Source organism: Pseudonocardia spirodelae (assembly GCF_037727765.1).
GTDB classification, from domain to species: Bacteria; Actinomycetota; Actinomycetes; order Mycobacteriales; family Pseudonocardiaceae; genus Pseudonocardia; species Pseudonocardia spirodelae.
On the sequence record NZ_JBBJUP010000012.1, the window covers coordinates 111863 to 167213 of the forward strand.

At 72.7% G+C, this 55351-nt stretch carries 59 protein-coding genes (2 of these 59 cut by a window edge); 23 read left to right on the plus strand and 36 right to left on the minus strand.

Going from position 1 to position 55351, the window contains the following annotated elements:
• Both WJX68_RS16015 and glpX read right to left on the minus strand, forming a co-directional pair.
• Positions 1-335, minus strand: partial view of a class II fumarate hydratase gene (locus WJX68_RS16015; protein ID WP_340291589.1) — the 5' end (the start) only. 1066 nt of this gene lie to the left of the window's left edge; 335 of the gene's 1401 nt are visible here — the first part of the coding sequence; its start codon is at positions 333-335; its stop codon lies off the left edge, out of view.
• A gap of 60 nt (positions 336-395) precedes the next feature.
• Positions 396-1382 carry a class II fructose-bisphosphatase gene (gene glpX / locus WJX68_RS16020; protein WP_340291744.1) on the minus strand — a complete coding sequence of 329 codons (987 nt, stop codon included), beginning with the start codon at positions 1380-1382 and terminating at the stop codon, positions 396-398.
• A gap of 195 nt (positions 1383-1577) precedes the next feature.
• On the opposite strand from glpX, the gene WJX68_RS16025 reads away from it, so the two are divergent.
• A complete protein-coding gene (locus WJX68_RS16025) occupies positions 1578-2369 on the plus strand; it encodes a DUF4245 domain-containing protein (RefSeq protein ID WP_340291591.1) in 792 nt (263 codons plus the stop codon).
• A gap of 7 nt (positions 2370-2376) precedes the next feature.
• Here the strand turns inward: WJX68_RS16025 and WJX68_RS16030 are convergent, their stop codons facing one another.
• From WJX68_RS16030 to WJX68_RS16040, 3 genes are read right to left on the minus strand one after another with little or no spacing between them, the layout of a single operon-like run.
• Complete coding sequence (locus WJX68_RS16030) at positions 2377-2613, minus strand: exodeoxyribonuclease VII small subunit (protein WP_340291592.1); 237 nt, start codon at positions 2611-2613, stop codon at positions 2377-2379.
• Complete coding sequence (gene xseA / locus WJX68_RS16035; protein ID WP_340291594.1) at positions 2610-3911, minus strand: exodeoxyribonuclease VII large subunit; 1302 nt, start codon at positions 3909-3911, stop codon at positions 2610-2612. The genes WJX68_RS16030 and xseA overlap by 4 nt, the downstream gene beginning before the upstream one ends.
• A complete protein-coding gene (locus WJX68_RS16040; protein ID WP_340291596.1) occupies positions 3908-4516 on the minus strand; it encodes a lipid droplet-associated protein in 609 nt (202 codons plus the stop codon). The genes xseA and WJX68_RS16040 overlap by 4 nt, the downstream gene beginning before the upstream one ends.
• Before the next feature lie 108 nt (positions 4517-4624).
• On the opposite strand from WJX68_RS16040, the gene WJX68_RS16045 reads away from it, so the two are divergent.
• A complete protein-coding gene (locus WJX68_RS16045) occupies positions 4625-5605 on the plus strand; it encodes a 4-hydroxy-3-methylbut-2-enyl diphosphate reductase (protein ID WP_340291598.1) in 981 nt (326 codons plus the stop codon).
• A gap of 73 nt (positions 5606-5678) precedes the next feature.
• On the opposite strand, the gene WJX68_RS16050 is transcribed toward WJX68_RS16045, so the two are convergent.
• From WJX68_RS16050 to WJX68_RS16075, 6 genes are all read right to left on the minus strand, one after another.
• Positions 5679-6227, minus strand: a complete 549-nt coding sequence (locus WJX68_RS16050) for a L,D-transpeptidase (protein WP_340291600.1) — start codon at positions 6225-6227, stop codon at positions 5679-5681.
• A gap of 180 nt (positions 6228-6407) precedes the next feature.
• Complete coding sequence (locus tag WJX68_RS16055; protein ID WP_340291603.1) at positions 6408-7313, minus strand: DUF6542 domain-containing protein; 906 nt, start codon at positions 7311-7313, stop codon at positions 6408-6410.
• A 4-nt stretch (positions 7314-7317) separates the two neighbouring features.
• On the minus strand, positions 7318-8922 hold the full coding sequence (locus WJX68_RS16060) for a DNA recombination protein RmuC (RefSeq protein ID WP_340291605.1): 1605 nt from the start codon (positions 8920-8922) through the stop codon (positions 7318-7320).
• 90 nt (positions 8923-9012) lie between these two features.
• Positions 9013-9510, minus strand: a complete 498-nt coding sequence (locus WJX68_RS16065) for a methylated-DNA--[protein]-cysteine S-methyltransferase (protein WP_340291607.1) — start codon at positions 9508-9510, stop codon at positions 9013-9015.
• Positions 9507-10997, minus strand: coding sequence for an AlkA N-terminal domain-containing protein (locus WJX68_RS16070; RefSeq protein WP_340291609.1), 1491 nt, complete (start codon positions 10995-10997; stop codon positions 9507-9509). The genes WJX68_RS16065 and WJX68_RS16070 overlap by 4 nt, the downstream gene beginning before the upstream one ends.
• A 68-nt stretch (positions 10998-11065) precedes the next feature.
• The gene (locus WJX68_RS16075) at positions 11066-11542 is read right to left on the minus strand and encodes a hypothetical protein (RefSeq protein WP_340291611.1); all 477 of its coding nucleotides are present in this window, start codon (positions 11540-11542) and stop codon (positions 11066-11068) included.
• Between the two features lie 211 nt (positions 11543-11753).
• On the opposite strand from WJX68_RS16075, the gene WJX68_RS16080 reads away from it, so the two are divergent.
• From WJX68_RS16080 to ychF, 3 genes are read left to right on the plus strand one after another with little or no spacing between them, the layout of a single operon-like run.
• Positions 11754-13235, plus strand: a complete 1482-nt coding sequence (locus WJX68_RS16080) for a sensor histidine kinase (RefSeq protein WP_340291613.1) — start codon at positions 11754-11756, stop codon at positions 13233-13235.
• Positions 13232-13900, plus strand: a complete 669-nt coding sequence (locus WJX68_RS16085; RefSeq protein WP_340291616.1) for a response regulator transcription factor — start codon at positions 13232-13234, stop codon at positions 13898-13900. The genes WJX68_RS16080 and WJX68_RS16085 overlap by 4 nt, the downstream gene beginning before the upstream one ends.
• A 25-nt stretch (positions 13901-13925) precedes the next feature.
• Entirely contained in the window at positions 13926-14999 is a 1074-nt protein-coding gene (ychF, locus tag WJX68_RS16090) for a redox-regulated ATPase YchF (RefSeq protein ID WP_340291618.1), read from the plus strand.
• A 28-nt stretch (positions 15000-15027) separates the two neighbouring features.
• Here the strand turns inward: ychF and WJX68_RS16095 are convergent, their stop codons facing one another.
• The 10 genes from WJX68_RS16095 to WJX68_RS16140 form a co-directional block, all read right to left on the minus strand.
• On the minus strand, positions 15028-16164 hold the full coding sequence (locus WJX68_RS16095; RefSeq protein ID WP_340291621.1) for a tyrosine-type recombinase/integrase: 1137 nt from the start codon (positions 16162-16164) through the stop codon (positions 15028-15030).
• Entirely contained in the window at positions 16164-16352 is a 189-nt protein-coding gene (locus WJX68_RS16100; protein WP_340291623.1) for a helix-turn-helix transcriptional regulator, read from the minus strand. The genes WJX68_RS16095 and WJX68_RS16100 overlap by 1 nt, the downstream gene beginning before the upstream one ends.
• Positions 16349-17710: a replication initiator gene (locus WJX68_RS16105; protein ID WP_340291625.1), complete on the minus strand. Its 1362-nt coding sequence runs from the start codon at positions 17708-17710 to the stop codon at positions 16349-16351. The genes WJX68_RS16100 and WJX68_RS16105 overlap by 4 nt, the downstream gene beginning before the upstream one ends.
• 93 nt (positions 17711-17803) lie before the next feature.
• Positions 17804-18469, minus strand: a complete 666-nt coding sequence (locus WJX68_RS16110; RefSeq protein WP_340291627.1) for a hypothetical protein — start codon at positions 18467-18469, stop codon at positions 17804-17806.
• Entirely contained in the window at positions 18466-18681 is a 216-nt protein-coding gene (locus tag WJX68_RS16115) for a hypothetical protein (RefSeq protein ID WP_340291629.1), read from the minus strand. Before WJX68_RS16115 ends, WJX68_RS16110 begins: the two co-directional genes overlap by 4 nt.
• A complete protein-coding gene (locus tag WJX68_RS16120; protein WP_340291631.1) occupies positions 18681-19958 on the minus strand; it encodes an FtsK/SpoIIIE domain-containing protein in 1278 nt (425 codons plus the stop codon). Before WJX68_RS16120 ends, WJX68_RS16115 begins: the two co-directional genes overlap by 1 nt.
• Before the next feature lie 253 nt (positions 19959-20211).
• Positions 20212-20400 (minus strand): hypothetical protein, encoded by a 189-nt coding sequence (locus tag WJX68_RS16125; RefSeq protein WP_161152823.1) that lies wholly within the window; start codon positions 20398-20400, stop codon positions 20212-20214.
• A gap of 3 nt (positions 20401-20403) precedes the next feature.
• A complete protein-coding gene (locus WJX68_RS16130) occupies positions 20404-20742 on the minus strand; it encodes a hypothetical protein (RefSeq protein WP_340291638.1) in 339 nt (112 codons plus the stop codon).
• Between the two features lie 3 nt (positions 20743-20745).
• The gene (locus tag WJX68_RS16135) at positions 20746-20934 is read right to left on the minus strand and encodes a hypothetical protein (RefSeq protein ID WP_340291640.1); all 189 of its coding nucleotides are present in this window, start codon (positions 20932-20934) and stop codon (positions 20746-20748) included.
• 323 nt (positions 20935-21257) lie between these two features.
• A complete protein-coding gene (locus tag WJX68_RS16140; protein ID WP_208823221.1) occupies positions 21258-21659 on the minus strand; it encodes a hypothetical protein in 402 nt (133 codons plus the stop codon).
• A 128-nt stretch (positions 21660-21787) separates the two neighbouring features.
• On the opposite strand from WJX68_RS16140, the gene WJX68_RS16145 reads away from it, so the two are divergent.
• From WJX68_RS16145 to WJX68_RS16160, 4 genes are all read left to right on the plus strand, one after another.
• A complete protein-coding gene (locus WJX68_RS16145) occupies positions 21788-22657 on the plus strand; it encodes a winged helix-turn-helix domain-containing protein (RefSeq protein WP_340291645.1) in 870 nt (289 codons plus the stop codon).
• Positions 22654-23346, plus strand: coding sequence for an HAD family hydrolase (locus WJX68_RS16150; RefSeq protein WP_340291647.1), 693 nt, complete (start codon positions 22654-22656; stop codon positions 23344-23346). Before WJX68_RS16145 ends, WJX68_RS16150 begins: the two co-directional genes overlap by 4 nt.
• Before the next feature lie 317 nt (positions 23347-23663).
• Positions 23664-24164 (plus strand): phosphotransferase, encoded by a 501-nt coding sequence (locus WJX68_RS16155; RefSeq protein WP_340291649.1) that lies wholly within the window; start codon positions 23664-23666, stop codon positions 24162-24164.
• A gap of 333 nt (positions 24165-24497) precedes the next feature.
• On the plus strand, positions 24498-29231 hold the full coding sequence (locus WJX68_RS16160) for a DEAD/DEAH box helicase (protein ID WP_340291651.1): 4734 nt from the start codon (positions 24498-24500) through the stop codon (positions 29229-29231).
• A gap of 448 nt (positions 29232-29679) precedes the next feature.
• Here WJX68_RS16160 and WJX68_RS16165 read toward each other — a convergent pair whose 3' ends face one another.
• The 3 genes from WJX68_RS16165 to WJX68_RS25245 all read right to left on the minus strand — a co-directional run bounded on the left by WJX68_RS16165 (position 29680) and on the right by WJX68_RS25245 (position 32755).
• On the minus strand, positions 29680-30582 hold the full coding sequence (locus tag WJX68_RS16165) for a winged helix-turn-helix domain-containing protein (RefSeq protein WP_340291653.1): 903 nt from the start codon (positions 30580-30582) through the stop codon (positions 29680-29682).
• Positions 30583-30774: 192 nt separating this feature from the next.
• Complete coding sequence (locus WJX68_RS16170) at positions 30775-31437, minus strand: class I SAM-dependent DNA methyltransferase (protein WP_340291655.1); 663 nt, start codon at positions 31435-31437, stop codon at positions 30775-30777.
• 772 nt (positions 31438-32209) lie between these two features.
• Positions 32210-32755 (minus strand): GIY-YIG nuclease family protein, encoded by a 546-nt coding sequence (locus tag WJX68_RS25245; protein ID WP_422785714.1) that lies wholly within the window; start codon positions 32753-32755, stop codon positions 32210-32212.
• A 328-nt stretch (positions 32756-33083) separates the two neighbouring features.
• Here WJX68_RS25245 and WJX68_RS16180 point away from each other — a divergent pair, with 328 nt between their 5' ends.
• The gene (locus tag WJX68_RS16180; RefSeq protein WP_340291659.1) at positions 33084-33521 is read left to right on the plus strand and encodes a BLUF domain-containing protein; all 438 of its coding nucleotides are present in this window, start codon (positions 33084-33086) and stop codon (positions 33519-33521) included.
• A gap of 18 nt (positions 33522-33539) precedes the next feature.
• Here WJX68_RS16180 and WJX68_RS16185 read toward each other — a convergent pair whose 3' ends face one another.
• The 3 genes from WJX68_RS16185 to WJX68_RS16195 all read right to left on the minus strand — a co-directional run bounded on the left by WJX68_RS16185 (position 33540) and on the right by WJX68_RS16195 (position 35727).
• Positions 33540-34373, minus strand: a complete 834-nt coding sequence (locus tag WJX68_RS16185; RefSeq protein ID WP_340291661.1) for an SCO6745 family protein — start codon at positions 34371-34373, stop codon at positions 33540-33542.
• A gap of 30 nt (positions 34374-34403) precedes the next feature.
• The gene (locus WJX68_RS16190; protein ID WP_340291663.1) at positions 34404-34949 is read right to left on the minus strand and encodes an RCC1 domain-containing protein; all 546 of its coding nucleotides are present in this window, start codon (positions 34947-34949) and stop codon (positions 34404-34406) included.
• A 319-nt stretch (positions 34950-35268) separates the two neighbouring features.
• Positions 35269-35727, minus strand: coding sequence for a GNAT family N-acetyltransferase (locus WJX68_RS16195; RefSeq protein WP_340291665.1), 459 nt, complete (start codon positions 35725-35727; stop codon positions 35269-35271).
• Between the two features lie 646 nt (positions 35728-36373).
• On the opposite strand from WJX68_RS16195, the gene WJX68_RS16200 reads away from it, so the two are divergent.
• On the plus strand, positions 36374-36838 hold the full coding sequence (locus WJX68_RS16200; RefSeq protein ID WP_340291667.1) for a hypothetical protein: 465 nt from the start codon (positions 36374-36376) through the stop codon (positions 36836-36838).
• 84 nt (positions 36839-36922) lie between these two features.
• On the opposite strand, the gene WJX68_RS16205 is transcribed toward WJX68_RS16200, so the two are convergent.
• The 3 genes from WJX68_RS16205 to WJX68_RS16215 are packed head-to-tail and all read right to left on the minus strand — an operon-like array spanning position 36923 to position 38357.
• Positions 36923-37480 carry a TetR/AcrR family transcriptional regulator gene (locus tag WJX68_RS16205; protein WP_340291670.1) on the minus strand — a complete coding sequence of 186 codons (558 nt, stop codon included), beginning with the start codon at positions 37478-37480 and terminating at the stop codon, positions 36923-36925.
• Between the two features lie 58 nt (positions 37481-37538).
• Entirely contained in the window at positions 37539-38138 is a 600-nt protein-coding gene (locus tag WJX68_RS16210) for a thermonuclease family protein (RefSeq protein WP_340291673.1), read from the minus strand.
• Positions 38139-38186: 48 nt separating this feature from the next.
• Positions 38187-38357, minus strand: a complete 171-nt coding sequence (locus WJX68_RS16215; protein WP_340291675.1) for a hypothetical protein — start codon at positions 38355-38357, stop codon at positions 38187-38189.
• 132 nt (positions 38358-38489) lie between these two features.
• Here WJX68_RS16215 and WJX68_RS16220 point away from each other — a divergent pair, with 132 nt between their 5' ends.
• The 4 genes from WJX68_RS16220 to WJX68_RS16235 are packed head-to-tail and all read left to right on the plus strand — an operon-like array spanning position 38490 to position 40241.
• The gene (locus WJX68_RS16220) at positions 38490-38771 is read left to right on the plus strand and encodes a hypothetical protein (protein WP_340291678.1); all 282 of its coding nucleotides are present in this window, start codon (positions 38490-38492) and stop codon (positions 38769-38771) included.
• 36 nt (positions 38772-38807) lie between these two features.
• The gene (locus WJX68_RS16225; protein ID WP_340291680.1) at positions 38808-39299 is read left to right on the plus strand and encodes a GNAT family N-acetyltransferase; all 492 of its coding nucleotides are present in this window, start codon (positions 38808-38810) and stop codon (positions 39297-39299) included.
• Positions 39293-39811: a GNAT family N-acetyltransferase gene (locus tag WJX68_RS16230; protein WP_340291683.1), complete on the plus strand. Its 519-nt coding sequence runs from the start codon at positions 39293-39295 to the stop codon at positions 39809-39811. Before WJX68_RS16225 ends, WJX68_RS16230 begins: the two co-directional genes overlap by 7 nt.
• Before the next feature lie 10 nt (positions 39812-39821).
• Complete coding sequence (locus WJX68_RS16235) at positions 39822-40241, plus strand: YunG family protein (protein ID WP_340291685.1); 420 nt, start codon at positions 39822-39824, stop codon at positions 40239-40241.
• Positions 40242-40260: 19 nt separating this feature from the next.
• Here WJX68_RS16235 and mscL read toward each other — a convergent pair whose 3' ends face one another.
• Together mscL and WJX68_RS16245 are read right to left on the minus strand one after the other, a co-directional pair.
• Entirely contained in the window at positions 40261-40692 is a 432-nt protein-coding gene (mscL, locus tag WJX68_RS16240; protein WP_340291687.1) for a large conductance mechanosensitive channel protein MscL, read from the minus strand.
• A gap of 137 nt (positions 40693-40829) precedes the next feature.
• Positions 40830-41900, minus strand: coding sequence for a 3-deoxy-7-phosphoheptulonate synthase (locus tag WJX68_RS16245; protein ID WP_340291690.1), 1071 nt, complete (start codon positions 41898-41900; stop codon positions 40830-40832).
• A gap of 200 nt (positions 41901-42100) precedes the next feature.
• Between WJX68_RS16245 and WJX68_RS16250 the strand changes: the two genes are divergently transcribed.
• Complete coding sequence (locus tag WJX68_RS16250; protein WP_340291693.1) at positions 42101-42910, plus strand: carbon-nitrogen hydrolase family protein; 810 nt, start codon at positions 42101-42103, stop codon at positions 42908-42910.
• Between the two features lie 7 nt (positions 42911-42917).
• On the opposite strand, the gene WJX68_RS16255 is transcribed toward WJX68_RS16250, so the two are convergent.
• From WJX68_RS16255 to WJX68_RS16265, 3 genes are all read right to left on the minus strand, one after another.
• A complete protein-coding gene (locus WJX68_RS16255) occupies positions 42918-43217 on the minus strand; it encodes a 4a-hydroxytetrahydrobiopterin dehydratase (RefSeq protein ID WP_340291695.1) in 300 nt (99 codons plus the stop codon).
• A gap of 71 nt (positions 43218-43288) precedes the next feature.
• Positions 43289-44224, minus strand: a complete 936-nt coding sequence (locus WJX68_RS16260) for an ABC transporter permease (protein ID WP_340291697.1) — start codon at positions 44222-44224, stop codon at positions 43289-43291.
• The gene (locus tag WJX68_RS16265; RefSeq protein ID WP_340291699.1) at positions 44221-45204 is read right to left on the minus strand and encodes an ABC transporter ATP-binding protein; all 984 of its coding nucleotides are present in this window, start codon (positions 45202-45204) and stop codon (positions 44221-44223) included. Before WJX68_RS16265 ends, WJX68_RS16260 begins: the two co-directional genes overlap by 4 nt.
• Before the next feature lie 100 nt (positions 45205-45304).
• Here WJX68_RS16265 and WJX68_RS16270 point away from each other — a divergent pair, with 100 nt between their 5' ends.
• Both WJX68_RS16270 and WJX68_RS16275 read left to right on the plus strand, forming a co-directional pair.
• Positions 45305-46141, plus strand: coding sequence for an NUDIX domain-containing protein (locus tag WJX68_RS16270; protein WP_340291702.1), 837 nt, complete (start codon positions 45305-45307; stop codon positions 46139-46141).
• 84 nt (positions 46142-46225) lie between these two features.
• Complete coding sequence (locus WJX68_RS16275; RefSeq protein WP_340291704.1) at positions 46226-47197, plus strand: hypothetical protein; 972 nt, start codon at positions 46226-46228, stop codon at positions 47195-47197.
• Between the two features lie 245 nt (positions 47198-47442).
• On the opposite strand, the gene WJX68_RS16280 is transcribed toward WJX68_RS16275, so the two are convergent.
• Positions 47443-47592: a hypothetical protein gene (locus WJX68_RS16280; protein ID WP_340291706.1), complete on the minus strand. Its 150-nt coding sequence runs from the start codon at positions 47590-47592 to the stop codon at positions 47443-47445.
• 109 nt (positions 47593-47701) lie between these two features.
• Between WJX68_RS16280 and typA the strand changes: the two genes are divergently transcribed.
• From typA to WJX68_RS16305, 5 genes are all read left to right on the plus strand, one after another.
• Entirely contained in the window at positions 47702-49588 is a 1887-nt protein-coding gene (gene typA / locus WJX68_RS16285) for a translational GTPase TypA (protein ID WP_340291746.1), read from the plus strand.
• A 152-nt stretch (positions 49589-49740) separates the two neighbouring features.
• Positions 49741-51603: an ABC transporter family substrate-binding protein gene (locus WJX68_RS16290; protein WP_340291708.1), complete on the plus strand. Its 1863-nt coding sequence runs from the start codon at positions 49741-49743 to the stop codon at positions 51601-51603.
• Positions 51604-51942: 339 nt separating this feature from the next.
• Entirely contained in the window at positions 51943-53649 is a 1707-nt protein-coding gene (locus WJX68_RS16295; protein ID WP_340291710.1) for a peptide ABC transporter substrate-binding protein, read from the plus strand.
• Between the two features lie 84 nt (positions 53650-53733).
• A complete protein-coding gene (locus tag WJX68_RS16300; RefSeq protein ID WP_340291712.1) occupies positions 53734-54666 on the plus strand; it encodes an ABC transporter permease in 933 nt (310 codons plus the stop codon).
• A 52-nt stretch (positions 54667-54718) separates the two neighbouring features.
• Positions 54719-55351, plus strand: the 5' portion of a protein-coding gene (locus tag WJX68_RS16305) for an ABC transporter permease (RefSeq protein ID WP_340291714.1). Its footprint extends 360 nt past the window's final position; only the first 633 of its 993 coding nucleotides appear in the window; the start codon lies at positions 54719-54721; the stop codon falls past the right edge of the window.

A 55351-nucleotide genomic window follows, 5' to 3' on the forward strand; every position in this document is an offset into this window, starting at 1 on the left:
GCGATCACCTCGTTGGCGTTCATGTTCGACGACGTGCCCGAGCCGGTCTGGAAGACGTCCACCGGGAAGTGGTCGTCGTGGCGGCCCTCGGCGACCTCGTCGGCGGCGGCGGCGACGGCCCGCGCCGTGTCGGCATCGAGGACGCCCAGCTCGCCGTTGACCCGGGCGGCGGCGGCCTTGACCAGCCCCAGCGCGCGGATCTGGGCGCGCTCCAGGCCGCGCCCGGAGATCGGGAAGTTCTCCACCGCGCGCTGGGTCTGGGCCCGCCACAGCGCGTCGGCGGGGACCCGGACCTCGCCCATGGTGTCGTGCTCGATGCGGAAGTCCTCGCTCATGCCCGCCGATCCTGCTCCTCCGGACGGCGCGGTGCCGCCCGGAGTGAGCAGGGGATCAGCTCACGGCAGCGGCGGGGCCTCGCCCTCGACGCCGTCGAAGTCGACGGAGGAGAACTCGCGCAGCTTGGTGAGGCGGTGGTAGCCGTCGATCAGCCGCACGGTGCCGGACTTCGAGCGCATCACGATCGACTGGGTCGTCGCGCCGCCGCCGCGGTAGTGCACGCCGCGCAGCAGCGAGCCGTCGGTGATGCCGGTGGCGCAGAAGAAGACGTTCTCGCCCGTGACCAGCTCGGCGGTGGTGAGGACCTGGTCGAGGTCGTGCCCGGCGGCGACGGCCTTGGCGCGCTCCTCGTCGTCCTTGGGCCAGAGCCGGCCCTGGATCTCCCCGCCCATGCACTTCAGCGCGGCCGCGGTGATGATCCCCTCCGGGGTGCCGCCGACGCCGTAGAGCATGTCGACGCCCGAGGTGGGCCGGGCCGCGGCGATCGCGCCGGCGACGTCGCCGTCGGAGATGAAGGCGATCCGGGCGCCGGCCTCGCGGATCTCGGCGACGATCTGCTCGTGGCGCGGGCGGTCCAGCACGCAGACGGTGACGTCGGCGACGTCGATCTCCTTGGCGCGCGCGACCCGGCGGATGTTCTCCGCGACCGGGGCGGTGATGTCGATGACGTCCGCGGCCTCCGGGCCGACGGCGATCTTCTCCATGTAGAACACGGCCGACGGGTCGAACATCGCGTCGCGCTCGGCGACGGCGAGCACGGCCAGCGCGTTCGGCATGCCCTTGGCCATCAGGGTGGTGCCGTCGATCGGGTCCACGGCGACGTCGCAGAACGGGCCCTCGCCGTTGCCGACCTCCTCGCCGTTGAACAGCATCGGCGCCTCGTCCTTCTCGCCCTCGCCGATGACGACGACACCGCGCATCGACACCGAGGAGATGAGCTGGCGCATGGCGTCGACGGCGGCGCCGTCACCGCCGTTCTTGTCGCCCTTGCCGACCCAGCGGCCCGCGGCCATCGCCGCGGCCTCGGTGACCCGGACCAGCTCCATCGCCAGGTTGCGGTCGGGGGCCTCGCGCCGGCGGGCGGGGGCAGGACTGGCGGGCTGGCTCACGGATACGTCTCCATTCACGGGCGTCTCGTCGGCGACGTCCCCCGACGGGGGCGGGCGCGCTCCGATACTCGCACGTGGGAGGCCGGGGGAGCAGTGATGAGCGACCGACGCCATGCCTGGGACGATGGTGGCGTGAGCGCACGACCTGACCCCGCAACGCCGTCGCAGGAGCCCGAGGGGCCCGCCGGCGGGGCCGCTCCCGAGCCGGCCGGACCGGCCGCGGAGGGCACGGCGGCCGCCGCCGGCACGGGGGAGCAGCCCGCCCGCCGGCCGGTGCCGCCGCCGGTGACCCGGCGGATCCCCGAGGCGGGGCCGCGGGCGATGCAGAAGCCGGGCCGCGGCGACACCTCGGTGCGCGACCTGATCTGGGCCTGCCTGATCCTGGTCCCGATCGCGCTGCTGATCTTCTCCGTCGGCGGGTCGTGCTCGTTCTCCCCCGGCGCCCCCGCCGAGGACGCCGCGTCCGGGCCCACGGTCGACGCGCCGGCCCGGATCGCCGAGTACGCGCGCGGCTCGTCGTTCCCGCTGCGGCTGCCCGACGTGGCGTTCCGGGTGAACTCCACCGACCGCGGCCCGGTCGAGGGCGGCGGCACCGCGGTGCGGATCGGCTACGTCACCCCGGACGCGGACTTCCTCAGCCTGGTCCAGACCGACGGCACCGCCGAGGGCGTGCTCGCCACCGAGTCCGGTGCGGCCGGGCGCGGCGACGGCCCGCCCACGATGCGCGGCACCGAGCAGGCGGGCGGCCTGACCTGGGAGGTCTACGGCGCCGAGGGCGGGGAGCCGTTCCGGATCGCGACGCTGCCCGGGGCGCAGCCGGTACGGGTGCTGGTCACCGGCTCCGGGTCCGACGAGCAGTTCCGCGCGCTCGCCGACGCCCTCGCCGCCGCCCGCCCGATCCCGCCCGGGACGCCCGGCGGCTGAGCGCGGCTCAGGAGCGGCCGTCGGCGTCGCCGTCGGGGTCGGCCGCGGCCAGCCGGTCCTCGATGCGGGTGCGGGCCCCGGCGAGCTGGTCCTCGCAGCGCTGCGCCAGTGCCTCGCCCCGCTCCCACAGCGCGACCGACTCGTCGAGGCCCAGGCCGCCGACCTCCAGGGCGCGCACGACCTCGACGAGCTCGTCGCGGGCCTGCTCGTAGCCGAGGGTCTCCACGGCGGGACGCTCGCTCATCGGGCCTTCTCCTCGGTGTCGTCGGTGCCGTCGCTGTCGTCGGTGCCGTGCGCGCCGCCGGTGGCCCCGGCCGGCGGGGGAGCCGCGGTGACCGTCGCGGCGACGGCGCCGTCGGCCACCCGGATGCGCAGCGCGGTGCCCGCGGGTGCGTCGGCGACCGAGCGCAGCAGCGCGGGGACCTCGCCGTCGGTGCCGGGCAGCTGCACGATCGCGTACCCGCGGGCCAGCGTCGCGGCCGGCCCGAGCGCGGACAGCCGCGCGGTCAGGTGCTCCAGCTCCGACGACGACCGGTCCAGCCTGCGCAGCACGGCGCGCCGCGCGGCGGCCCGCGTGTCGGCGAGCTCGCCCTCGCGGAAGGTCACCGTCCGCAGCGGGTCGGCGAGCACGGGGCGGCGGCGCAGGTCGTCGAGCCGGTGCTGCTCGCGGTCGACCCAGCCGCGCAGCGCCCGGCGCGCACGCCCGCGTAGCCCGGCGATGCGGTCGGTCTCCTCGGCCAGGTCGGGCACCAGGCTGCGCCCGGCCTCGGTGGGGGTGGAGCAGCGGACGTCGGCGACGTGGTCGACCAGCGGGGAGTCCGGCTCGTGCCCGATCGCCGAGACGACCGGCGTCCGGCAGGCGGCGACGGCGCGGCAGAGCGTCTCGTCGGAGAACGGCAGCAGGTCCTCGACGCTGCCGCCGCCGCGGGCGAGGACGATGACCTCGACGTGCGGGTCGCGGTCGAGCGCCCGCAGCGCGCCGACGACCTGCTCCACGGCGAGCCCGCCCTGCACCGCGACGTTCTCGATCCGGAACCGGACGGCGGGCCAGCGCGCCGTCGCGTTGCGCACGACGTCGTGCTCGGCGGCCGAGTCGCGCCCGGTGACCAGGCCGATGGTGTGCGGGAGCAGCGGCGGGCGCCGCTTGAGCGCGGGGTCGAACAGCCCCTCGGCGGCGAGCAGCCGGCGCAGCCGCTCGATCCGCGCCAGGAGCTCGCCGAGCCCGACCGCGCGGATCCGGTCGACGCGCAGCGACAGCGTGCCGCGGCCCAGGTAGAACGACGGCCTGCCGTGCACGATCACCCGGCTGCCCTCGGTGACGGCCGCTCCCGCGTCACGCACCAGCGACGACGGCGCCGTCAGCTGCAGCGACACGTCCGCGGCCGGGTCGCGCAGCGTCAGGAACGCCGTCCCGGTGCGGGCGTTGACCTGCGCGAGCTGGCCCTCGACCCACACCGCGCCGAGCCGGTCGACCCACTCGGCGATCTTGCGGGCGACCGTGCGGACCGGCCACGGCTCCTCCTCGGAGGTCGCGCCGCTCACCGCTTCTCGGACACCGTCGCGATCCGGTTCGTCAGCATCGTGACGTAGGCCGGGCGGTTCTCGTGCGCGGTCTCCCAGGCGAGCAGGTCGGCGAGGTCGTCGAGGCTCAGCGTGCGGAGCTTGCCGCGCAGCTGGGGCACCGTCATCGTCGGGTACTCCGGTACGGCGGTGGGCGCGGCCGCGGCGGCCTCCGCCCGGTTCGACGCCGACGCCGGCCGCTCCGGCCGCTCGATCGGGATGCCGGTGCGGGCCGGGCGCAGCGCGGACACGGTGCCGCTGCCGTTGCGCCCGCCACCGGGGGCGGGCGGCAGCGGCGGGGCGATCGGCTCCGGGTCGGGCAGCGACAGGTCGGCGCCGTCGGCCAGGTCGTCGTCGAAGGTCGCCCAGCTCGGGACGTCGTCGGCGGGCCGCAGCGTGCCCAGCGCCCGGTCCCCCTTGATCGCCAGCTCGGTGATCCGCTGCTGCAGGCGCATCGACACCTGCAGGGCCTGGCTGACCGCGGTCACCGGCAGCTCGACGGCGTGCCGGGGGAGCTCGCGGGCCTGCTCGACGGCCGTCACGACCAGGCCGGCGGCGATCCGCACGGGGAACGGCAGGGTGGACATGGCGTCATTCTCCCCGGCCGGCGCACTCGTGTCGCGCCGGGCACGCCGTCGCGGTCGGGCCGGTCACGTACCGCTGCCCGCCGACGAGCCGGTCCGTACCCTGGAGGCATGTCCGGTTCTGCCAAGCAGGTCCTGCTCGCCAAGCCCCGCGGCTACTGCGCGGGCGTCGACCGCGCCGTCGAGGCGGTGGAGCAGGCACTCGACCAGTACGGCGCCCCGGTGTACGTCCGCAAGGAGATCGTGCACAACAAGCACGTCGTGGAGACGCTGCGCGAACGCGGCGCGATCTTCGTCGAGGAGGCCTCGGAGGTGCCGGAGGGCGCGCACGTCGTGTTCTCCGCGCACGGCGTCTCGCCCGCGGTGCGCGAGGAGGCGAAGGGCCGGCAGCTGCAGACGATCGACGCGACCTGCCCGCTGGTGACCAAGGTCCACCAGGAGGCGAAGCGCTTCGCCCGCGAGGAGTACGACATCCTGCTCGTCGGCCACGCCGGGCACGAGGAGGTCGAGGGCACCTCCGGCGAGGCGCCCGAGCACATCCAGCTCGTCGAGTCCGCCGCCGACGTCGACTCGGTCACCGTCCGCGACCCGGACAAGGTCGTGTGGCTGTCGCAGACCACGCTGAGCGTCGACGAGACGATGGACACCGTCCGCGCGCTGAGGGAGCGGTTCCCGAACCTGCAGAACCCTCCGTCGGACGACATCTGCTACGCCACCCAGAACCGTCAGGTCGCGGTCAAGACGATGGCCCCGCGCTGCGACCTCGTGCTCGTCGTCGGCTCGCGGAACTCCTCGAACTCGGTGCGGCTGGTCGAGGTGGCCCTCGGCGCGGGCGCCGGCGCGTCGTACCTGATCGACTACGCCAAGGAGATCGACGAGGCCTGGCTCGACGGCGTGACGACCGTCGGCGTCACCAGCGGCGCGTCGGTGCCGGAGGTGCTGGTGCAGGGCGTCGTCGCGCACCTCGCCGAGCGCGGCTTCGGCTCCGTCGAGGAGGTCGACACCGCCGAGGAGACGCTGACGTTCTCGCTGCCCCGCGAGCTGCGCCCGCCGCGCGGCCGCACCGCGCTGGACCTCACGCCGCTGAGCTGAGCCCCCCGCGCGACGGCCCCGTACGAAGAACGGCCCCGGACCAGCAGGTCCGGGGCCGTCGTCGTGGATCGGGTCAGGCGCCGCCGCGGTCGGCGTGGACCTGCTGCGCCGAGACGACCTGCACCTGGTCGCCGATCTCCAGCGCGTTGAACCAGGTGATCGCGTTCTCGCGGGTCAGCCGGACGCAGCCGGCCGACGGGGTGTCGGTGCGGCCCTCGTGGAAGGCGATGCCGCCGTCCTGGAAGAACACCGACCACGGCATCGGGGCGGGCTCGCCATTGGTCATCGTGTACTCGCCGCTCTGGTGGAGCTGCTCCTTGCGGTAGACGCGCAGGGAGTGCCCGACCGGGGTCTCCTTGCCCGGCCCGCCGGTCGCGACGGGCACCGGCCCGTGGCTGACCGCGCCGTTCTCGAACAGCCAGGACCGCTTCGTGTCGAGGTCGACGCAGGCGCTCGCGGTGATCGTGCACGGGGTGCCCGGCACGAGCGGCTGGTCACGGAAGGCCTGCGCCGCGGGCGTCGTGGCCAGCGCGGTGCCGACGCCGATCAGGGCGACGGCCACGGTCACCAGCGCGACGACGATCGCGGGGCGCGACCTGCGGGAGCTGCGGGTGGTCGACATGGGTGTCCAGTTCCTCCGGCGTGGGTCGGGGAGCGGCGGGGTCACGCCTGGCCCCGATCAGATGACGCCCGGAGCGGGCGGCAGGTTGCTCCCATTGTCCGATCCGTCGCACGGAGTTCCGTCTGCGGGGTACGCGCCGTGCGTCCACCTGCGCGGACGCCACCCGGGACGGGGCGGGGGTCAGCGGGGGTCGCGGCGTGTCCGCCCGGTGCCGCCCCCGCGTGTCGTCCCGCGCGAGGACGGCGGGTCCGTGCGCGACCCGCCGGACCGACCCGAGCCGGTGCCGCCCGAGCGCCCCGTGGAACCGGTCCGTGCGGAGCCGCGGGAGGTGTCGCCGTCGCGGCGGGCCGTGCCGGTCGAGGCCGACCGGGCCGAGCCGGTGCGGGTGGAACCGGTGCGGGCGGTTCCGGTCGTCCGGGAACCGGTCGCCGTGCCGGAGCGCGCCGAGCCGGGACGGGCCGTGCCGGTCGTGGTGGCGGCGGTGGCGGTGCCCGTCGTGCGGGAGCGGGACGCCGTGGCGGCCCCGCGGCCGGGTGCGCCCCGCGGGCCGTCCGGGTCGTGCCCGCCCGGGTCGAGGCCCAGCCGGGCGCGCAGCCGGCCGACCGCGTCGTCGGGGCCGAGGCGCTGGCGCAGCAGGCGGAACCCCGCGACGAGCAGCACGACCACGGTGGTCACGGCCATCGCCGGGAACGCGTTGATCAGCGGGGCACCGGCCATCAGCACGCTCTGCGCGGTCCCGCCGCCCGACGGTGCGCCGATCAGGACCGCGACCAGCGGCACGAGCACGGCCAGCAGCAGCGGCGGCTGCACGGCGGGCAGGAAGATCCCGCGCCGGCGCACCCAGGACACGGCGAGCACGCAGCCCAGCAGGTAGGCGATCTCGAAGACCCGGCCGACCGTCCCGATCCGGACGAGGTCGGCGAACACGCCGATCGCGGTGGTGCCCACGGCGAGCCCGGTCGCGGCGAGCGGCGGGACCCCGAGGACCGGCGGGATCAGGGAGCGCTCGCGCACCGGCCAGCCGCCGCGGGCGGGGCGGCCGGACCGGCCGGGCCGGCGTGCCGAGCTCGAGCGGTCCGTCGTCACCCGGTCAGCCTAACCGCTCCCGCCACGGCGCCCCGTCCGCGTCCGCGGGACGCGCCTCGCCGTCGCCGAACGTGCCGGACGGTGCGCCGTCGGGTCGTCCACCGCCGGATCGGGTGCCGTCGGTGCGGCGGCGGTCCTCCTCGGCGGCGCGGCCGAGGTCCTCCAGCGACACGAGCGCCTCCCCGGCCGACGCGACGAGCTCGGGGGCGGAGACCCCCCGCGGGGTGCGGTCGACGGTGGCGGGGGCGGTGAGCTCGGCGCCGGACACCTGCAGCTCGGTGAACTTCCGCGCGCTGACCAGGACCCGGGCCTCCAGCGAGGACACCGTGCGGTTGTAGCTGTCGACGACCGCGTCGAGGCTGCGGCCGAGCTTGGCGACGTGGGTGCCCATCGTCGCGAGCCGGCCGTGCAGCTCGCGGCCGAGGCGGTGCACCTGCGCGGCGTTGTGGGCCAGCGCCTCCTGCTTCCACCCGTAGGCGACGGTGCGCAGCAGCGCGACCAGCGTCGTCGGCGTGGCGAGCACGACGTTGCGGCCGAACGCGTGCTCCAGCAGCCCGGGGTCGGCGCGCAGCGCCGCCTCCAGGAACGGGTCGCCGGGCACGAACAGCACCACGAACTCCGGCGTCGGCTCGAACGCGGCCCAGTACGACTTGGCCGCGAGCTGGTCGACGTGGGTGCGCAGCTGGCGGGCGTGCGCGGCGAGCCGCTCGGTGTGCACGTCGGGGTCGGACGCCTCGACGGCCTGCAGGTACGCGGCGAAGGGCACCTTCGCGTCGACGACGACCTGCTTGCCCCCCGACAGGCGCACCAGCATGTCCGGGCGGACCCCGCCGTCCTCCCCGGCGGCGGAGACCTGGGTGGAGAAGTCGCAGTGCTCCAGCATCCCGGCCATCTCCGCGACCCGCTGCAGCTGCATCTCGCCCCACCGGCCGCGCACCTGCGGGGCCCGCAGCGCGTTGACCAGCGCCCTGGTCTCGGTACCGAGGCGGTCGGAGCTCGCGGCCATCGCCCGGACCTGCTCGCGCAGCCCGGCGTAGGCCGACTCGCGCTCCTTCTCCACCGACCGCAGCTGGCCCTCGACCCGGCCCAGCGCGGCCGCGACCGGGTCGAGCAGCTGCTCGACGGCCTTCGCCCGCGCCGACCGGTCACCGTCGGCCCGCGCCGACAGCGCCGCGGTCGCCTCCTTGAGCCGGCTCTCGGCGAGCGCGACGAAGGCCTCGTTGTTGCGGGCCAGCGCGTCCTGCGACAGGGCGGCGAAGGAGTCCTTCAGCTCGGCCTCCCGCCGCACGGTCACCGCCTCGGCCTCGGCGCGCGCCGCGCGCTCGGCGCGCAGCGCGGCCGTGGCGCCGGCGGCGTCGGACTCGGCCCGGCGGGCGCGGTTCGTCGCCTCGTCCAGCGCCTCGTGCATGTCCTCGACGCGCTCCAGCAGCGCCGTGCGCTCGGCGCGCAGGCCGGCCGCGTCCGCCCGGGTGGTCGCGGCGGTGTTCGCCGCCGCGCGGGCGGCCTCGGCGGCCTCCGCGCGGAACCGGGAGCCCGCGAGGGCCCAGGTGACGGCGGCGGCGACCGCCGCACCGAGCAGCGACCCGACGAGCAGGCTGAGGACGTCCACCCCCGCAGCGTGCACCGCGCCCCCGACAGTTCCGCGTTCCCGCTGTCCACGGGCGTGTCCGCGGGCCGGGCACCGTCGCGGGCCGGGGCGTCAGACCGACTCGTGGTCGAGCAGCCACCGCTTCACGGCGAGCCCGTAGCGGAACCCGCCCAGCGAGCCGTCGCTGCGCAGCACCCGGTGGCACGGCACGAACAGCGCCGCCGCGTTGTGCGCGCAGGCACCCGCCGCGGCCCGTACGGCGGCCGGGCGGCCGGTCTTCTCCGCGTAGCCGGTGTAGGTGACCGGCGCCCCGGCCGGGACCGTGCGCAGCACGTCCCAGGCCAGCTCGCGGTAGGGGCCCGAGCGCTGGCGGACGGGCACGTCGTCGATCACGGACAGCTCGCCGTCGTGGTAGCGGTCGATCGCCTCGCCGACCGGGCCGAGGTCGCCCTCGCGGACATCGGCCGGGGCCAGCGAGCGGTGGACCAGGCCCAGCAGCTCGTCGACCGAGGCGGTCCAGCCGGAGGCGAGGACGTGGCCGTCGTCGGCGACGACGGCGGTGAACGGCCCGGCCGGGGTGTCCCGGGTGGCCCAGACTGCGGTGCTCATGCGCTCCTCCCGGAGGCGGTGGGGGCGGACACGGCGGCCCGCCACAGGTGGGTGGCGGCGTAGGACCGCCAGGGGGCCCAGGCACGGCCGCGCGCGGTGAGCGCGGCCTCGTCGCCGGGCAGGCCGAGCGCCTCGGCCCCGCGGCGCACCGCGAGGTCGGACGTCAGCAGCTCGTCGGGGTCGCCGAGGACCCGCACGGCCAGGTAGCCGGCGCTCCACGGCCCGATCCCGGGCAGCGCGCGCAGCTCCGCACGCAGCCCGGCCGGGTCCCGTCCGGGGTCCAGCGTCAGCTCCCCGGACGCCAGCGCGGCGCACAGCCCGCGCAGCGCCGACGCGCGCCGCCGCGGCCCGGCGACCGTCACCTCCGCCAGCACGGCCGGCTCGGGGAACAGCAGGGCCGGCCCGTCGTCCTCGCGCAGCTCGGCGGGCAGCGGCGTGCCGTGCCCGGCGGCCAGCCGGGCCGCCGCGGTGCGGGCCGCCGCGACCGAGACCTGCTGGCCCAGCACCGTGCGCACCGCGGTCTCGGCGGGGTCGGCGCTGCCGGCCAGCCGCACCCCGGGGGTGGCGGCGACCAGCGGCGCCAGCGCCGGGTCGGCGCCCAGCACGGCGTCGACGGCGAGCGGGTCGGCGTCGAGGTCGAGCAGCCGGCGCAGCCGGGCCACCGCGGGCCCGACGTCCCGCGGGTCCGACGCGCGCAGCGTCGCGACGACCGCGCCGGGCCGGGCCGTCAGGTCCAGGGCCACCGACGCGGGCCCGTGCGGCAGCCGCAGCGTGCGCCGGTAGGTGCCGCCCTCGACGCTCTCGACCCCCGGCACGGCCCGGGCCGCGAGGTGGTCGAGCAGGCCGTGCGGGTCGAACGGCGCCCGGTGGGGCAGGCGCAGCACGAGGGCGCCGGGCGGGCCCGCGGGGCGCCCGCGGTCGCGGCGGGCGGCCTCGGAGCGCAGCTGCGACGGCGGCACCCCGTAGACGGCGCGGACGGTGTCGTTGAACTGGCGGACGCTGCCGAACCCGGCGGCGAACGCGACGTCGGCCAGCCCGAGCGGGGTGGTCTCGACGAGGATCCGGGCGGTGTGGGCGCGCTGCGCGCGGGCCAGCGCGAGCGGCCCGGCACCGAGCTCGGCGGTGAGGATGCGCCCGAGCTGGCGCGTGGAGTAGCCGAGCCGCGACGCGAGCCCCGGCACCCCCTCGCGCTCGACGACGCCGTCGGCGATCAGGCGCATGGCCCGCCCGGCGGCGTCGGCGCGCAGGTTCCACTCCGGCGAACCGGGGACGGCGTCGGGCAGGCACCGGCGGCAGGCCCGGTAGCCGGCGGTCTGGGCGGCGGCCGCGGTGCGCAGGAACTCGACGTTGCGCGAGCGCGGCGGCGGCACCGGGCAGGACGGCCTGCAGTAGATGCCGGTGGTGCGCACGGCCGTGACGAACTGGCCGTCGAACCGCGCGTCCTTGGCGGCGACGGCGCGGTAGCAGGTGTCGTGGTCGAGCAGCACGACACCGACGATGCCAGCCCGGACCGCGCGTCACTGGCGGGAATCGGTCACCGGTGTCGGGGTCGCGGTCAGGGGCAGAGCGAGCCCGACATCCATCCCTGGGCGCAGGCGTAGCGGATCTTCTCCTCGCGCGGCGCGTCCTCGTCCGGGACGCCCGGCGGGCGCTCGTGCGTCTCCTCCGGTTCCCTGGCGGGCTGCTCGGCCCGCGGCGGGTCGGCCGGCTCCGGCGCGGTCGTGCCGGCCGAGCCGGACCCGCCGCCCGTCCCCGGGCCGGCGGAGGTGTCGTCGCCGCTGTCGCCGCCGCTGTCGCCGCCGGTGTCCGCGGACCCCGAGCCGGTGTGCGCGGACACCGGGGCCCGGGCGGGCGGCGGCGCGAGCGGTGCGGGCGGCGGCGGCGTCGCGGGCGCGGGCGCCGCCGGGGGTGCCGGCGGCAGGGCGGGCCCGGCGGGCGCGGCCGCCGTCAGCGACACCGCGGACACGGTGCCCGCGGTGGTCAGGACCGCGACCCCCGCGGTCAGCAGGGCGTGCATTCCGGGCAGGCGCACGACGTCCCCCTCGGTCTCGTGACCGCCGGAGCTCGGCCCGGACGGGTGCGGTGCACGGCTGTCCGGGTGAGCCGAGCCGATCGACGATCGCTCTACGTCACCTGTGCGGCGTACGGCGGAGTATGCCTTACGCCTCCCGGGGCAGTGCCGGCGACCGAGCGTGATCAACGGCGGGGGTGCCGCGGCGGTCGCGCGCGGCGGGTGCGGGACCATGGTCGTCGGCACGGAGGAGGGGACGACCATCGCGACCGACGCCGTGGAACCCGTACCCGGGGCCCGCCGCGCGGGGCGGGCGACCGCGGCCCGCACCCGGATCGTGGGCTGGGTGCTGCTGCTGGTCCTGCTGTCGCTGGGCGTCGTCACGCTCGTCACCTGGGTACTGCTGATCAACGAGACCGACCGGCGGATCGACGAGTCGCTCGACGCCGAGATCGCCGAGTTCGCCCGCGTCACCGAGACCGGCGTCAACCCGACGACGGGCCAGCCCTACGGCTCGGTCGACGAGATCCTCCGCTCGGTGATCGCGGCGAACGTCTCCCGGCCGAACGAGAAGTTCCTCGGCTACCTCGACGGCCGCTTCCGCTGGGAGTCGCGGCGCACCAGCCCGCGGGTGCTGCTGCGTGCGGACCCCGGGTTCACCGCGCTGGTCGCCGACGTGCGCCGGCCGGCCCGCGGCTCCCACCCGACCGAGGCGGGCGAGGTGCGCTGGGCGGCGCTGCCGGTCGGGCTCGCGGGCGACCCCTCGCGCGGCGTCATCGTGATCGGCTACTTCACCGAGCAGGAGCACGAGTTCGCCGACGAGGCGGCGCGCCTGATGGGCATCGTCGGCGTCGGGACGGCGCTGCTGTCCGCGGTCGGCGCCTGGCTGGTCGCCGGCCGGATCCTGCGCCCGCTGCGCGACGTCGCCGCCACCGCCCGCACGATCACCGGCTCGGACCTGTCGAGCCGCGTGCCGCAGCGCGACCGGGCCCGCGACGAGATCGCCGAGCTCGCCACGACGCTGAACGCGATGCTGGACCGCGTGCAGAGCGGCGTGGTGTCGCAGCGGCGCTTCGTCGACGACGCCGGGCACGAGCTGCGGACCCCGATCACCATCGTCCGCGGCCACCTGGGGGTGCTCGACGCGACCGACCCGGCCGACGTCCGCGAGACCGTCGCGCTGGTCGACGACGAGCTGGAACGGATGAACCGGCTCGTCTCGGAGATGCTCGCGCTGACCCGCGCCGAGCAGCCGTCGCTGCTGCGCCTGGAGACGGTGGACACCGCCGCGCTGACCCGCGAGCTGTTCGACAAGCTCACCGGGCTGGCCGACCGGGACTGGCGGCTGGAGTCGGTCGCCGCGGTGCGGGTGCGGATGGACCCGCAGCGCATCACCCAGGCCGTCGTCGCGCTGGCCGACAACGCGACCCGCTTCACCGGCGCCGGTGACCGGATCGCGCTCGGCTCGGAGGTCGCCGGGGACCGGCTGCGGATCTGGGTCGCCGACTCCGGTCCCGGGGTCGCGCCGGAGGACCGGCGCCGGGTGTTCCGCCGCTTCGCGCGCGGCGAGGACGCCCCGCGCTCCGACGGCGCGGGCCTGGGACTGTCCATCGTGGACGCCATCGCGACGACGCACGGCGGCCGCGTCCTGCTGGAGAGCACCCCCGGGCACGGGGCCACGTTCACCCTGGACCTGCCGAGGAGCGAGACGTGACGAGCCGGATCCTGGTGGCCGAGGACGAGCCGCGCATCGCGTCGTTCGTGAAGAAGGGCCTGGTCGCGGCGGGTTTCGCGGTGACCGTGGTGCCCGACGGGCCGGGCGTGCACGACCACGCCGTCACCGGCGGCTACGACCTGCTCGTGCTCGACATCGGGCTGCCCGGCATGGACGGCTTCGAGGTCCTGCGCCGGCTGCGGGCCGCGGGCAGCGCCGTCCCGGTGATCATCCTGACCGCGCGCGACAGCGTGCACGACACCGTCGCCGGGCTCACCGGGGGCGCCGACGACTACATGGCCAAGCCGTTCCAGTTCGAGGAGCTTCTCGCGCGGGTGCGGCTGCGGCTGGAGCGGGCCCGGCCCGCCCCGGACCCCGAGGTGCTCGCGTTCCACGGCCTGGAGCTGGACCCGCGCACCCGCCACGTCACCGTGCACGGCACGACCGCGGAGCTCTCGGCCCGCGAGTGCGCGCTCGCCGAGGCGTTCCTGCGCCACCCGGGCCAGGTGCTGTCCCGCGAGCAGCTCCTGCGACTGGCGTGGGGCCCGGGGTCCGACGCCGCGTCCAACGTCGTCGACGTCTACGTCCGCTACCTGCGCCGCAAGCTGGGCGCCGAGTGGATCGCGACGGTCCGCGGCGCGGGCTACCGGCTCGAACCGGGCTGAACCGCGGCGACTACCCTGGTCGTCCGTGTCCCTCACCCTCGGCATCGTCGGCCTGCCCAACGTCGGCAAGTCGACCCTGTTCAACGCGCTGACCCGCAACGACGTGCTCGCCGCGAACTACCCGTTCGCGACGATCGAGCCGAACGTGGGGGTCGTCCCGCTGCCCGACGCGCGCCTGGAGAAGCTGGCCGAGATCTTCTCCTCGGAGAAGATCCTCCCGGCGACGGTGTCCTTCGTCGACATCGCCGGCATCGTCAAGGGCGCGTCCGAGGGCGCGGGCCTGGGCAACAAGTTCCTCGCCAACATCCGCGAGTCCGACGCGATCTGCCAGGTCGTGCGCGTGTTCGACGACCCCGACGTGGTGCACGTCGACGGCCGCATCGACGCCGCGAGCGACATCGAGACGATCGCGACCGAGCTGGTCCTGGCCGACCTGCAGACGCTGGAGAAGGCGATCCCGCGGCTGGAGAAGGAGGCGCGCACGCACAAGGACCGCCGCCCGGTCCTGGACGCCGCGCAGGCCGCCGTCGCGATCCTGAACTCCGGTCGCACCCTGTTCCAGGCCGACGCCGACGCCTCGCTGCTGCGCGAGCTGACGCTGCTCACCACCAAGCCGTTCCTCTACGTCTTCAACGCCGACGAGGCCGTCCTCACCGACGACGCCCGCCGCAAGGAGCTCACCGAGCTCGTCGCCCCCGCCCAGGCGGTGTTCCTCGACGCGAAGGTCGAGGCCGAGCTGCTGGAGCTCGACGACGCCTCCGCCGCCGAGCTGCTCGAGTCCATCGGCCAGGACGAGCCCGGGCTGGCCCAGCTGGCCCGCGCCGGCTTCTCCACCCTGGGCCTGCAGACCTACCTGACCGCCGGGCCCAAGGAGTCGCGGGCCTGGACGATCCCGCAGGGCGCCACCGCGCCGCAGGCCGCCGGGGTGATCCACACCGACTTCGAGCGGGGCTTCATCAAGGCCGAGATCGTGTCCTACGACGACCTGGTCGCCGCGGGGACGATGAACGCCGCGAAGGCCGCGGGGAAGGTGCGGATGGAGGGCAAGGACTACGTCATGCACGACGGCGACGTGGTCGAGTTCCGCTTCAACGTCTGACCCGGCCCCGTTTCCGCTGGGCAGAGCCTTACGGCTCCGGTGTGTTCGTCACCGGTTCGTCAGTAGCGCCGAGGACGGCCGTCAGCATCGAGTCCGCAGCGGCTCGTGTCCGGTCCTCCGCGGTCGGCCACAGGTGCGCGTAGGTGCTCAGGGTGACGGTCGCGCTGGAGTGTCCGAGCGCCCGTTGCACGGTCACCACGTCGCAGCCCGCCGCGATCAGACCGGAGGCGAAGTAGTGCCGCAGATCGTGCAGGCGGACTGTCGGGTGCCCGGCGTCGCGCCGGGTCTTGCGCCACCAGTAGCCGACTGTGTTCTGGTGCGGCGGGTTGCCGTTCTCTCCCCGGAACAGCCATCGTTCCGACCCGCGGCCGGCCAACCCGTCAAGGTGCGTGCGGACGATGGCGACCAGACCGTCGGCGAGGAAGACCGTGCGCTCGCTGCCGTACTTGGGCGCCCGGATCTCGACGGCTTGGTCGTTCGCCCGCTGCACCTGTCGTCGGACCACGAGCCGCCGTTCCGGTAGGTCGAAGTCGCCGACCCGGACCGCTGCCGCCTCCCCGAGCCGTAGGCCGGCGAAAGCGCACAGGGCGATGAAGCACGCGAACCGCGGGTCGGCTGCATCCAGGAAGTCGCGCACCTCGTCAGGAGTCGGCACCTCCATCGCGACGTCAGCCCGACGAGCGCGAGGGAGCTTGACGCCCTCACTCGGATCGGCTGCCAGGATCCGGTCCTTGACCGCCCCGCGCAGCACCGCTCGGACGTTGTTCACCCGGGTTCGGATGGTCCCCGGTGCGAGCCCGGGATCGCGATCAGGGCCACGGTCGGCGGTCTGCATCTCCTTGATCCACAGCTCGACGTGCGACCTCAGCAGCCGCTGTAGTGGGACATCCCAGAACGGCACGGAGCGGGCCGCCAGGCTCATCGCACGTGCGGTGCTCGGCACCCAGATCTGGCGGGCGGACCAGCGCTCGAAGTACGCCCCGAATGTGACCCGGCCAGCGGTCGGGTCGACGTAGTTGCCGCTCACGAGTGAGGTGGTCTGCTCGTCCAGCCACCGTTGGGCGTCGGACTTCTTCCGGGTGGTCCGGGTGATCTGCTTGCCGCCCGGGTACGGCCGGTACTGGGCCTGCCACCGACCGTCCGACAGCTTCCGCACACTGGCCATCAGGCGCTCGCCTTGACCTGGTCGGCGACCCAGCTCCGGACGTCGTCCGAGCGGTAGCGGACGTGGCGGCCGATCCGGACCCCCTTCGGTCCGTAGCCGCGGCTGCGCCACTGGTAGAGGGTCTGGACCGGCACCCCGAGGTACTGCGCGACATCCCGGATCGTCCACAGCCGGTCAGCGCTGATCATGGCGCGCTCCTCTCCGTTCGGGTGCGGCGTTGTTCGTGTCGGCGTTCGGCGATGCTGAGGGCGATCTCTCGTTCGGCGTCGTTGCGGTGGCCGATGTGGACGACGGCCCAGTCGTTGACCACCAGCACCGCCCCGAGTTCGGCGGGGGTGTCGAAGGCGGCCAGCGTCTCCCCGAGGCGGTAGGTCCGGCGGTCGCCGCGGATCGCTCCGAAGGTCGTGGAGTAGTTGCGGGATTTGGTGAGGAAGTGGCCGCGGAACCCGAGCATGTGCGCCCAGCGGCGCAGGTTCAGCCCCTCGTATTCCTCGCGGCCGCCGAGCTCCCACGCGGTCTCGATGAGCCGTCGGTGGTGGGGGGTGATGTCGAGGTGGTCGAGGTGGGCGATGTCGCGGATGGGCCGGTCGGTGGCTTCGGACTTTCCGGTGCCCTTGGTGGCGTACTTGGCGACGTAGGCGGCCAGGGCTGAGTCGGTGATCTCGCCGTCGTCGTTCTCCAGCGCGGCCGCGGTGGTGGAGGTGATGGGGCGGATGTCGACCTGCGTGCCCCAGGCGAGCACTTGCGGTGTGCCGTCGGGCCGGTCGACGGTGAGCGAGACGTCGTGGGCGGCGTCCCGGATGGCGGCGTGGAGCGCGTCGGTGGTGATCCCGGCGGGTGGGGCGGTCCAGGGCCCCTCGGGGCCGTCGAGGCGGACGACGGCGTGGAAGTGGACGAGTCCGCGGCGTTGGTACTCGGCGACCTTGGCGTAGGACAGGCGGGCGTGGTCGCGGAAGTCGCGGACCCGGACGCCGAGTGTCTGGGCGAGCAGGCGGCGGAGGCGGATGGCGAACCGGTTCCACAGGACGCCGGAATGGGCCTGCCAGAGCACCGCGCCTACGTAGTCGTGGGTGTCGGGGTCCAGCGCGCAGCCGACGCGGGGATCGTCGCGGTGGTGCTTGTCCCCGCAGCGGCAGGGGATGACGAGGCCGCGGGCGGTGACCCGGCGGGTGTGGACCGGCCCGAACGACGGCGCGGTCAGGGTGACGAACAGCCGCGGGTGAGCAGCAGCGGTCTCGGGGACGCCCTTGCCGCCGGCCATTCCGGAGCGCAGGAGGTGGTAGGCGTCGGAGGCGTAGCGGTCCGAGCACGCGGGGCAGACCGACGCTCGTCGGTTGCCGCACGGGGCCAGGATCTCTCCGTCTCGCTCGGCCAGGACGGTGCCGGTGGCGCGGTCGTAGATCCGCGAGGAGCCGGTGAGGTGGATCGGTGCGGCGCAGCCGCCGATGGCGGTGACCTCGCGTCGCCAGGTCTGGAAGCCGTCGGAGCGCAGCAGGTGGGACAGGTCGTGGTCGTGCTGGTCGGACGTGGTCGTGGCAGCCGTCATCACGGCATCCCTCCGAGGGACGGGGCGAGTGGGGTGTGGGGTGGCGCCGGCCCCGCCGGGAGCTGGTCTCGTCTGCGGCGGGGCCGGGCCGGATCACCGGCGGTAGAGGCGGTGTTCGTGCTCGATCTCGACCGGGCCGGGTGTGTAGCCGTGGTAGCGGGCCAGGAGTCGGGCAGCGGCCCGGTAGCTCGAGGCGTGGCCGACGGTGGCGCCGTGGTCGTTCTCGACCCGGTAGCGGCCGCCGTCGCGCAGCACGGTCCCGCCCTGCCCGGTGGTGCCGAGGCAGACCAGGGCCTTGCCGGGCTCGACCACGTCGACGCCGATCACGCCCGTGGAGCGCTGCGGTTCCTTAGCGGTCTCCGGTGCCCGTGTCGGTTCCGGGATGGGCCGGAGGTGGTCCCAGCGCGACACCATGTCCCGGGTCACCTTCGGCACGAGCACTGACCGTGCCGGGCCCTCGGCGCCGTTGTGGTGGAGGTGGTGGGTGCCGCCGAGCCGGAGGTGTCCGGTGTCAAGGAGCTGAGCCACGGTGTCCCCGTCGTGCCGGGCCAGTCCATCGGCGCAGCCGGGGCGGGCCGGGTCGGCGCGCAGGACCAGGCCGGTGCGCTCGATGACGAACAGCCCGGGGTCTTGGGCCAGGGCGACGACGCGGGCGACTTCGCGCGGGTCCTGTGTCGCGGCGGGGCCGTGGTCGGTGGTCTCGACGGTGACAGGGTCCCCGAACAGCGCACCCTGCACCGTGCCCGTCTGGGCGCTCATGCCGACCACCACCAGGTAGCGCGGGCCTCCCAGGACCACTCCCGGGCGAGCTGGCGGATCACGTACCACTCCGCCACGACCGCACCGCCCGTGACGAACCAGAACCAGCCGGACGCCGATCCGAGGTAGAGCCACGTGGCGCCGACGATCAGCGCGAACAGCAGGGTGAACTTGAGCCAGGTGCGCAGGACCCATGCGGTGGTGGTGCCCATCAGGCGGCCCCCCGCTCGGTGTCGAGGTCGATCACGTCCGCATCCGGCGGGGGCGTGCAGCGGGTCACCAGCTCGGTGATCTCGTCGTCGGAGACGAACGCCGCCCGGAACCGCACCGGCAGGCGGAAGCCCTTGTCGATCACGAACCCGATCCCGGCATGACGCGCGTCGCCGGGGATCTCATCAGCCAGCGCACCCCGCTCCCGCGCTCCCTCGCCCAAGACCATGTCGACGTGAGAGGCCGCGGTGACCCCGAGGCAGATCCGCTGGGTGAACAGCTCACGGACATCGACCACGTCCTTGGAGGGCTCCTGCAGGTAGCCGTGGACCGCGAACAGCGACGCCCGACCCTGGGTCATCACCTCCGCCAGCAGCCGCAGGGCGTCGCGGACGGAGGTGCGGTCGCCGTAGGCGGTCAGCATGGCCATCTCGTCGATCACCAGCAGCTCCACCGGCGTGCCGGTCGAGGGCGTGCAGGCGCGGATGTTCTGGTCGCGCATGTCGTCCTGCCGGTCGCGCATCGCGTCCCGGAACTCGGTCAGCAGCTCCAACGCGGCGGGCATCGAGGTGGCGTAGCGGTGGAACAGCGGCGCCCCCTGCTCGGTCTCCACACCACCCTTGAGATCCACCATCCACACCCGCACGATCCCGTCGCGGATGCACGGCCCCACCCCGCGCAGCGTCGACCAGAGCACGGAGCCCTTCCCGGAGCCGGAGGCGCCGGCCACGAGGCGGTGTCCGCCGATGACGGGCGCGGTGAACGGTTCGCCGCGCTCGTTGTCCCCGATCTCCACCGCGCCGAGGTCGACGTCCTCGGTGGTCTCGGGGATGTCGGGGGCGGGGATGGTGCGGGTGAAGGGCAACTCCCATTCGATGACGATCGCCACGACGCCGGGTCGGTGGCGGGTGATCGCGACCCGGTGCGCGATCAGGGCTTCCCACAGGACCGAGGAGCGTTCCTGCCAGTAGGCGACGTCCTGCCCACGGACCATGCGCACGTACACGGTGTCGATCGACGCCGACGACGACCGCACCCGCAGCACGCGCGGCACGAGCTGGTCCCCGGTGTGCCGGTGCTCCTTCGTCAGCCCGGTGTCGGACATGAGCTGCGCCCACCGACGGCCGCGGTAGACCGTCCAACGCCGCCAGGTGGCCCGTAGGGCGGGTGCGGCGAACCGGTCGAAGCTCGCCGGGTGAGCACGGCCCCAGACCACTACGGAGCCCACCAGCGCGCCGAGGAGGATCGCCGCCAGGATCGGCCCGAGGACGAGCGCCAACCCGAGGACGATCACGGGAACGGCGACGAACCCGGGATGCCGGGCGGTCCAGGCCAACGCCTGGAACTCCCGCCCCGGAGGCCGAGACGCACGACCCACATGAGTGCGAGCCGGGCCGTTCATACGAGTTGCAGAGCTACTACGCTTGTTCACTGCTACCAGTCCTCACGAGAGTTGTCGGGTAGCAGGGGCGCCCGCTGTGTGTTTCCGCCAAGAACCAGTGCAGCGGGCGACCCCACCACCCAGAGATGGGTTACTTCTGTTCGCGCAGAGCGCCCCGTGCCGAGTCCAGATGCACGGTCAGGTGCGCGACGTCGCGGGCAAGGTTGTCGTGGGTGTTCTTGAACCCGCCCGTCCGATACGGAATCCCATGCAGCGAACGGCGCAGCTCGCGCATCGCGGCATCCAGCTCCTCGACGGTGCGATCCACAGCCTTCGACATGGGTCACTTCCTCCATTCGCGGGAGACCAGCTCGGCCTCCCACTTCTTCGCGGCCGACGCCATGACCCGCAGGGAGGCGTGCGCGGTCTTCGCCGAGGCCCGGATCTCCTCCGGCGACGCAGTCGACCAGTGCTCACCCGGGACGCCGCTCTTGGCCGACATCCCCTTGCCGGACCGCTTGGGCTTGGAGTCGGTGGCCTTCGCGGCGACCTTGTCGGCTTCGGCGAGGGCGTCCCCGACCAGCTGTAATGCCCGCCAGAACTCCCCGTACTTGCGCAGCGCGCGCCGGTTGACCTTTGGCAGCGTCTTGACCCGGTCCCGGGCCCCGAGGTTGATCGCCACCGCTCAGACCCCCTTGCGGATCGCAAGCTGGGCCAGGCGCAGGCCCTCGGCGACCCCGGCCCGCCACGCCTGCTCCGTCGCCACGACGGGGTGCTCGGTGCGGGCCCAGCGGCGCCGCTCGATCTCCAACCGCCGCACCAGACGACCCACACCGGTCGTCACCCGAGGACGGGTACTCGTGTTGGTGTTCATGCCGTCATCTCCATTCCGACCGACGGCGCCGGGCCGTGGGTCTCGCCGTCTCCGAAGCAGCCCGGGCAGACCCCGGAACCACCACACGCCCCGCACTCGACCCCGCAGGTCGAGTCGCCGTAGCCGTCGCACACATCGCACGCACGGCTACCGCTGCATTCGCCACACACCACCGCAGATCACCCCTCGGCAGAGGACACAGGTGCCCCGTCTCGGAATTACTGGGAACTGCCGGAACACCATTCCGGCGCATGAATTGGGCCGCTACATCAGGCGGCCGGCCCGCACATCACCGCGGGCGACACCGACGGCTCAGAGGTCGGTCAGGAGTGGTTCTCGTCGTCCTTGCCCCGCCGCATCGGCGCAGGGGCCGGGTGGGCGTGCTTGAGGCCCATCGCCTTGAATGCGATCCCCGACACCGTGCGCCCGTCGGGGGACTCGATGGAGTACGGGTTGATCTTCGGGTCGATGAGCTGCACCCGGGCGTCCTCCCCGAACCCCTCACCCGGGTCGGCGGTCAGGGTCACCTTGATCTCCTCACCCTTCGGCGCCCGCTGCCCCGCCTGCACCTGGAGCTTCGCGAACAGCGACACCACGAACTGCGTCACCCCGTCCCGGTCGGTCACCGGCACCTCTGCACCGTTCGCGTCCTGACGGGTCTTGGGAGCGGGCGGCTCCACCACCGTGAGCTTGTAGCCGTCGAGCACCACCGGGAGGTCCCTCATCGCTCTCTCCTTCGTTCACCTGACCAGCTTGGCTAGCCATCTTAGAATGACCGACTTGGCTAGCCATGTCAAGTACGAATGAGGAAGATGGCTAGCCGGGCTAGTCAGCCGACCGATACGGTGGAGTCATGAGCACGCCAGCCGAGTTCCTCGCGCATCTGGACCCGGAGGATCCGCGCACTCCGTCGCAGCAGATCTCCAACCAGATCCGCGCCGCGATCAAGCTCGGCAAGCTCAAGGCAGGGGAGAAGCTGCCGTCGCAGCCTGACCTGGCCGAGCGCTACGGCGTCGCCCGCGAGACGGTCAAGGCCGCGCTACGCCCGCTCTACGCCGAGCGGCTGCTCATCAGCCGCCAGGGGAGCGGGGTGTTCGTCCGCGCCCAGACCGAGCTACCGGTGGGGCTGCGCCCGCACATCGAAGCCGCGTTCGAGCGCCCACACGTGCGCATCGACTTCGCCGGGTTCTCCGGCGAGACCCTGGCCAACACCCTGTCCGAGGTCCTGGACAAGGTCCGCGCCGGACGCCTGAGCCCGGAGTCCATCGCCGTGCGAATCATGCTGTCCGACCCCGGCGTCCCCCTCGCGCTCCCCTGCCGAGCCGACACCGCCGCCGACGACCCCGCCGTACGCAAGCGCGCCGACCGCATCACCCGCCGCGCCGTGGACAGCATCACCGACGGCGTCCAGGAGCTTGCCGACCTCGGTCTGGTCAAGACCGCGACCGCGGAGGTCCGGGCGCACAGCGCCTCGCCGCTATTCAAGCTCTACCTGATCAACGACGAGGAAGCGTTCTTCGGCTTCTACCCCGTCCTGGAACACACCGTCACCATCGACAAGGCCCCCGTGCCGATCTTCGACCCGATGGGCAAGGACGCCACCCTGTTCCACTTCTCCACCGGCGACGACGCCGACACCAGCAACGGCCCCCAGTACGTCACCCAAGCCCGCACCTGGTTCGATTCCGTGTGGACGACCATCACCCGGGAGTACCCGCAGTGACCCTCCCGACCGGAACCCGCACCCAGCTCGCCGACCTGCTCCGCGGGGCCCGGGTCCTGCTCCTGGACTTCGACGGGCCCGTCGCGCACCTGTTCGCCGGCCACCCCGCACCCGAGGTCGCCGCCGCCGTCCGCCAGTTCGCCACCGTCCACGGCATCGACCTCAGCGAGGTCCGCACCGATGACCCGCTGGTCCTGCTCCGAGCCGCCTACCGGAATTCCCCCGAGTCCGGTCGCGACGTCGAGGCCCACGTCATCGAGCACGAGACCCGCGCCGCGACCGTCGCCGAACCAACCCCCGGCGCCCACGAGCTCATCCGCACCGCCATTGCGACCGGTCACACCGTCCTGATCGTCAGCAACAACTCCGAGCGAGCCATCCGCACCTACCTGGCCCGCCACGACCTCACCGAACACGTCGCGCAGATCATCGGCCGACCCTTCGGGCACCCCGAACAGATGAAGCCCGACCCCCACCTACTCCGCACGGCCCTGGACATCACCCGAGCAGCACCGAGCGACGCTGTGTTCGTCGGAGACTCCATCACCGACGCACTCGCCGGGACAGCGGCGGAAGTGCCGTGCATCGGTTACGCCAAGCAGCCCGAGCGCGCCGAGGGCCTGGCCGACGCGGACGCCCTAGTCGTCGTCGACGACATGCACGCGCTCGCCACCGCTTTGCGCCCGTGACACCACTGCACCCCGACATCGCCCGCGCCGCACACGCGCGATGGCCCGACCGCGCACCCGCCTGGGTCGAGGCGCTCCCCGTCGAGCTGGCCGAGGCCTGCGCCGCACTCTCGGTCACACCGACCGGCGTGAGGTTCTCGGCCAGGTCAGCCCACGTGGTGGAGGCCACGACCAGCGCCGGTGCTCGATTGATCCTCCGGTCGAGCCCCGACCCTGACGCCGTTCACCAGGCCGCAGTACTGGACCAACTCGCGCGGGTGGGTCTAGCGCCTACTGTCCATCTCCTGCGGAACACCGCTACCAGCACGTGGACCGCGATGGACGCGGTCGACCCCGGCACATCGCTCGCCGAACAGGAGCCGCGACCGCGGGACCTCGCGAATGTAGCCACGATGCTGCGCACCCTCGTCGATGAAGACGGTGCGCCCCCTGCGCCGAGCATCGCGCCGTGGCTCTGGGCGCGACTTACCGATCCGCCGGCCCACGACCAGCCACCACATCGCGGCCCTGAGCCCGCCGCAGTCCGCGAGGCCGCCATCGTGATTCTCGACGAGCTTGCCGCCGACATGCCGGCCGGACTGTGCCACGCCGACCTCTCACCGCCCAACGTCCTCCACGGCCGCGGCCGGCTGTGGTTCATCGACCCCCGCGGGATGAACGGCGAAGCCGCGTACGACGTCGCTGTCCTCGCGCTCAAGCTCAGCGACGACCACCTCGACACCGCCCGAGCACTGGCCCGCAGCGTCGCCCTCTCCAGCGGCACGGACCCCGATCGAGCGGATGCATGGGTCACCGTCGTCGACGCTGCCACCGTCTAACTACAGCAGCAGGCCCGAACGTCAAGCATCAGGTGAGACCGGAACGTCAAGCATCAGCCGGGACACGACAACGGCATCAGCGCTCGCCGTGTCTAGACCTTCCATTCGGTATCAAGGCGGCGTGCCGCCGCCGCTCTCCCCGTTGAGGCTGGCCGGGAGCGTGCGGCCTCCGGCCGGTCTCCCGGCCAGCCTCAACGGCCGGGTGCGCTGGTCGTCCGAACGACCACGGCAGGGTCGCCCGAGGAAGCCCACATAGCTGAAATCAGGTGTGCTGCGGGTGGCTTTCGGCAAGCCGTCGAGCGAGTCAACATCGCAGGGCGGTAGGTTCGGTTGGTGGCGAACACGATCTATGAGGTCTTGGCGGAACTCCGCGCATCCGCCCTGTCTGAATCTGATAAGGGCGCTAAATTTGAGCGCCTAATGCAAGCATTCCTTACGGTCGACCCAGTCTTCTCCGACCAGTTCTCTAATGTCTGGATGTGGGCTGAGTGGCCCGGCAACAATGGAAAGCACGACACCGGTGTTGACCTAGTGGCCCAAGACCGCAACAGCGGTGAGCTAGTAGCGATTCAGTGCAAGTTCTTCTCGCCGGACACCGCGGTATCAAAACCAATGATTGACTCATTTTTGGCGGCATCCGGCAAGCATGGGTTCTCGCAGCGAATAATCGTATCCACAACGGACAAGTGGAACACAAACGCTGAGGACTCTATTAGGGACCAGGCGATCCCCGTCCGGCGTATCGCAATGAGTGACTTGGAAGCGTCGCGAGTTGATTGGACCTCCTTCTCTCTCGCGACTCCGGATAACCTACCTCTGCTTGACAAGAAGGTTGCACGACCTCATCAGAGAGTCGCCATTGATGAGGCTAAGGCCGGATTCAAGGCCGTCGACCGCGGCAAGCTTATTATGGCGTGTGGCACGGGAAAGACGTTCACCTCCCTACGTCTTTCTGAGGAAGTCGTTGGTGCTGGCGGGAAAGTGCTCTTCCTTGTGCCATCAATCTCACTCCTTTCGCAGACAGTTCGAGAGTGGGTTGGCGAGGCAGAGCTACCGGTCCGCCCTATTGCGGTATGCTCCGACTCGCGAGCCGCGAAAATGTCGAGTCCGAACGAGGACATTGCAGTCACCGATCTTGCGCTTCCGGCAAGCACGGATGTCGGTAAACTGCGTACACAGCTTGATTCGGCAGAGCGAGACGCCGAGGCATTGACGGTTGTGTTTGCCACCTATCAATCCATCGACGTCGTCGCGCGCGCTAACAGTGGTCGGCGCCCATTTGACCTCATCGTCGCCGACGAGGCTCACCGGACGACCGGCACGACGCTCTCCGGCGAGAACGAATCCGCGTTCGTACGCGTGCACGACAACACATACATTGCCTCTGCCCGGCGCCTCTACATGACCGCCACGCCAAGGATTTTCAATGATTCGTCGAAAGCGAAGGCTGGCGAAGCAAACGCCATCATCTGCTCCATGGATGACGAGTCCCTTTATGGGCCCGAGTTCCATCGCCTCAGCTTCGGCGAGGCTGTATCGAAGGACCTCCTAGCGGACTATAAAGTTCTCGTTCTTGCAGTTGATGAAGAGGCAGTCGCCCGCACCTTTCAGCAGCAGCTGTCCAGTGAAGAAAACGAACTCAATCTTGATGACGCGGCGAAGATTGTCGGTTGTTGGAACGGTCTCGCGAAGCGCGGGCTTTCTGAGCATTCCTTCGGCGCAGATGCAGAACCTATGAAGCGGGCTGTCGCATTCGCGGGCAACATCCGTGATTCGAAACGCATTGAAAGCCTCTTCACGGATGTCACCCAGTACTATGCGGCTGCCGGAGACGGGGGCGGCTCTAGCGGTGAATCAGATTCGGCCTTCTTGGAATGCAGCGTTCAACACGTCGATGGAACATTCAATGCGCTTGAACGGAACTCGCGGATCGATTGGCTCAAGCAGAAGTCGCCGCACGGTGTCTGCCGGATTCTAACCAACGCTCGATGCCTGTCTGAGGGTGTGGATGTTCCCGCACTGGACGCCGTGATGTTCTTGTCGCCCCGGAGATCCGTAGTTGACATTGTTCAGTCAGTCGGCCGGGTCATGCGGCGTGCTCCCGGGAAGCAGTTCGGGTACATCATTCTGCCGATTGGTATCCCGTCAGGTGTTCCGCCCGAGGAGGCTCTGCGAGACAACAGCCGGTACGCCGCAGTTTGGGAGGTACTCCAGGCGCTCCGAGCACATGACGAGCGGTTCGACGCTATGGTCAACCGGATTGATCTCACAAAGGACCGTGACCGCAAGATCAATGTTATCGGCGTCGGTGGCACGCCGAACTCGAACGGCCCGGTGCAAGGAACACTTGATCTCATATTCGGCGATCTCGACAACTGGCGAGACGCGATTTATGCGAAGATTGTTTCCAAGGTCGGCACCAAGCGGTACTGGTCTGAATGGGCCGCGTCCATTGCGGATCTAGCGGTAAGGCAGACTACGCGGATTAATGCCTTGCTGGCGGACCGGCAGGGGGGTGTTGCTGTTGAGTTCGAGAACTTCTTGGAAGGTCTGCGAAACAACCTAAACGAAGGAATCACGCAAGCAGACGCTATCGACATGCTTGCGCAGCACTTGATAACTCGACCAGTCTTCAATGCGTTGTTCGAAGGCTACAACTTTCTCGACCAGAACCCAGTCGCCCAGACGATGGAGAGGATGCTAGTTGCGCTCGATGAGCACAACGTCGAGGACGAGAACAGGGTTCTCGAGAAGTTCTATGAGTCAGTGCGTCTACGAGTGGCTGGCATCGATACCGCGGAAGGACGTCAGCGGATTATCGTAGAGCTGTACGAGACGTTCTTCGCAACAGCTTTCAAGAGAACCGTTGAAAAGCTGGGCGTTGTCTATACCCCGATCGAAATCGTCGACTTCATTATTGCCTCAGTAGACGATTTGCTACGACGCGAATTCGACCAGGGTTTGACCGACGAGGCTGTGCATATTCTTGATGGCTTCACCGGGACGGGGACCTTCCTCGTCCGACTGCTGCAGTCCGGTGCCATCCGCCCCGCGGATATTGCACGGAAGTACGCTACAGAGCTTCACGCAAATGAAATCCTGCTGCTCGCGTACTACATTGCAGCCGTGAACATCGAGTCAGCATTTCAAGATATCGACGACCCGAATCACGCCGGCAGCTACAAGCCGTTCCCGGGGCTTATTCTAACTGATACTTTTCAGTCTTGGGAGGACGACGATCAAGGCGATTTGGAGATCTTCCCGGAGAACAACGAGCGGCTAGAGCGGCTCAAGTCGCTGCCAATTACGGTAATTCTCGGGAACCCGCCATACTCTGTTGGTCAAGAGTCGGCTGACGACAACAATCAGAATGAGTCGTATCCAAGTCTCGACGCGTCTATCAGAGAGTCCTATGCGGCGCAGTCAGAGGCAACGCTTCGGCGGAACTTGTACGACTCGTACGTAAGAGCGTTTAGGTGGGCATCTCTCCGGATACGAGAGCGCGGCGTGATTGCTTTCGTTAGCAACAATGCCTTCCTTGAGAGCAATACGTTCAGTGGTATGCGGAAGGTCCTGACAGCAGAGTTCACTGATATCTATATTCTAAATTTGCGCGGAGATCAACGTACCGCAGGAGAGGTGTCTCGCCGCGAGGGTGGGAAGATCTTTGGGGGTGGCAGCCGGGCGGGTGTCGCAATAACAATCTTGGTCAAAAACCCAGCGAAGCAGGGTCCAGCGCGATTGCGTTATGCGGACATTGGTGCTTATCTAAGGCGAGAAGAGAAGCTGGAGCGCCTGACCCGGGTAGGGACAATTGAGTCGTTCGACTCGGTGGTGGAAGTAACTCCCAACGAGCACGGGGACTGGATCGGCCAGCGCCGCGAGGACTTCTCGCAGTTCATGGCGATGCGAGGTGAGGGCGCCATATTTCACGCCACTTCGCTTGGAGTATCGACGAACCGCGATGTCTGGATGGTTGGGTCGGCGAGCGCGAAGGTTGTTCGGAATGTGCGCCGCCTAACAACTGCGTTCAATGCTGCCCTAAAAGCAGGCCTTGGCTGGGAAAAAGTTGCAGGCTCCGAAATATCGTGGAGTCGGGGGCTCAAAGCCCGCTTTGGCCGCGGTCGGCTACTTGATACTGCCGACGCATCGGTTGTTGAGTCCGTGTACCGGCCGTTCTTCAAGCAGTGGCTGGCTACGACTCCCGCACTTTTGGAGGCACAGGGGACGAGTCTCCCGATGTTCGAGGTGCCGGGCCAGCGCGCGATCTGTGTGCTGCGGCCAAATGACCGTACGCCTTTTGCGGTCTTCATGGTGGACCGGCCGCCGAACTTGGCACTATTCATGGACCCAGCGCAGGTTTTCCCGCTCTATGCTCCCACAGGTGAGGATGCTGATGGTGTTCTTGATCTGGAAATGGATGGTCCTTCAAGCAATGTCTCGGCCTCCGCTCTGAAGCGATTCAACGTCGCTACAGGAGGCTCGTTCGATTCCATCGACCTGTTTTACTACGTGTACGGAATTCTTCATTCTTCGCAGTATCGTGAGGTCTACGGCGTCGACCTGACCAAATCCCTGCCAGGCGTGCCGGTCGTTCGCGATCCGACCCCGTTCATCTCCGCAGGGCGGGACCTAGCTGAGCTGCATTTGAACTATGAATCAGTAGCGCCTTACCCGCTAGATGGCATGAATGTTGAGCCGACAGGCGATCCGCTCGAGTTCTATGCCGTGACGCGGATGGCATTCAAGAAGAAGCGCGTAGAGGGCAGGCTGACCTCCGATAAATCTGCGATCGTTTACAATTCGAACATTACGATATCCGGAATTCCCGCGGACGCGTATCGCTATACTCTGGGGTCTCGGTCGGCCGTCGAGTGGCTTATCGACCGCTATCAGGTTCGTCCCGACAAGGCGTCATCGGGGATTATCAACGATCCGAATGATTGGAGTCGAGAAGTGGATCACCCACGGTACATCCTCGAACTCATCGCTCGAGTCGTGTCCGTCAGTGTGTCGACTGTGCGGATTGTGGACTCTCTGCCTCCCCTGGATATCGTTCAGGAATGAGCTCAATCTGCGGCTCTGTGTGAGCCGGTGGACCAGGAGAACCGGGCTGGAACGGTGCCCTCGCCGGGCGGGCAGATCAACAGGATGGGGGCCCGTGCCACCCCGACGACCTCCCCAAGGGCTACCACCCGGCCACCCGTGGGCGGAGCGTCCGTGGGTTGGCCGGCGGTGGCGTTGAGGGCCGCCCACGGGCGGCCGGATGGTCGGGCTGCGCCAGGTCGACGGGATGGCACTCGGGAGCGGGCGGCGGGCTTTCAAGCTCGATCGTCCGCTGTCGAGGCCATCTCTGGTTCGTGAAAACCCCAACAACGAAAAGGGTTCTGACCGAAGAGGAGGTATCCCCACTGGTCAGCGGCGCTTTCAACGCCTGGATCAGGCGGCCTGTCAGGTATCCCGGGCGATCTTGTCGATCTGAGGTGTCGTCGGCTCCTGCCAGGCGCAATGCTGGCTAAGCTCCGCTGACTTCAGTGAAGCCACCCTCGTCTGCCTCATACACGCACTCGATGCCGCAGATACTTAACAAATTGAGGAGGTCCTCCGTCGGAGTCCTAGGAATCAGAACCGCGAGCTTTGGGGTGGGATTGATATGGCGGCTATAATCGAGTAGCTGGCCAATCGCCATGCGAACGGCGACTCGATCTGAAGTCCCTTTAGCTTCGTAGAGTCGGTTCGCGGTCACGTCAAAGAGGTCGGTGTAGAGGGTTACGTCGTCCCCTGGCGGACAAATCTTGAACCGGCCGATCTCGTGGCCTTTCCCCTCCAGGTGCGCGGCGAAGCGTTCGACAAGCTTAGCCTCCTCCTTGATTCCGCTAGCTGCCTCCTTGGCTGCTATTGCATAATCAAACGTCTGTGAATTCTCAAGGGGCACCGCGGCGGCTACGGCTTCGAAGGGCACTTCGGAAATCTGCTCCAGCTCGGCCGCTGGCGCAGGCGTGCTTACAGCCTCAGGTTGCTTGCCGTCGTCCTGGTCGCTTACGTCGAGTAGGAGCTGCCCCGCTCGAAGCTCGGCGTAACCGCGGTTGTCCACGGCAAGATCGCCAATCAAAGTTAGCTGCTCAGCCAGCTTTCGGGCATGTGCGGCTCCGCTCGCAGTGAGTACCCAGTGCCCATCCCCGCCAGCCTCGAGTAGGCCTTCCCGCACCATGTTGGCTCGCTCAAAGCTCGCGTTGTTCTCCCACTTCGTCTCGAACGGCCTGCTGGGAGGCGGAGTCACGTCCTCCTCCGTCCAAGACGTATCGTGCTGGCTCCGAAGTCGGTCGAGTACCTGTTTCCTAGTCAAGGCTCGACCTTGGTTCTCTAGTAGGACCTTGAGAATGCGGCTACGCAGCACGTGGCGGGAAGTGAGAGCCATGTGCCTTATCCTGCCGCACCTCCCACGCGTCCTACTTGGTGGTGGCACCCGGCGTGCGGCGGGCAGCCTTGATGGCCTGGAGCGCCGGTCCCAATCCGTGGTCGATGTTCAGGGGGCGTCAGCACGTTGACCAGCCAGAACGGTCCTTATCAATACTCCACGTCTGATGGAACCGCGTTCCCACCGAAGTGCTCATGCCTTCGCGACGAGGATTACCCCGGGGCCGATCTGTCCGTCGGCGGGAAGTCGGAGTTCGGCCGTCGGCTGCAGTCCGGCCTGCTCAACCAGCGCGACGAGCTGGTCTGGCTGCCACAGGTGGGTCGTCCAGCGCACCGGGACCCCTCCGTAGGCCTCGGTGCGCACGAGGTCGCCGTTGCCGACGTGGGTCCCGATGATCAGCTGACCGCCCGGCACCAGTGCCCTAGCGAAGGACGAGAGCACCTGCGGCAGGACGAGACGAGGCAGGTTGAACAGGGACCACCAGCCCACTATGCCGCCCCACGATCCCTCAGCTAGATCGAGGTCGGTCGACGACCCGACGCTGAACGTGCACTCCGGATGGAGACGGCGCGCGTGCTCGATCATCCGGGGTGACAGGTCCACTCCCGAGACGTCGAGCCCGCGTTCGGCCAGGTAGGCGGTGACGGTGCCCGGTCCGCAGCCGACGTCGAGCACGGGGCCCAGACCGCGGACTGCGTCAGCGAAGACATCCATCGCGGCGCGGTGCCACGGCATGAGGCGGATGTCGCCGAGGCTTGTCGTCGCCACCATGTCCACGTAGGTGTCGGCCACGCGGTCGTAGGAATCGCGGACGACGTCAAGATCGGCAGGCTGCGCTACCGAAGGCCGACTCACGTCTGCGGCTCCAAGGGACGTCGGTTCAGGCGTGTCATGGAGCCAGGGATAGCAGCCAGCACCGACAACTCCGCACCGGCCGGTCTGGCGGGGCACATCTGGGGCACATGAGGGCCGGGACGGCCCAACACTCGCTGACACGACGTGGCAGCGGGTGGGCTGGTGATCGAGGGCTCCGAGGCAGAGGCGCAGGCAGGAAGCGAGCCTGCTTCGCGTTAGTCGAGCGGGGCTCGTCCGGTGATCTTTGACGGCCGCGTGAGTGTCTAACTGAATGACAACCGACCGACGACCCGCCGGACGTCCACGGACGCTACCGGACTCCTGACCAGCGCAAGAGCGGACTCGGGCGCTCGTCGCGACCACCCTGTCAGTGCCTAGCAGGCAAGTGGATCAACTGCGCCCTCGCCGGGCAGGCAGATCTCCGGGATGGCGGCACCGTGCCATCCCGGCGACCTCCCGGAGGGCGTACCGCACGGTCACCCGTGGGCGGAGCGTGGCACGGTCGGGTGCGGTTGCGTCGAGGGCCGCCCACGGGCGCCCGCACGGTTGGTCTGACGACAGGTCGACGGGATGGCACTCGGAAGGCGCGGGGGGAGCGGGCGTGCCCCCGGGTTACCCCCGGAAATCAACAGCAGGAGCCGACGACGGTCCGTCGCTCGTAGACGACGCGGCTGCGAGTCCGTGCAGCGCACGAGGGGTAACGGCGAACGTCGAGCGTCGCCGGAAGTAGTGGATCTTGTCTCCGCGGGTTGAGGGTCCAGCAAGTCGTGGCTCAGGGACGAGACCCCGCACTGTCGTAGTAGCGGCGGCGAGCTGCTTTGACGACCTGTGTGGTGGGGCCTGAGGCGTGGTCGACGTTGAGAGGCGGTCGCAGAGCCCGGATGACATCAGCTTCAACGTCACGCGGGCTCGGGTGCTCGCACCAAGACACACGGAGGTTCTCGCCCATCCACTCCGTGAGTCGTGCTTCATCGTCGTCGACAAGAACGACGCGATCGGTCCAGCGGGTCCGATACTCCTGCTCATCGAGGAGCAGGCCGGCGAGTGTGCGTCGAAGGGTAGAGCTGCCACTCCGACGCAGGTGGTTGGAGGCGAGTCGCGCGCGGAGCTTCGTCGCGAGGCCGACGTAGAGAAGCCTCAGGTCCGGCACCGCCGGATGGGGAAGGCCTGGCAGACCAGGCAGGATGGCAGGAGGCGCCCACCAGGCGTAGATACCCGGCGCAGAGGGGGCCAGGATGCGGACATCCTCGGTGCGGACCGGATTGTCGATCAGCGCGTCGATGACGGCCTCGATTGGTGGGGGAGCAGGCGACACCATGGCAGTCTGCCGAGCAGTCGAGCGCCGAGCTAGCTGTTCGTCAGTCGTTCGTCAGCGCGTCCACCAACGGCAATAGGCAACGACAGTCATCCGAGCAGGTTCACGCTGGTCGGGGCATGTTGGATCGTGAACGCCGCAGGTCTGCGGATCGCGCTGATTCGTTCCGCTTCAACGTCTGACCCCGCCGGGCCGGGCGTCTCATATCGCGACGCCCGACTGTGTCCTGCGCCACTACCGTCGGACCATCCGTGACGACCGCCCGGTTCCGGGTCCGTCGCGGGTCCGCGCCCGTCCCGGTGCCGCGGCCCGATCCGACCCGGGGGAGCACATGGCCGAGCAGGTCCACCGGTTGATCTACCGCAGCCGCAGCGAGATCCCCCGCGAGAACCGCGAGGTGGTCCTCGCGGAGATCTTCGACGTGGCCCGGTCGAAGAACAAGAGGTCCGGTGTCACCGGGGCGCTGCTGATCTCCGACAACTGGTTCGTGCAGACCCTCGAGGGCGACGAGGCGACGGTCAGCGGTCTGTTCGAGACGATCAGCCGCGACGACCGGCACACCGACGTCTCGGTCATCGAGTCGACCACCGTGGACGCCCGGGTGTTCGCCCGCTGGTCGATGGCGCGCATCTCGGTGGCCGGGCGCTCGGACATCCCGCTGCACGACGTCGACGGCCGCATCCGGCCCGCCGCGCCGGACCGGCCGGGACGTGAGCAGCAGGACCTGCTCACCCGGATGCGCAACACGATCGGCGCCGACTCCGTCTGACCCGGTCGCCGCGGCGGGTCAGCCCGACCAGACCGCGGCCAGCACCGAGGACAGCGGCTGCAGCTCACGGACGAGCTCGGCGAGCTGCGCCTCGGTCAGCGCCGTCCACGGCGGCACGGCGAGGGCGTCGGTGTGCGCCTCCACGCGGTCCTTCACCGCGCGTCCGGCGGCGGTGAACCGGCCGTCGGCGTCGACGAGCCCACGGCCCCGGAGCCCGGCCATGACCTCGGTCAGCCGGGCGGGGGGCAGGTGGTGCACCCGGCCGAAGGTCTCCGGCGGGTGGATGCCCATGTCGATGGCGGACAGGATGTGGGCCTCGGTGCCGCCGACGCCCTCGACGAGCAGGGCCGCGACGTGGCCGTCGCCGCGGTGCTCGCGCAGCGTCGTGGCGCAGTGCCACAGCCGGGCCACCGGCTCGGTGGGGACCGGCAGGGTGCGCATCCCGGCGTACATCGGCCGGCCGTTCACCGGCGCGCCCGCCGCGGCCGTCGCCACCAGCTCCGCGGCGCGGGCCAGGCCGGCGGAGTCGCAGGCGGTGTCGCCGAGGATCCGGCGCAGCGACCGCACGCCGCCGCGCTGCCACGCGGCGAGCGAGGCCTCCGGCGCGACGGTGTCCCAGGCGCCGGGGATGTGCCGGGCGGCCTCGCCCTCGGCGAAGCTGTAGAACGCCGCGTGCACGACCTCGGCCGGGACGCGGCCCAGCGGGGCGGCACGGGCGGCGAAGTAGCCGTCCCAGTAGGTGCGGTGGCCGAGTGCGGCCATCTCCTCGTTCGTCTCGTCGGCGAGGTAGGTGACCAGGCAGATCGGCTCGAGCAGCTCGTGCAGGCGGCGGGCGGTGTGCGCGGTGGGCATGAACGGGCCGACCGTGGCCGGGCCCGGAACTCAGCGGTCCACGCCGCGGCCGGCCCCGGTCCACCCCGCGACGTCGCAGCGCCCGCCGGCCCGGTTCCCGGCGGCGAGGACCGTCCCGTCCGCACGCAGCCCGAGGGTGTGCTCGGACCCGGCGGCGACCGCGACGACACCGCGCCAGCCGCCGACCTCGCAGCGGCCGTGGCCGGGGTCGCCGGTCGCGAGCACGGTCCCGTCCGCGCGCAGCGCGACGGTGTGCGCGCTGCCCGCGGACACCGCGACGACCCCGCGCCACCCGCCGACGTCCCCGGGGAGGCGGCCCGCCGCCACGACGGTGCCGTCGGCCAGCAGCCCGACCGTGTGCAGGTGCCCGGCCGCGACGGCGACCAGGTCGCGCCAGGTGGTCACGGCGCACTGGCCGTACCGGTCGTTCCCGGTGGCGACCGCGGTGCCGTCGTCGCACAGGCCGACGGTGTGCCAGTCGCCGCAGGCCACGGTGCGGATCCCGGTCCGGCCGCCGAGCGCGCCCTGTCCCTCCGCGGTGCGCCCGGCCGTGAGCACGGTGCCGTCGCCGCGCACGGCGACCGTGGTCCGCCAGCCCGCCGCGACCGCGACGACGTCGCGCCAGTGCCCGGTGGCGCACTGCCCGTCGCCGTCCCAGCCCGTGGCGGCGACGGTGCCGTCGGGCGCAGGCCGACGGTGTGCGCGCGGCCGGTGTTGCGGGCGGTGTGCACGTTCCCCACCGCGACGGCGACGACGTCGCGCCAGCCGTCGACGGCGCACTCGCCCGCCCGCCCGTCGCCGGTGGCGAGCACCGTCCCGTCGCCGCGCACGGCGACGGAGTGCCGGCGGCCGGCGGCGAGCACGCCCGTCCCCGCCCGCGCGGGAACCGCACCGGTCACGGCAGCGTCGCGTGCACGGCGTCGCCGTCGACGGCGGTCACCGCGCCCGCCCGCCGCAGCACCGCCGTCGCGGCGGCGTTGCCGGTCGTGGTCTCGGCGAGCAGCGGGCCGGCGGCCCGGTGGCGCAGCATCGTCAGCACCGCGGAGCCGACGCCCCGCCCGCGCTGCCCGCGGACGAGCCACAGGCCCGCCTCGGTCCCGCCGGGCACCGGCTCCAGGCGGGCGGCCCCGGCGACCGCGCCGTCGACGAGCACGGCCCACGTCGTCTCGACCGGGGCCGCCGTCGCGACCGACCGCTCCCGGTGGAACGCGAGGAACGCGGACCGCCGCCGCGCCGTCCAGCCGGGCGGGCCGGGCACCGGCGGCATCACCTCGTCCGGGTCGGCCCCGGCGACGGCCGCGTCGCAGAGGGCCGCGAGCAGCAGCTCGTCGAGGCGGCGCAGGGCGAGGTCCACCGGCCCAGGATGGGGTCCGCGCGCGGCGTCCGCACCGGGATTGCGCCGCCGCGGCCGCCCCGCCGCGGGTGCGGGCACTCGACCGGTGGAGTGATCTGCCCCGATGGCGTTACTCCGGACGGACGACGTCGTTGGGCACCATGAGACCCCGCGTCGGTGGCGAACGGCCGCGTCAAGGGGCGTTCGGCGCGCCCGCCTGCCGCCGTTCGGCGATCGATACACGCCCGGCGCCGGCGTCCCGTGCGACGAACGGTCCGACCGCGCCGCGCCGGAGCGGGCACTTCCGCAGGTGGGCGGGCACATGACGGGTGCTCGCCGGGATCCGGTCCATGCCTGCAGGACCCAGAGACGCCCGTGGTGGCGTGCCGTTGCACCGGTGTGATCCATCCCACTTATCGGCGCCCATGTGTAACGATCGGCGAAGTGTCAGATTGTCACGCAGGGTCACTCATCGACAGATGATGGATAGCACTCTGTGTAGTGATTCTGCGGCGAGCGGTCGCGCTGGAGCCGCGGAAACGGACAGCGAGCGTCCCGAACGAGGGGGTGCTCTCGCTTGGGTGACCGGCGTCCGTACCTTCTGCGGCACCGGCTTGTGACTGAGAGTCAGTGACCGCGGCCGGATCACACCGACACAAGGAGTGCCATGAACGCCCCCGAGACGACCCCCCGCCGTCGCACCGCCCGGCGGATCGCCGCCGTCGGCGCCCTCACCCTCCCGCTCGCACTGGGCTCGGCCGGGCTGGCCTTCGCCGGCGACTACGGCGACGGCGACGGCCACCACGGCAAGGACCGCGACTGCGCCCCCTCGGTCGCGTCGCAGAAGGGCGGCCTGCTCGGCCTCGACGCCGCCGTCGCGCCGCAGCTGAACGTCGGCGGGATCCTGAACCAGGGTCCGGTCTCCCAGCAGTCCGCCTCGGTCGACCGCTCCAACTCCGGCATCGTCCAGAGCGGCTGCGGCGCGGGCCAGGCCGTCCAGGTCGACGACCTGGTCGGGCTGGGCCTGGACGTCAGCCCGTCGGTCAACATCGGCGGCCTGCTGTCCGGCGGCCCGGTGTCGCAGTCCACCACCACGGTGGACGAGAGCAACTCCGGCATCGTCCAGGGCTGAGCCCCGGACCTGCTAAGGCACGTGCCGCCCGGGCCGCTGGACCCGGCCCGGGCGGCACGGCCGACCGGATCCTCCGAGCGACGCTCAGAAGTCCCGGCGGACCAGCATCCGCCACGCCCACCCGGCCGCGACCTCGGGTGGGGGCAGCGGGTCGCGCTCCAGCCAGCTGGCCGCGACGCCCAGCAGCGTCCAGGTCAGACCGGCCGCGAAGACGTCGAGCGGGAGCCCGAACTCCTCCTCGGTCATCCCGAGCCGCACGGTCGTCTCGGTGACGACCGCCTGCATCCGGCGGCGGATCCCGGCCGCGGCGTCCGGGGCGGCGGCCCCGCCCAGCGCCTGCCGGTAGAGCGGTGCGTGGTCGGCCAGATGGTCGAACCAGCGCAGCAGGGCCGCGGGGGGCTCGGGACCGATGTCGTCCATCGACAGGCCCGACAGGTCGGCCCCGGCGTCCGACGCCCGGCCGGCGAGCGCGTCGGCCAGCAGCATCTCCTTGTCGGTGTAGTGCTGGTAGAAGCTGCTGCGGTTGACCGCGGCCCGCCCGGCGACGTCGGCGATCGTGATGCGCTCCAACGGGTGTTCCCGGGCCAGCGCGAGCAGCGCGTCCTGGAGACGCCGTCGCGTCCGCACGGCCCGGGGATCCACGCTCACCATTGTGCCGAACGGGTGACGCGCGCCGTCGGCGCCCCGCCGCCCGCCCCGGTCACGACGTGCGGTTGCAGGGCGGGCCCCACATGCCGGCCCGCTGCTCCTGCGCGATCCGCTGCCCGTTCTCGAAGCCCGGCCGGTACCGCCCCCGCCCCGGGTCCACCCACCCCGCGACCAGCGCCGCGTCGGTGTAGGACTGCTGCGTCCCGACGACGAGGTAGGCCGGCCAGGCCGGGGCGTCCGCCGCCGTGGCGGGCAGCGTCGGGTCCGGCACCAACGTCACCTCCTGCCCGCCGAGGAACCGCTCCGCGAACTGCTGCGCCCCGGCCCGCGCGCACGCCGGCGTCGAGGACGTGTCGACACCGATCACCGACACCCGCACCGGCCGGCCCTGCACCTCGACCACGACCGTCGCCGGGTCCACCACCTGCCGCACCCGCCCGTACAGCGTCGGCGGGCCGGTCAGCGGGCCCAGCACGGCGGGCCCGGGCTCCGCCGCGGTCGCCGGGGTGTCGGACATCCGGCCGATCGTGAGGCCCCCGACGATGCCGAGGACGATCAGGGCCAGCACCGACAGCAGGGCCGCGGTGCGGCGCGGGCCGGTGGACCAGGCGGACAGGCGTGTCCGGGCGCGGTGACGCGGTTCGGGCAGCATGACCACAGTTCGTAGCCGATGGGGCGTCCGGTTGCCCACCGGACGGCGTCATCGGCAGCCGGCCGTCGAGAGGCCCGCCCAGCAGGCGGGCCCGCCCGCCGGTGGCGTGGCGGCCGCCGGACCGGCGACACCCGCCCCGAACAGGGCCAAGAGCAGGACGGACCCGGCCAGGAACAGGCGGGGGCCCGCGGGGCGGGGACGGCGGCGCAGCGGGGTCATGCCGGGACCGTCGCCGTCCGGGCGGCCGGTGTTGCGGGCGGAGGATCGCCGTCATCAGGATTGGCGACGCCCGGCGGCCCGCGGCGGGGCAGGGTCGGGGCGGAGGGCGACCGGCGGGGGAGGAGGCGCACCGTGCACAGCGGCTGGAACTGGGACGACGCCGCCGTCGCCCTGCTGCTGGCCGCCACCCTGTGCGGGGCGGGTGCGGGGCTGCGCGCGGTCGTGCCGCTCGCCCGGCGGGTACCGGCGGGCGGGGTGACCGGCTCGGCCCTCGTCGTCGCGCTGGCGGCGGCGCTGCTGCTGCGCGACCGGCCGGGGCTGCAGGTGGCCGCCGTGGTGCTGACCGGGGTGCTCGCGGCCGCGACGTCGCTGGCGCTGCGGAGGCACGGCCGGGCGGGGGACGGTCGCTGCTAGGTTCACGAGCGCCCGTCCGTCCGACCGGGAGGCCGCGTGATCACCGTCCGGGAGCTGGGTCCCGACCACTGGGAGACCTGGCGCGACCTGCGGCTCGCCGCGCTCGCCGAGGCCCCCGAGGCGTTCCACAGCCGGTTGTCGGACTGGCTCGGCGCGGGGGAGCAGGAGTGGCGCGAGCGGCTCGTCGCCCCCGGCCGCTACCTGGTGGTCGACGTCGACGGTCGGCCCGCCGGGCAGACCGTCGCGGTGCCGCCCGACCCGGACGGCGTCGCCGACCTGATCTCCTTGTGGGTCGCGCCGCACGCGCGCGGGACGGGCGCGGCGGTGGCGCTGGTCGAGGCGGTCGACGAGCGCGCGGCGGCGTGGGGTGCGCACACGCTCGCGCTGCACGTCGTGCTCGGCAACGAGCGCGCCGCGGCGTTCTACCGGCGGCTGGGGTTCACCGGCCGTGGCGTCGTCGACCGGCCCGACGGTATCCACGAGGTCCGCATGGACCGCCCCGTCCGGCGGCCCGCGCCCCGGTGCTGACCGTCCGCCCGGCCGCGCCCGCCGACGGGCCCGCGCTCGGCCGGATCGACGCCCTGACCTGGACGGCCGCGGTCAGCCCGGCTCCGCCGCGGACCGAGCCGTTCCTGCAGCGGGTCCCGGTCGGCGAGGTCCTCGTCGCCGACGACGACGGCGCCGTCGCCGGGTACGCGATCGCCGGGCCCGCGCCGCCCGCGGTCCCCGCGCACGCGCACGTGTGGCTGCTCGCCGGTCTGGCGGTCCACCCCGGGCACGCGGGACGCGGCGCCGGCCGTGCCCTGGTCGAGGCGGCCACGGGGCGTGCCCGCGCCGCCGGGGCCCGCAAGCTCACGCTGCGCGTGCTCGGCGGCAACACCCGCGCCCGGGCGCTCTACGCGCGCTGCGGGTTCGTCGAGGAGGGCGTGCTGCGCGCGGAGTTCGTGCTGGACGGCGGCCCGGTCGACGACGTCCTCATGGCCTGCCACCTCGCCGGGCCCGCGCCCGGCGACGGTGGAACTGTCGGGGGTCGGTCGTAGCGTCCGCGCCATGACCACCGCCCGGCCGCCCGCACCGGCCCCCGCCTCCGTCCCGCCCCGGGTGGCCGCTGCGCTGCGGGCCTCCTGGGGGCGCGACACCTGCGACACCGCCGACGTCGCGGACTGGTCGCCGCGGCGTCCCTCGCGCGGGCAGTGCGGCGCGACCGCGCTGGTCCTGCACGACCTGCTCGGCGGGGACCTGCTGCTCGCCGAGGTGTGGCTGCCGGACGGGCGGCTGCAGGGCTACCACTGGTGGAACCGGCTCCCCGGTGGCGCCGAGGCGGACCTGACCCGCGACCAGTTCGGGCCGGGGGAGACGGTCCAGCCGCCGCGGACGGTCGTGCGCCCGCCGGGCCCGCCGCGGCGCTGCCGCCCGCAGTACGAGCTGCTGCGCCGCCGGGTCCTCGACCGGCTCGCGTCCGCGGGGTGAGGCCCGGGGCGGGCGGGGCTCAGCCGGTCGGGCCGTCCGGGTCGCCGACCGCGTGGCGTCCCGCCGCCTCCTCCCCGCGGGCCTCGCGCAGCAGGTCCCGGATCTCGGTCAGCAGCTCGACCTGCGTCGGCTCGGCGGGGGCCGGTTCCTCGCCGCGCCGCCGTCGTTCCTCCAGGGTCTTCAGCGGCAGCACGACCAGGAAGTACACGACGGCCGCCGTGATCACGAACGTGATCAGGGCGTTGACGAACGAGGCCCAGTCGAAGGCCACCCCGTTCACCTCGAAGGAGCCTGCGAGCTCGCCGCCCCCGGAGAAGAGCTGGATCAGCGGCTTGAGGAACGCCGCGGTGAAGGCCGTGACCACCGCGGTGAACGCCGCCCCGATCACGACGGCGACGGCGAGCTCGACGACGTTGCCGCGCAGCAGGAAGTCCTTGAAGCCCTTGATCATGTCCGCCCCCGGGGGCTCCGGTGGCCGGTGGGTCCGGCCGTGCGGGGACGAGCCTGGCACTCCTCGCGAGGGGACGGACACCCGTGCGCCGGAACGGGTGGGGCGGCGGTGCGGTGCGCCCGCCGCCCCGCCCCCGCTCAGCGACGGCCGCGGCGCACGGCGTCGGCCAGCGTCCCGAGCAGCGCGTCGGTGGTGTCCCAGGACATGCAGGCGTCGGTGACCGACCGGCCGCGCACCATGTCCGGGCCGAGCTCCTGGCGCCCGGCCTCGAGGAAGCTCTCCATCATCAGCCCGGTCACCGCGCGCTCCCCGCCGGCGATCCGCCGGGCCAGCTCGGCGACGACCACGGCCTGCCGCTCGCGGTCCTTGCCGCTGTTGCCGTGGCTCGCGTCGACGACGACCCGCTCGGGCAGCCCGGCCGCGCGCAGCGCCGCGACGGTCGCGGCCACGTCGTCGGCGGAGTAGTTGGGGCGGGTGCCGCCACGCAGGATGACGTGGGTGTCGGGGTTCCCGGTGGTGGTGACCAGGCCGGCGAGCCCGTCGGCGTTGACGCCCATGAACACGTGCGACGCCGCCGCCGCGCGCATCCCGTCGGTCGCGGCCCGCACGTCGCCGTCGGTGGCGTTCTTGATGCCGACCGGCATCGACAGCCCGCTGACCAGCTGGCGGTGCACCTGGCTCTCCGCGGTGCGCGCACCGATCGAGCCCCAGGTCACGACGTCGGCGATGTACTGCGGGGTGATCGGGTCGAGGAACTCGCAGCCGACCGGCAGCCCCAGCGCGGTGATGTCGAGCAGCAGGGTGCGGGCGGTGCGCAGCCCCCGGTTCACGTCGAACGTGCCGTCCAGGCCCGGGTCGTTGATGAGGCCCTTCCAGCCGACGGTGGTGCGGGGCTTCTCGAAGTAGGTGCGCATGACCACGCACAGCTCGCCGGACAGCTCCGCGGCGCGCGCGGCGAGCCGGTGGGCGTAGTCCAGCGCGGCGTCCGGGTCGTGCACCGAGCACGGCCCGGCGACGACGAGGAGCCGGTCGTCACGACCGTCGAGGACGTCGGTGACCTGCGCCCGGCCGCGGGTGACGGTCCCGGCGACCTCGGGGGTGCACGGCAGGTCGTGGCGCAGCAGCGCGGGGGAGATCAGCGGGCTGATCCGCTCGATGCGACGGTCGTCGGTGGGGGCGACCTGCGGCGAGACGGTGCTCGTACTCATCGGAGTCAGTAGTCCTTACCCGGCGGGACCACCCCGGAACGCCTCGCCCGAGCCGGTCGCTGTGCCGGCTCGAGGGGATGGGGGTCAGCGCACCACGGCGCCCGCCAGCCCATCCCGGGCCGGCCGGCGAAACCAGTAGTAGGCGCTGCGCACGACCCGACCGTACCCCACGCCCGCGGCGGACGTGGTACGACCGGGGCATGCGGATCGCCCTCGCCCAGATCGTGTCCACCCCGGACCCGCGGGAGAACCTCGCCGAGGTGGAGCGCCGCACCCGCGCCGCCGCGGAGGCCGGGGCGCGGCTCGTGCTGTTCCCCGAGGCGACGATGTGCTGCTTCGGCGTCCCGCTCGGCCCGGTCGCCGAGCCCCTGGACGGCCCGTGGGCCACCCGGGTGCGGGAGATCGCCGCCGGCGCGGGGATCACCGTCGCCGCCGGGATGTTCACCCCGTCCGGGGACGGCCGGGTCCGCAACACGCTGCTGGTCACCGGGGGCGGCGTCGACACCGCCTACGACAAGATCCACATGTTCGACGCGTTCGGGTTCGCCGAGTCCGACACCGTCGAGCCGGGCACCGAGCCGGTCGCGGTCACCCTGCCCGCGCCCGCAGCGGGCGGCGACCCGGTCACGGTCGGCCTGTCCACCTGCTACGACGTCCGTTTCCCCGGGCTGTACCAGCGCCTCGCCGACGACGGCGCCACCGTGCTGCTGGTGCCCGCCTCCTGGGGGGCGGGCGAGGGCAAGCGCGCGCAGTGGGAGCTGCTGGTGCGTGCCCGGGCGCTGGACACCGGCTCGTTCGTGGTGGCCTGCGACCAGGCGGACCCGACGACGGTCGGGCGCGCGCACGGGAAGGCCCCGACCGGCATCGGGTACAGCCTGGTCGCCGGGCCGCGCGGCGAGGTGCTCGACGCGCTGGGGGCCGAGCCCGGGCTGCTCGTCGTCGACGTCGACCCGGCCGCGGCGGCGACGGTCCGCGAGCAGGTCCCGGTGCTGGCCAACCGGCGCTTCTGAGCCGTGCTCAGCCGCCCGCGGTGGTGATGCGGTCGGAGATCTGCGCGGCGAGGTCGGTGTCCTTCGCGGTCAGCCCGCCCTCGGAGTGCGTGGAGAGCCGGAAGGTCAGCCGGTTGTAGCGGATGTCGATGTCGGGGTGGTGGTCGGCGGCCTCCGCGTCGTCGGCGACCCGGTCGACGACGGCGACGGCCGCCTCGAAGTCGGGCAGCGTCGCCGTGCGGACGAGGGAGTCGCCGTCGCGCTCCCAGCCGGGCAGCTTCTGCAGGGCGTCGGTGATCTCGGCGTCGGACAGCGTCGGGGTGGCCATCGCCCCATCGTGGCGCAGGCGGGCCGCCGCGTCGCGACGGGACGGCCCGGGCGGCCCCGCCGGGGGCCGGGTCAGCCGTCGCGCCGGGTGAGGGCGAACAGCGTGGCCCCGGCCCCGGCGACGACGAACCCGGCGGCCCGCGCGGTGGTCGCCCAGGCCGCCGCCGGGTCGGCGGGCACGGCGAGCAGCCCGGCCAGGACCTCGTGCCAGTGCCCCGAGGGCAGCACGGGCGCCAGCGGCTCCCACAGGACCGTCACCAGCGGGGCGACGGTGAGGGCGGCCAGCCCGGTCGCGACCACCCCGGCCGGGCGCCGGACCAGCGCCGACAGCGCGAGCAGCAGCATCCCGAGCCCGCCCAGCTGGACGGCGGCCCAGCCGGTGAGCGCGCCCGCCCGCAGCAGCGTGGCGCCGGCCCCGAACGGGCCGGAGCCGAGGGCGAGGCCACCGCAGACCAGTGCGGACAGCACGGTCGTCGCGGCGGCCGCCACGGCGGTCACCGCGACCGCGGCGGCCTTCAGCGCGAGCAGGCGGCCCGGGCCGACCGGGGCGAGACGCAGCGCGTCCAGGGTGCCGCGGGCGCGTTCGGCGGCGAACGCGTCCGCCGCGACCAGCACGACCGGCATCCCGAGCGCGAACGCCGCGGGCTCGGACAGCGCGACGCTCAGCGTCCCCAGCGCGAACGACAGCCGCCCCGGCTCGCCGGCGAGCGCGATCGTCGCGAGCAGCGGGACGAGCGCCGCCGCGGCGAGCACGACCGCGGTCCGCGGCCGGAGCAGGGCCAGCTCCAGCTCCGCGCGCAGCAGTCGGCCGAACGGGGCCGCGGTGGGCCGACGGGCGGCGGGCCGCGGCGCCCGCGGGACGGGCGCGGCGGACCACCCGTGCGGTACCGGGGCGTGCGCCGGTGCCGGGGCGGTGGCCGGGGGCGGCGCCGCGGCCCAGTCCGCGACCGGCGGTGGGGTGCCCGGGTGGGCGGGACCCGGCGCCTGCTCCGGGCGCACGGCGGTCACCGCCCCGCTCCGGCCGCCCGGCCACCGGCCGCGACCGGGCCGGGGTCGCCGGTGAGCCGGGCGAAGAACTCCTCCAGCCGCGCCACCGGCCGCGTCGCGCCGTGCACCGCGACGCCGGCGTGGACCAGCGTCGCGACGACGTCCGGCGCGGCCGGCCCCGGCGCCACCACCACCCGGTCGCCGGGCCCGCGGGCGGCGTCGATGCCGCGGGCGAGCAGCGCGCGCACCGCGAGCTCGCCGTCCGGGGTGGTCACCACCAGCGCCGACGGCCCGGCGTCGAGCAGCTCGTCGAGCGGGCCCGCGCACAGCAGCCGCCCCGCCTGCAGCACCGCCACGTGGCTGCACGTCGCCTCGATCTCCCCGAGCAGGTGCGAGCTGACGACGACCGTCGCCCCGGCCGCGTTCATCTCCGCGATCAGCCGCCGCACGTCGCGGGTGCCTGCCGGGTCGAGCCCGTCGGTCGGCTCGTCGAGGACGACGAGGCGGCGCCGGGTCAGCAGCGGCACGGCCAGCCCGAGCCGTCGTCGCATCCCCGGCGAGTAGTCCCCGGCCCGCCGGTCCGCGGCCCCGGCGAGCCCGACCCGGCGCAGGACGGCGTCGACCGCGGCGGGGATCCGGGAGGAGTCCAGCAACGGCTCCGCGGCCGCGGCCCGCAGCAGGTTCTGGCGCCCGGTGCGGTGCGGGTGCAGCGCGGGGGTCTCGATCAGCGCGCCGACGTGCGGCAGCACCTCCGCCGCGCGGTGCGGCAGGCGCCGGCCCAGCAGCTCGACCTCGCCGCGGGTCGGCGCCAGCAGCCCCAGCAGCATCCGCAGCAGCGTCGTCTTGCCCGCCCCGTTCGGGCCGAGCAGGCCCAGCACCGACCCCATCGGGACGTCGAGGGTCACGTCCTGCACCGCGGGCACCGCGCCGAAGCCGCGGGACAGCCCGGCCGCCCGGACGGCCGGGGGACGGGCGGCGGGGGAGCCGGGAGTCGGGTGCACGGGCCCAGCGTGCCGCCTGCGGTGCGGCGAGCGGGCCGTTTCGGTGAGATCGGCCGGCGAGGAGGTCGCGGTGGCGGCCCGGGGTGGAAGGATCACCGGGGTGCCGGTGCTGACCCTCGACAGCCATCTGGACGGACCGCCCCGGCTGGTCGCCGGCGTGCTGCGCGAGACCGCGTCCGCGGCCCGGGCGCTGACCCGGGTGGGCGCCCGGTTCCACGCGCCGTCGGCGCTGCTGGTGGCGGGCGACGAGATCCGGGTCGCGCTGCCCGGGGGCCTGCTCGCCTGCCGCACGCGGATCACCCGCGCCGGTGCGGACGGCCTGTGGTCCGAGCTCGCGGCGGGCCCGGCGGCGGTGCTGCGGCACGCCACGAGCGTCCGGCCCGGCCCCGGCGGCGGCACCCGCGTGCACGACGAGCTGACCTGGCAGCCGCCGTTCGGGGTGCTGGGCCGGGTGTCCGACCCGGTGCTGGCCCGCTTCGGGGCCCGGCTGCTGGCCGCCCGCCGCGACGTGCTCGCCGAGCGCGTCGCCGAGCTGTCCCGGGCCGGTGTCGTGGTCGGCGCCGCGATCGTGCGCGACGGCCGGCTCCTCGTCGCGCAGCGCTCCTACCCGGCCGAGCTCGCCGGGCGCTGGGAGCTGCCCGGGGGCGGTGTCGAGGCGGGCGAGGACGAGCGCGCCGCGCTGGTGCGCGAGTGCGCCGAGGAGCTCGGCGCGCAGGTGGTGCCGGGCGGACGCCTGGGCACCGATCTGCCGATCGGCCGCCGCGTGCTGCGCATCCGCACGGCCCGCCCGGCGCCCGGCTCGCCGGAGCCGAGCGCGCGGGAGCACCGGGAGCTGCGCTGGGTGGGGCCGCACGAGGTGGCCGCCCTCGGCTGGCTCGACGCCGACCGGGCCGTGGTCCCCGAGCTGCTGGACCTGCTGCGGGACCCGGCCGGCTGAGCACCGGCCGCGGTCCACGGTGCCGCGACGACGATCACCGCGGACCGGGGGGAACCGTCCGGGCCCGGCCGTCGTCCAAGGCGCATGACCGACACCCCGGCCCGCCCGGCCAGCCCGCCCGCCCGGCTCCGCCACCGCACCGCCGACCCCCTGGAGACGGTGATCGCCGCGCAGGACGGCCTCGTGACCCGCGCCCAGGCCCTCGCGCACGGGCTGTCCACCGATCAGGTCGACCGCCGGCTCGCCGCCCGCCGCTGGGTGCCGGTGCACCCGTGCGTCTACCGGCACGCCGACCATCCGCCGGGGGAGCGGGCCCGGGTCCGGGCCGCCGTGCTGTGGGCCGGGCAGGGGGCCGTGCTCAGCGGGGCCGCGGCGGTGTGGTGGTGGGGCCTGGGCGACGCCGCGCCCGCGGTCGTCACGGTGACCGTTCCGCGGCGTCGGGCGCCCCGGCCCCGCGCCGGTGTCGTCGTGCGGCGCCGTGACCTCGACCCGGCCGACGTCGGTGCGCACGACGGGCTGGCGCTGGCCCGGCCCGCCGCCGCGGTGCTGGAGGCCGCCGCCGACCCGTCGGTGGCCGCCGACGCGCTGCTCGACCGGGTCCTCGCCGACCGGTCCGGCCGCGCCCCGACGGCGGCCGAGCTCGCCCGGGCACACGCCCGCAGCCTCGGCGCGCACGGCTCCGCCGCCGTCGGGCGGCTGCTGGCGGGGGCCTCGCGGCGGCTCGCGGCCCGCACCCGGCACGCGCTGCGCGCCCTGCTCACCGGCGGCGGGGTCCGCGGCTGGCGGACCGACGTCGTCGTCGCCGGGGTGCCGCTGGACCTCGCGTTCCCGGCGGCGCGCCTGTGCGTCGAGGTGCCGGTGGGGGCCGGCCCGGCCACCGGCGACGGCTGCGGTGGCGCCTGGCGCCACGCCGTCCTGCGCCGCAACGGGTGGCGGACCGTGGTCGTGGAACCCGCCGAGCTGCGCCGCCCCGACGACGTGCTGGCCCGGCTGCGCGAGGCACTGACCGGGCTCCCCGCGGGACCGGGCGGCAGCGCGGTGCGGGCGGCGGGGTGAACGGGAGGCGGACAGGACCCCCGCCGGGGACGACGAGGGCGCCGTCACCCTGTGATCCCTGCCATGTCCCGGCGGGTCGCCGGACGGTGCGGGGACCACGCGGCGACGCCGTCGCGGCGGGTCGCGCACCCCCCCGCGGGCCACGCCGCGACCCATGTGGCGGCCGCCGGGGACGGCCCCGCGCAGGATCGGGCACACCCGCCGGGTGCGGGATGTCGTCGCAGGTCAGGCGGTCATACGTCCGTTCAGTAGATCCGCGCGACCTTGATCGCGCGGTCCAGCGCCTTGCCCCGCAGTTCGTCCGCCCCGGCCTTGCGCAGGCGCAACGCGACGACCGGACAGCTCTTGCACCGCTTCGGCTTGGACCGGCAGCACTTCTTCTTGACCTTGCCCATGATGAGGTCAGCCTAACCTGCGCCCGGAGCGGGGTGAAGGACTTGCTGCCGATACCGTTGGGGTGTGACCATCCCTCGTTCCGCCTCGGCCGTCGATGCCGCCGGCGACATGTCCGGCCGTCCCGCCCTGCGCAACGTCGCGATCGTCGCGCACGTCGACCACGGCAAGACCACACTCGTCGACGCCATGCTGCGTCAGTCCGGCGCCTTCGGCGAGCGCGCCGAGCTCGTCGACCGGGTCATGGACTCCAACGACCTCGAGCGCGAGAAGGGCATCACCATTCTCGCCAAGCACACCGCGGTGAACTGGCACGGGACGACGATCAACGTCGTCGACACCCCCGGCCACGCCGACTTCGGTGGCGAGGTCGAGCGCGGCCTGTCCATGGTCGACGGCGTCGTGCTCCTGGTCGACGCCTCCGAGGGCCCGCTGCCGCAGACCCGCTTCGTGCTGCGCAAGACCCTGTCGGCGGGCCTGCCCGTCATGCTCGTGGTCAACAAGACCGACCGGGGCGACGCGCGCATCGCCGAGGTCGTCGACGAGTCCCTCGAGCTGCTGCTGGAGCTGGCCGACGAGCTGGAGCTCGACGAGTCGGTCACCGCGCACCTGCTCGACCTGCCGGTCGTCTACGCCTCCGGGCGGGCCGGCAAGGCGTCGCGGATCCGCCCCGCCGACGGCGAGCTGCCCGACTCCGAGGACCTCGAGCCGCTCATCGAGACCCTGCTCGACGTCGTCCCGCCGCCCGCCGACGACGTCGACGCCCCGCTGCAGGCGCACGTCACCAACCTCGACGCGTCCAGCTTCCTGGGCCGCATCGCGCTGTGCCGCGTCCGCGCCGGCGTCCTGCGCCGCGGCCAGTCCGTGGCCTGGTGCCGCGAGGACGGCTCCACCCCGCGGGTGAAGATCACCGAGCTGCTGCGTACCGAGGCGCTGGAGCGCGTCCCGGCCGACGAGGCCCGCGCCGGTGACCTCGTCGCCGTCGCCGGCATCGCCGAGGTCACCATCGGCGACACCCTCGCCGACCCGGAGTCCCCGGTCGCGCTGCCGCGCATCCACGTCGACGAGCCCGCCATCTCGATGACGATCGGCACCAACACCTCGCCGCTGGCCGGCCGCGACCCGGTGCCCGGCAAGAAGCTCACCGCGCGCCTGGTGAAGAACCGCCTCGACGCCGAGCTCGTCGGCAACGTGTCGATCCGCGTCCTGCCCACCGAGCGCCCCGACGCCTGGGAGGTCCAGGGCCGTGGCGAGCTCGCGCTGGCCATCCTGGTCGAGACCATGCGCCGCGAGGGCTTCGAGCTGACCGTGGGGCGGCCGCAGGTCGTCACCAAGACCGTCGACGGCAAGCTCCACGAGCCGTTCGAGCAGCTCTCGGTCGACGTCCCGGAGGACAGCCTCGGCGGCGTCACCCAGCTGCTCGCGGGCCGCAAGGGCGAGATGGGCGACATGGTGCACGGCGACGGCCGGGTCCGGATGGAGTTCCGCGTCCCGTCCCGCGGCCTGATCGGCTTCCGCACCGAGTTCCTGACGATCACCCGCGGCGCGGGCATCGCCAGCCACGTCTTCGACGGCTACGGCCCCTGGGTCGGCGAGATCCGCACCCGCAACAAGGGCTCGCTGATCTCGGACCGTTCCGGGCCCGTCACCCCGTACGCGATCGACCAGCTCGCCGACCGCGGCACGCTGTTCGTCGGCCCGACCACGCTGGTCTACGGCGGCATGGTCGTCGGCGAGTACACCCGCAACGAGGACCTCGAGGTCAACATCACGCGGGAGAAGAAGCTGACCAACATCCGCTCGTCGACGAGCGACGTGCTGGTCAAGCTGATCCCGCCGACGATCCTGAGCCTCGAGCAGTCGCTGGAGTTCTGCGCCCCCGACGAGTGCGTCGAGATCACCCCGCAGAACGTCCGCATCCGCAAGATCGAGCTGGACCCGAACCTGCGGGCCCGGGCGCGCTCGCGCGCGAAGGCGGCGGCGAACGCCACGAAGTGACCCCGCGGCCGCCGCGACCTGCGGTGCTGCGCCCCGGTGAGCAGAGCAGAGCCTCACCGGGGCGCCGCCCGCTGCGCGGCGGTGGGCGGGGCGCGGACGCCGGCCGGACCCCGTCCGGCACCCGCTCGGTCCCCGGTGGGGATACTGCGACGGTGAGAGCACGTCGAGGATCCCGCGCGCTCCCGGCGCTCCTGCTGGCCGGGCTGCTGGCGCTCACGGCCTGCACCGCGGACCCGCAGCCGGCGCCCCCGCCCGCGACCGACCGGCCGACCGAGCCGGTCGCGGCCCCGACCCGGATCGTGGTCGGCGTCGACGACCTCGGCCCCGGGTTCAACCCGCACCTGCGCTCCGACCAGTCCCCGGTGACCACGGCGATCGCGTCGATGACGCTGCCGTCGGTGTTCCGGCCCGACGCCCGGGGCGTCCTGCAGCTCGACCCGACCGTCGCGACGTCGGCGACGGTCACCTCGCAGAATCCGTTCACCGTCAGCTACGAGCTCGACCGCGACGCGGGCTGGTCCACCGGCGCCCCGATCGCGGCCGAGGACTTCGTGTACCTCTGGCAGCAGATGCGCGGCCGGCCGAACACGATCGGCGCGGCGGGCTACCGCGAGATCACCGACGTGCGCTCGCGCGCCGCGGGCAAGGCCGTCGACGTCGTGTTCCGCGAGCCCTACCCGCACTGGCGCGAGCTGTTCGACGACCTGCTGCCCGCGCACCTGCTCAAGGACGCGCCCGGCGGCTGGACGGCACCGTTCGCCAACGGCGTGCCGGCCTCCGGCGGCCCGTTCCGGCTCATGCAGGTCGACCGCCTGCGCGGTGAGGTGCTGCTCGCGCGCAACGACCCGTACTGGGCCACCGCGTCGGTGGCCGACGAGATCGTGCTGCGGCGCATCCCGGCGAACACCCTGCCGACCGCGCTGGAGAGCCAGGGCGTCGACCTCGCCCTGCCCGAGGCCCGTCCCGAGATCACCCAGGCCCTGGACGTGCTGGCGGCCGGGGCCCGGCCGCCGACCGTGCAGCGGGCGCCGCGGCCGTCGGTGCAGCAGCTGGAGTTCCGCACCGGCGACGGACCGCTCGCCGACCCGCGCGTGCGCGAGGGCATCGCCGCCATGCTGGACCGCGACGCGATCCGCGAACGGGTCGCCCCCGACGCCGTCGCGGTGAACGCCTTCGGCGCGGCCCCCTCCGACGCCGGCTACGTCCCGACCGCCCCGGCCGGCGCGCCGGGCCGCCCGGACCCGGCGGCGGCCGCGGCCGCGCTGACCGAGGCCGGCTACGTCCGTGGCCAGGACGGTCGCTGGACCCTCGCCGGGCGGCCGCTGACCCTGGTCGTGGGCGCCGGAGCCGAGCGGACCGAGGACGTCGACATCGCCCGCGTCGTCGCCGAGCAGCTCAAGGCGGGCGGGGTCGGGGTGACGATCGTGGCCCCGTCCGCGCCGGACCTGCTGACCGAGCCCAGCGTCACGCCGACCACGCCGACACCCACGACCACACCGGCCCCCGGAGCCGGCCCCGTCCCGGGTGGCGACGGCGGCGCCGCCCCGGCCACCACGCCGGCGCCCACCACGACTCCCGCGCCGACCACGAGCGGGGCGCCCTCGGGCAGCGGTACCCCGGTGGCGGTCGACGTGCTCGTCGCCCCGCGGATCGCCTACGGCGCGATCGGCCCCCGCCTCGACTCCGACTACGGCTGCCCCACCGACCAGGTGCCCGAGGCGCTGCCCGGTGCCGCCTGCTTCCCGGCGCTGCAGCCGCTGCTCGACGACCTGCTCGTCGCGGACCGGCCCGACCCGGCCGTCGTCGCGGAGGCCGAGCGGGTGCTGTGGCGCCAGCTCCCCGCGCTGCCGCTCTACCAGCCCCAGGGCCTGGTCGTCAGCAACCCGCAGACCGACGCCGCCACCCACGTCACCCCCGGCCCGATCCGGACCGGCCCGATGTGGGACGCGCGGCTGTGGGCCGAACCGGAGGGCTCCGCCGAGCAGCCCACCGGCGACGCCGAGCCGGAGAACTGAGCCGGGGGAGCACACCGCCGCACGGCTCATCGGCGCTGCTCCGGACGGCCGCATCTCGCTGCGACACGGTGACGACGAGTGGTACGTAAGTACCAAATATGTTTCGACCCGCATCGGCCTCTGTCCCACGCAACGGTCCCGTTGTTACTGTCCGGTCCGGCCACGGTCCCGTGATTCCGGTCAAGCGGTTTACCGCTGGGCGGACGGCGGGTCCCGCGGCTGGAGGACCGCGCTCCCCGCGTGCCTCCCGGCGGCCCCCGGCGCACATCCGGCGGGTCGTCACGTCCCGGACGGGTGCGACAACGACGTGCACCCACGACATCTCGAGAGGCACGGCAGATGAGGGGAAGAAGGGCGGCCGCCTCGGCCATCGCCCTGACCGCGGTCGTGGGGCTCGTCCTCACCGGCTGCAGCCAGCAGAGCAACACGGGGTCCTCGGGGGGTGCGGCGCAGGCCGGACAGGGGTTCCCGGAGACGCCCGACCCGGAGCTGGTCGCCGGCAAGCCGGGCGGCACGTTCCGCCTCGGCATCACCGAGCCGACCGCGATCGACCCGTACAACGTCCAGGAGTCCGAGGGCGCCCTGGTCGCCAAGCAGCTGTTCACCGGGCTCGTGCAGGTCAAGCCCAACGGCGACGTCTACGACGGTGTGGCGTCGAAGTGGACCCCGAACGCCAACTGCACGCAGTGGACGTTCGACCTCAAGCCGGACCAGAAGTTCTCCAACGGCGCGGCGCTCACCTCGGCCGACTTCAAGCGCGGCTGGGAGCGGACCTCCGCCAAGGCGTCGGCCTCCGAGGTCGCCTACCACCTGAACCAGGTGCAGGGCTTCGACGAGATGCAGGCCGGCACCGCCCAGCAGCTCTCCGGTGTCAACGCCACCAACCCGAACCAGCTCGTCGTGACGCTCAAGGAGCCGAACTGCGAGTTCGAGGTGCGCACCGCGCACCCGGCGCTGTCCCCGGTCCCGGCCTCGGCCGGCGCGGCGGACAACACGGCGTACAACGACACCCCGCTCGGCAACGGCCCGTTCAAGATGGACGGCGCGTGGCGCCACGACCAGGGCATCCGCCTGGTCCGCAACGACGCCTACACCGCGGGCCCGAAGGCGAACCTCGACGCCGTCGAGATCACGATCACCCCGGCCGACTCGGGTTCGGACACCGAGTACAACGGCTTCCGCAACGGGCAGTTCGACTGGGCCCGCATGCCCACCCCGGTCCTGACCCAGGCCCGCGGTGAGTTCGAGCCGCAGGGCAAGTGGCTGTCGAAGAAGACCGCGGGCATCAACTACCTGCAGGTCCAGGTCACCAAGCCGCCGCTGAACTCGGTCGCCGCGCGCAAGGCGATCTCGATGGCGATCGACCGGGCCGCGATCACCGCGGGCGTCTTCCAGGGCGCCCAGGCGCCGGCGACCTCGATCCTGCCGCCGTCGTTCACGAAGGTGTACCAGGAGGGCGTCTGCACCGCCTGCACCTTCAACCCGGAGGAGGCGAAGAAGCTGGCCCAGGAGGCGGGCTTCCAGCCGGGCACCGAGCTGAACTTCCAGTTCAACACCGGCGCCGGTCACGAGGAGTGGACCGCCGCGGTGCGCCAGCAGGTCGAGCAGAACCTCGGCATCAAGGTCACGTACTCCGGCGTGCCGTTCCGCGACATGCTCGACAACCAGCAGGCGCCGAACGCGACCGGTATGTACCGCTCGGCCTGGGGCGCGGACTACCCGACCGCGGACAACTTCCTCGGCTCGCTGTTCGCGACCAAGTCGATCGGCGCCGCGACGCCGAACGACCCGGCGCTGGGCAACAACCGCGGCCGCTACTCCAACCCGGAGTTCGACCGCGTGCTCGCCCAGGCGAACGCGACCCCGGACGAGGCGCAGCGCGACGACCTGTACAAGCAGGCCGAGAAGATCGCGATCGGCGACGACCTCGCCGGCATCCCGATGTTCCAGCGCCAGCAGTACCGTCTGATCAACACCGAGCAGTTCGCCAACGTCGGCATGGACTTCTTCGAGAACCCGACGCTGGACGTCATCACCCTGAAGTGATTCCGCCGCTGCGGGCCCGCACACCCGAGACCCGGGTGTGCGGGCCCGCGGTGCGGGTCCCCACCTGACGGGAAATCCACCACCATGGGCCGCTTCGTCCTGCGACGCGTCCTCCAGGGCATCCTGGTGGTCGTCGTCGCGACCCTCCTGATCTTCCTCGCCACGTTCGCGCTGGGGGATCCCTTCGCCTCGTCCGGCGAGAAGGCCGTCCCGCCCGAGATCGCCGCGATCAACCGCGCGAAGTTCGGGATGGACCAGCCGCTGCCGCTGCAGTTCCTGCACTACCTGGGCAACCTGTTCACCGGTGACCTCGGGATCGACTTCGACCAGCGTCGTCCGGTCACCGAGCTGATCGCCGCGACGCTGCCGAACACCATCCGGCTCTCGCTCGTCGCCCTGGTGTTCCTGATCCTCATCGGGGTCAGCGCCGGCGTGCTCGCCGCGGTCCGCCGCTACTCCTTCTGGGACGCGCTGGTCACCGTCATCACCACGATCATGATCGGCATCCCGACGTTCGTGCTGGGCATCTTCCTGGTCGCGAACGTGTCCGGCTGGGGCCCGTTCCCGCCGGTGCCGCGCAGCTTCACCATCGAGGTGCCCTGGTACCAGGACGTGCTGCTCCCGGGCCTGACGCTGGCCGTCATCGAGTCGGCGTTCGTCGCCCGGCTGATGCGCGGCTCGATGCTCGAGGTCATGCGCGCCGACTACGTCCGCACCGCGCGGGCCAAGGGCCTGCCCGAGTCGACGGTCATCACCAAGCACGCCATGCGCAACTCGCTGCTGCCGGTCGTGACCTTCGTCGGTCTGACGCTCGGCACCTACATCGGCGGCGCGATCATCACCGAGACGATCTTCCAGTACAACGGCACCGGCTACCTGCTGGCCCGCGCGATCAGCACGAACAACTCGCCGGTGATCATGGCCGTCGTCGTCTACTCGGTGATCGCGTACGTGCTGCTCAGCATGATCGTCGACGTCCTGTACGCCTACCTGGACCCGCGGATCCGGCTGTCCTAGGCGCCCCGCGCCGCAGCCGTCCCTGCCGACCACCACCGCGAGGCGAACCCTCATGAACCCACCACCTCCCTCCACCGGGCCCACCACCACCGCGGCGGGTCCGGCCGGCACCGCCGACACCCCGGCCGCCGACGCCGTCGCCACCGCACTGCCCGGCGTCCCGTCGGCCGGTCCCGTGGGCCGTCCGCAGGGGCCCGGCCAGTTCCGCGAGATCTGGCGCCGCTACCGCCGCAACAAGCTGGCGATGGCCGGCCTGGTGATCGTCGCGTTCGAGCTCGTCATCGCGATCATCTCGCCGTTCTCGACCCCGTACGACCCGTTCGAGCAGAACCTGCTCAACACGCTGCAGCCGCCGTCGGCGGCGCACTTCTTCGGCACCGACGTGCTGGGGCGCGACCTGTACTCCGGGGTCGTCTACGGCACCCGCCTGGCGATGATCGTCGGCGTGTCCACGGTGCTGTTCTCGCTGGTGCTCGGCCTGAGCCTGGGCGCGCTGGCCGGGTTCAAGGGCGGGCTCTGGGACGCGGTGATCGCGCGGATCATCGACATCTTCCTGGCCTTCCCCGCGCTGGTCGGCGCCATCGTCATCGTGCGGGCGACCGGCAACGGCGTCGTCCCGGTCGTGGTGGCGCTCGTCGCCCTCGGCTGGATGACGACCGCCCGGCTGATGCGCGGGCAGGTGCTG

Bases quoted from the DNA above. Each gene is read 5' to 3' on its own strand.
- glpX (WP_340291744.1), bottom strand. From the start codon at position 1,382: ATGGAGCTGGTCCGGGTCACCGAGGCCGCGGCGATGGCCGCGGGCCGC.
- WJX68_RS16030 (WP_340291592.1), bottom strand. From the start codon at position 2,613: ATGAGCGAGCGTCCCGCCGTGGAGACCCTCGGCTACGAGCAGGCCCGC.
- WJX68_RS16040 (WP_340291596.1), bottom strand. From the start codon at position 4,516: ATGTCCACCCTGCCGTTCCCCGTGCGGATCGCCGCCGGCCTGGTCGTG.
- WJX68_RS16045 (WP_340291598.1), top strand. From the start codon at position 4,625: ATGTCCGGTTCTGCCAAGCAGGTCCTGCTCGCCAAGCCCCGCGGCTAC.
- WJX68_RS16050 (WP_340291600.1), bottom strand. From the start codon at position 6,227: ATGTCGACCACCCGCAGCTCCCGCAGGTCGCGCCCCGCGATCGTCGTC.
- WJX68_RS16065 (WP_340291607.1), bottom strand. From the start codon at position 9,510: ATGAGCACCGCAGTCTGGGCCACCCGGGACACCCCGGCCGGGCCGTTC.
- WJX68_RS16080 (WP_340291613.1), top strand. From the start codon at position 11,754: ATGGTCGTCGGCACGGAGGAGGGGACGACCATCGCGACCGACGCCGTG.
- WJX68_RS16095 (WP_340291621.1), bottom strand. From the start codon at position 16,164: ATGGCCAGTGTGCGGAAGCTGTCGGACGGTCGGTGGCAGGCCCAGTAC.
- WJX68_RS16100 (WP_340291623.1), bottom strand. From the start codon at position 16,352: ATGATCAGCGCTGACCGGCTGTGGACGATCCGGGATGTCGCGCAGTAC.
- WJX68_RS16105 (WP_340291625.1), bottom strand. From the start codon at position 17,710: ATGACGGCTGCCACGACCACGTCCGACCAGCACGACCACGACCTGTCC.
- WJX68_RS16110 (WP_340291627.1), bottom strand. From the start codon at position 18,469: ATGAGCGCCCAGACGGGCACGGTGCAGGGTGCGCTGTTCGGGGACCCT.
- WJX68_RS16115 (WP_340291629.1), bottom strand. From the start codon at position 18,681: ATGGGCACCACCACCGCATGGGTCCTGCGCACCTGGCTCAAGTTCACC.
- WJX68_RS16125 (WP_161152823.1), bottom strand. From the start codon at position 20,400: ATGTCGAAGGCTGTGGATCGCACCGTCGAGGAGCTGGATGCCGCGATG.
- WJX68_RS16135 (WP_340291640.1), bottom strand. From the start codon at position 20,934: ATGAACACCAACACGAGTACCCGTCCTCGGGTGACGACCGGTGTGGGT.
- WJX68_RS16140 (WP_208823221.1), bottom strand. From the start codon at position 21,659: ATGAGGGACCTCCCGGTGGTGCTCGACGGCTACAAGCTCACGGTGGTG.
- WJX68_RS16145 (WP_340291645.1), top strand. From the start codon at position 21,788: ATGAGCACGCCAGCCGAGTTCCTCGCGCATCTGGACCCGGAGGATCCG.
- WJX68_RS16155 (WP_340291649.1), top strand. From the start codon at position 23,664: ATGGACGCGGTCGACCCCGGCACATCGCTCGCCGAACAGGAGCCGCGA.
- WJX68_RS16165 (WP_340291653.1), bottom strand. From the start codon at position 30,582: ATGGCTCTCACTTCCCGCCACGTGCTGCGTAGCCGCATTCTCAAGGTC.
- WJX68_RS25245 (WP_422785714.1), bottom strand. From the start codon at position 32,755: ATGGTGTCGCCTGCTCCCCCACCAATCGAGGCCGTCATCGACGCGCTG.
- WJX68_RS16180 (WP_340291659.1), top strand. From the start codon at position 33,084: ATGGCCGAGCAGGTCCACCGGTTGATCTACCGCAGCCGCAGCGAGATC.
- WJX68_RS16185 (WP_340291661.1), bottom strand. From the start codon at position 34,373: ATGCCCACCGCGCACACCGCCCGCCGCCTGCACGAGCTGCTCGAGCCG.
- WJX68_RS16200 (WP_340291667.1), top strand. From the start codon at position 36,374: ATGAACGCCCCCGAGACGACCCCCCGCCGTCGCACCGCCCGGCGGATC.
- WJX68_RS16210 (WP_340291673.1), bottom strand. From the start codon at position 38,138: ATGCTGCCCGAACCGCGTCACCGCGCCCGGACACGCCTGTCCGCCTGG.
- WJX68_RS16215 (WP_340291675.1), bottom strand. From the start codon at position 38,357: ATGACCCCGCTGCGCCGCCGTCCCCGCCCCGCGGGCCCCCGCCTGTTC.
- WJX68_RS16235 (WP_340291685.1), top strand. From the start codon at position 39,822: ATGACCACCGCCCGGCCGCCCGCACCGGCCCCCGCCTCCGTCCCGCCC.
- mscL (WP_340291687.1), bottom strand. From the start codon at position 40,692: ATGATCAAGGGCTTCAAGGACTTCCTGCTGCGCGGCAACGTCGTCGAG.
- WJX68_RS16245 (WP_340291690.1), bottom strand. From the start codon at position 41,900: ATGAGTACGAGCACCGTCTCGCCGCAGGTCGCCCCCACCGACGACCGT.
- WJX68_RS16250 (WP_340291693.1), top strand. From the start codon at position 42,101: ATGCGGATCGCCCTCGCCCAGATCGTGTCCACCCCGGACCCGCGGGAG.
- WJX68_RS16255 (WP_340291695.1), bottom strand. From the start codon at position 43,217: ATGGCCACCCCGACGCTGTCCGACGCCGAGATCACCGACGCCCTGCAG.
- WJX68_RS16275 (WP_340291704.1), top strand. From the start codon at position 46,226: ATGACCGACACCCCGGCCCGCCCGGCCAGCCCGCCCGCCCGGCTCCGC.
- WJX68_RS16280 (WP_340291706.1), bottom strand. From the start codon at position 47,592: ATGGGCAAGGTCAAGAAGAAGTGCTGCCGGTCCAAGCCGAAGCGGTGC.
- typA (WP_340291746.1), top strand. From the start codon at position 47,702: ATGTCCGGCCGTCCCGCCCTGCGCAACGTCGCGATCGTCGCGCACGTC.
- WJX68_RS16295 (WP_340291710.1), top strand. From the start codon at position 51,943: ATGAGGGGAAGAAGGGCGGCCGCCTCGGCCATCGCCCTGACCGCGGTC.
- WJX68_RS16300 (WP_340291712.1), top strand. From the start codon at position 53,734: ATGGGCCGCTTCGTCCTGCGACGCGTCCTCCAGGGCATCCTGGTGGTC.